The 56570-nt window shown below is 50.7% G+C and carries 59 protein-coding genes and 1 tRNA gene (2 of these 60 running past the window's edge); 32 read left to right on the top strand and 28 right to left on the bottom strand.

The window, feature by feature from the left end:
- Positions 1-30, bottom strand: partial view of a nicotinate phosphoribosyltransferase gene (gene pncB / locus LY264_RS16075; protein WP_020996513.1) — the start only. It extends 1173 nt beyond the left edge of the window; only the first 30 of its 1203 coding nucleotides appear in the window; it begins with the start codon at positions 28-30; the stop codon falls past the left edge of the window.
- A gap of 266 nt (positions 31-296) precedes the next feature.
- On the opposite strand from pncB, the gene pepN reads away from it, so the two are divergent.
- Positions 297-2909, top strand: a complete 2613-nt coding sequence (pepN, locus tag LY264_RS16070; protein WP_048214512.1) for an aminopeptidase N — start codon at positions 297-299, stop codon at positions 2907-2909.
- 96 nt (positions 2910-3005) lie between these two features.
- Here the strand turns inward: pepN and ssuB are convergent, their stop codons facing one another.
- The 5 genes from ssuB to ssuE are packed head-to-tail and all read right to left on the bottom strand — an operon-like array spanning position 3006 to position 7256.
- Complete coding sequence (gene ssuB / locus LY264_RS16065; RefSeq protein ID WP_032942896.1) at positions 3006-3773, bottom strand: aliphatic sulfonates ABC transporter ATP-binding protein; 768 nt, start codon at positions 3771-3773, stop codon at positions 3006-3008.
- A complete protein-coding gene (ssuC, locus tag LY264_RS16060; RefSeq protein ID WP_048227025.1) occupies positions 3770-4561 on the bottom strand; it encodes an aliphatic sulfonate ABC transporter permease SsuC in 792 nt (263 codons plus the stop codon). The genes ssuB and ssuC overlap by 4 nt, the downstream gene beginning before the upstream one ends.
- A gap of 10 nt (positions 4562-4571) precedes the next feature.
- Positions 4572-5717, bottom strand: coding sequence for an FMNH2-dependent alkanesulfonate monooxygenase (gene ssuD / locus LY264_RS16055; protein ID WP_048227024.1), 1146 nt, complete (start codon positions 5715-5717; stop codon positions 4572-4574).
- Positions 5714-6688, bottom strand: a complete 975-nt coding sequence (locus LY264_RS16050; RefSeq protein WP_048227023.1) for a sulfonate ABC transporter substrate-binding protein — start codon at positions 6686-6688, stop codon at positions 5714-5716. Before LY264_RS16050 ends, ssuD begins: the two co-directional genes overlap by 4 nt.
- A complete protein-coding gene (gene ssuE, locus LY264_RS16045) occupies positions 6681-7256 on the bottom strand; it encodes an NADPH-dependent FMN reductase (RefSeq protein ID WP_048227022.1) in 576 nt (191 codons plus the stop codon). The genes LY264_RS16050 and ssuE overlap by 8 nt, the downstream gene beginning before the upstream one ends.
- 242 nt (positions 7257-7498) lie before the next feature.
- Between ssuE and pyrD the strand changes: the two genes are divergently transcribed.
- Positions 7499-8509: a quinone-dependent dihydroorotate dehydrogenase gene (pyrD, locus tag LY264_RS16040; protein ID WP_003831973.1), complete on the top strand. Its 1011-nt coding sequence runs from the start codon at positions 7499-7501 to the stop codon at positions 8507-8509.
- Positions 8510-8674: 165 nt separating this feature from the next.
- On the top strand, positions 8675-9217 hold the full coding sequence (gene zapC / locus LY264_RS16035; protein WP_003035852.1) for a cell division protein ZapC: 543 nt from the start codon (positions 8675-8677) through the stop codon (positions 9215-9217).
- Here zapC and LY264_RS16030 read toward each other — a convergent pair.
- A complete protein-coding gene (locus LY264_RS16030; RefSeq protein WP_071692607.1) occupies positions 9214-10320 on the bottom strand; it encodes a YcbX family protein in 1107 nt (368 codons plus the stop codon). The two genes, zapC and LY264_RS16030, sit on opposite strands and share 4 nt — an antisense overlap.
- A gap of 98 nt (positions 10321-10418) precedes the next feature.
- Here LY264_RS16030 and rlmKL point away from each other — a divergent pair, with 98 nt between their 5' ends.
- The 6 genes from rlmKL to rmf all read left to right on the top strand — a co-directional run bounded on the left by rlmKL (position 10419) and on the right by rmf (position 18345).
- On the top strand, positions 10419-12527 hold the full coding sequence (gene rlmKL, locus LY264_RS16025) for a bifunctional 23S rRNA (guanine(2069)-N(7))-methyltransferase RlmK/23S rRNA (guanine(2445)-N(2))-methyltransferase RlmL (protein ID WP_003831977.1): 2109 nt from the start codon (positions 10419-10421) through the stop codon (positions 12525-12527).
- A gap of 12 nt (positions 12528-12539) precedes the next feature.
- Positions 12540-14447: an ABC transporter ATP-binding protein gene (locus LY264_RS16020; protein ID WP_048227020.1), complete on the top strand. Its 1908-nt coding sequence runs from the start codon at positions 12540-12542 to the stop codon at positions 14445-14447.
- A 15-nt stretch (positions 14448-14462) separates the two neighbouring features.
- Complete coding sequence (gene pqiA, locus LY264_RS16015) at positions 14463-15716, top strand: membrane integrity-associated transporter subunit PqiA (protein WP_048227019.1); 1254 nt, start codon at positions 14463-14465, stop codon at positions 15714-15716.
- A 4-nt stretch (positions 15717-15720) separates the two neighbouring features.
- Positions 15721-17361 carry an intermembrane transport protein PqiB gene (gene pqiB / locus LY264_RS16010; RefSeq protein ID WP_003831983.1) on the top strand — a complete coding sequence of 547 codons (1641 nt, stop codon included), beginning with the start codon at positions 15721-15723 and terminating at the stop codon, positions 17359-17361.
- The gene (pqiC, locus tag LY264_RS16005; RefSeq protein ID WP_003035868.1) at positions 17358-17921 is read left to right on the top strand and encodes a membrane integrity-associated transporter subunit PqiC; all 564 of its coding nucleotides are present in this window, start codon (positions 17358-17360) and stop codon (positions 17919-17921) included. The genes pqiB and pqiC overlap by 4 nt, the downstream gene beginning before the upstream one ends.
- Before the next feature lie 256 nt (positions 17922-18177).
- Positions 18178-18345 carry a ribosome modulation factor gene (rmf, locus tag LY264_RS16000; protein WP_003035871.1) on the top strand — a complete coding sequence of 56 codons (168 nt, stop codon included), beginning with the start codon at positions 18178-18180 and terminating at the stop codon, positions 18343-18345.
- Positions 18346-18452: 107 nt separating this feature from the next.
- Here rmf and fabA read toward each other — a convergent pair whose 3' ends face one another.
- Positions 18453-18971 carry a bifunctional 3-hydroxydecanoyl-ACP dehydratase/trans-2-decenoyl-ACP isomerase gene (fabA, locus tag LY264_RS15995; RefSeq protein WP_003035875.1) on the bottom strand — a complete coding sequence of 173 codons (519 nt, stop codon included), beginning with the start codon at positions 18969-18971 and terminating at the stop codon, positions 18453-18455.
- Between the two features lie 68 nt (positions 18972-19039).
- On the bottom strand, positions 19040-20800 hold the full coding sequence (locus LY264_RS15990; protein ID WP_048227018.1) for an AAA family ATPase: 1761 nt from the start codon (positions 20798-20800) through the stop codon (positions 19040-19042).
- Between the two features lie 185 nt (positions 20801-20985).
- Here LY264_RS15990 and matP point away from each other — a divergent pair, with 185 nt between their 5' ends.
- Entirely contained in the window at positions 20986-21438 is a 453-nt protein-coding gene (matP, locus tag LY264_RS15985; protein WP_032942905.1) for a macrodomain Ter protein MatP, read from the top strand.
- 88 nt (positions 21439-21526) lie between these two features.
- Here the strand turns inward: matP and ompA are convergent, their stop codons facing one another.
- Together ompA and sulA are read right to left on the bottom strand one after the other, a co-directional pair.
- Positions 21527-22585 (bottom strand): porin OmpA, encoded by a 1059-nt coding sequence (gene ompA, locus LY264_RS15980; protein WP_048227017.1) that lies wholly within the window; start codon positions 22583-22585, stop codon positions 21527-21529.
- A gap of 357 nt (positions 22586-22942) precedes the next feature.
- Complete coding sequence (gene sulA / locus LY264_RS15975) at positions 22943-23452, bottom strand: SOS-induced cell division inhibitor SulA (RefSeq protein WP_008784287.1); 510 nt, start codon at positions 23450-23452, stop codon at positions 22943-22945.
- Positions 23453-23669: 217 nt separating this feature from the next.
- On the opposite strand from sulA, the gene LY264_RS15970 reads away from it, so the two are divergent.
- Positions 23670-24284, top strand: coding sequence for a TfoX/Sxy family DNA transformation protein (locus LY264_RS15970; protein WP_003831996.1), 615 nt, complete (start codon positions 23670-23672; stop codon positions 24282-24284).
- On the opposite strand, the gene yccS is transcribed toward LY264_RS15970, so the two are convergent.
- Together yccS and LY264_RS15960 are read right to left on the bottom strand one after the other, a co-directional pair.
- A complete protein-coding gene (yccS, locus tag LY264_RS15965) occupies positions 24262-26415 on the bottom strand; it encodes a YccS family putative transporter (protein ID WP_003831997.1) in 2154 nt (717 codons plus the stop codon). The two genes, LY264_RS15970 and yccS, sit on opposite strands and share 23 nt — an antisense overlap.
- A gap of 18 nt (positions 26416-26433) precedes the next feature.
- Positions 26434-26880 carry a YccF domain-containing protein gene (locus tag LY264_RS15960; RefSeq protein WP_003831998.1) on the bottom strand — a complete coding sequence of 149 codons (447 nt, stop codon included), beginning with the start codon at positions 26878-26880 and terminating at the stop codon, positions 26434-26436.
- A gap of 125 nt (positions 26881-27005) precedes the next feature.
- Between LY264_RS15960 and helD the strand changes: the two genes are divergently transcribed.
- A complete protein-coding gene (gene helD, locus LY264_RS15955) occupies positions 27006-29060 on the top strand; it encodes a DNA helicase IV (RefSeq protein WP_048227016.1) in 2055 nt (684 codons plus the stop codon).
- A gap of 32 nt (positions 29061-29092) precedes the next feature.
- On the opposite strand, the gene mgsA is transcribed toward helD, so the two are convergent.
- The gene (gene mgsA / locus LY264_RS15950) at positions 29093-29551 is read right to left on the bottom strand and encodes a methylglyoxal synthase (protein WP_003035897.1); all 459 of its coding nucleotides are present in this window, start codon (positions 29549-29551) and stop codon (positions 29093-29095) included.
- Positions 29552-29644: 93 nt separating this feature from the next.
- Positions 29645-30307, bottom strand: a complete 663-nt coding sequence (gene csgI / locus LY264_RS15945) for a curli synthesis inhibitor (RefSeq protein WP_008784291.1) — start codon at positions 30305-30307, stop codon at positions 29645-29647.
- Positions 30308-30479: 172 nt separating this feature from the next.
- Here csgI and LY264_RS15940 point away from each other — a divergent pair, with 172 nt between their 5' ends.
- Positions 30480-30893 carry a CoA-binding protein gene (locus LY264_RS15940; protein WP_032942909.1) on the top strand — a complete coding sequence of 138 codons (414 nt, stop codon included), beginning with the start codon at positions 30480-30482 and terminating at the stop codon, positions 30891-30893.
- 67 nt (positions 30894-30960) lie between these two features.
- On the opposite strand, the gene hspQ is transcribed toward LY264_RS15940, so the two are convergent.
- Complete coding sequence (gene hspQ / locus LY264_RS15935) at positions 30961-31278, bottom strand: heat shock protein HspQ (RefSeq protein ID WP_003035905.1); 318 nt, start codon at positions 31276-31278, stop codon at positions 30961-30963.
- Between the two features lie 57 nt (positions 31279-31335).
- Positions 31336-32547, bottom strand: coding sequence for a 23S rRNA (cytosine(1962)-C(5))-methyltransferase RlmI (gene rlmI / locus LY264_RS15930; RefSeq protein WP_249457357.1), 1212 nt, complete (start codon positions 32545-32547; stop codon positions 31336-31338).
- A 214-nt stretch (positions 32548-32761) separates the two neighbouring features.
- Here rlmI and LY264_RS15925 point away from each other — a divergent pair, with 214 nt between their 5' ends.
- Genes LY264_RS15925 through yccX form a run of 3 tightly spaced genes read left to right on the top strand, consistent with a single transcriptional unit; the run spans position 32762 to position 34443 of the window.
- Positions 32762-33313 carry a YbhB/YbcL family Raf kinase inhibitor-like protein gene (locus tag LY264_RS15925; RefSeq protein ID WP_048227014.1) on the top strand — a complete coding sequence of 184 codons (552 nt, stop codon included), beginning with the start codon at positions 32762-32764 and terminating at the stop codon, positions 33311-33313.
- Positions 33314-33326: 13 nt separating this feature from the next.
- Positions 33327-34115 carry an AraC family transcriptional regulator gene (locus tag LY264_RS15920; RefSeq protein WP_048227013.1) on the top strand — a complete coding sequence of 263 codons (789 nt, stop codon included), beginning with the start codon at positions 33327-33329 and terminating at the stop codon, positions 34113-34115.
- Positions 34116-34161: 46 nt separating this feature from the next.
- A complete protein-coding gene (gene yccX, locus LY264_RS15915) occupies positions 34162-34443 on the top strand; it encodes an acylphosphatase (RefSeq protein WP_020996508.1) in 282 nt (93 codons plus the stop codon).
- On the opposite strand, the gene tusE is transcribed toward yccX, so the two are convergent.
- Together tusE and yccA are read right to left on the bottom strand one after the other, a co-directional pair.
- Positions 34440-34769 carry a sulfurtransferase TusE gene (tusE, locus tag LY264_RS15910; RefSeq protein WP_008784296.1) on the bottom strand — a complete coding sequence of 110 codons (330 nt, stop codon included), beginning with the start codon at positions 34767-34769 and terminating at the stop codon, positions 34440-34442. The two genes, yccX and tusE, sit on opposite strands and share 4 nt — an antisense overlap.
- A gap of 88 nt (positions 34770-34857) precedes the next feature.
- Positions 34858-35517 (bottom strand): FtsH protease modulator YccA, encoded by a 660-nt coding sequence (gene yccA / locus LY264_RS15905; RefSeq protein WP_008784297.1) that lies wholly within the window; start codon positions 35515-35517, stop codon positions 34858-34860.
- Positions 35518-35787: 270 nt separating this feature from the next.
- Here yccA and LY264_RS15900 point away from each other — a divergent pair, with 270 nt between their 5' ends.
- Positions 35788-37416 (top strand): ABC transporter substrate-binding protein, encoded by a 1629-nt coding sequence (locus tag LY264_RS15900; protein WP_048227012.1) that lies wholly within the window; start codon positions 35788-35790, stop codon positions 37414-37416.
- A gap of 142 nt (positions 37417-37558) precedes the next feature.
- Positions 37559-37646 (top strand) — tRNA-Ser (locus LY264_RS15895).
- A gap of 261 nt (positions 37647-37907) precedes the next feature.
- Here the strand turns inward: LY264_RS15895 and LY264_RS15890 are convergent.
- The 3 genes from LY264_RS15890 to LY264_RS15880 are packed head-to-tail and all read right to left on the bottom strand — an operon-like array spanning position 37908 to position 40634.
- Positions 37908-39350, bottom strand: a complete 1443-nt coding sequence (locus LY264_RS15890; RefSeq protein WP_071692608.1) for a glucosyltransferase domain-containing protein — start codon at positions 39348-39350, stop codon at positions 37908-37910.
- Position 39351: 1 nt separating this feature from the next.
- Entirely contained in the window at positions 39352-40275 is a 924-nt protein-coding gene (locus LY264_RS15885) for a glycosyltransferase family 2 protein (RefSeq protein ID WP_048214496.1), read from the bottom strand.
- The gene (locus LY264_RS15880) at positions 40272-40634 is read right to left on the bottom strand and encodes a GtrA family protein (protein ID WP_048214495.1); all 363 of its coding nucleotides are present in this window, start codon (positions 40632-40634) and stop codon (positions 40272-40274) included. The genes LY264_RS15885 and LY264_RS15880 overlap by 4 nt, the downstream gene beginning before the upstream one ends.
- A gap of 212 nt (positions 40635-40846) precedes the next feature.
- Between LY264_RS15880 and LY264_RS15875 the strand changes: the two genes are divergently transcribed.
- The 4 genes from LY264_RS15875 to LY264_RS15860 all read left to right on the top strand — a co-directional run bounded on the left by LY264_RS15875 (position 40847) and on the right by LY264_RS15860 (position 44202).
- Positions 40847-41206 (top strand): YcgJ family protein, encoded by a 360-nt coding sequence (locus LY264_RS15875; protein WP_122984036.1) that lies wholly within the window; start codon positions 40847-40849, stop codon positions 41204-41206.
- A gap of 162 nt (positions 41207-41368) precedes the next feature.
- Positions 41369-42076, top strand: a complete 708-nt coding sequence (gene deoD, locus LY264_RS15870) for a purine-nucleoside phosphorylase (protein WP_048214493.1) — start codon at positions 41369-41371, stop codon at positions 42074-42076.
- Positions 42077-42114: 38 nt separating this feature from the next.
- Positions 42115-43269 (top strand): MFS transporter TsgA, encoded by a 1155-nt coding sequence (tsgA, locus tag LY264_RS15865; protein WP_048227008.1) that lies wholly within the window; start codon positions 42115-42117, stop codon positions 43267-43269.
- A 96-nt stretch (positions 43270-43365) separates the two neighbouring features.
- Entirely contained in the window at positions 43366-44202 is an 837-nt protein-coding gene (locus tag LY264_RS15860; RefSeq protein ID WP_032942924.1) for a nucleoside-specific channel-forming Tsx family protein, read from the top strand.
- A gap of 47 nt (positions 44203-44249) precedes the next feature.
- Here the strand turns inward: LY264_RS15860 and LY264_RS15855 are convergent, their stop codons facing one another.
- The 4 genes from LY264_RS15855 to dsbA all read right to left on the bottom strand — a co-directional run bounded on the left by LY264_RS15855 (position 44250) and on the right by dsbA (position 47100).
- The gene (locus tag LY264_RS15855) at positions 44250-44936 is read right to left on the bottom strand and encodes a Crp/Fnr family transcriptional regulator (protein ID WP_048214491.1); all 687 of its coding nucleotides are present in this window, start codon (positions 44934-44936) and stop codon (positions 44250-44252) included.
- Positions 44937-45057: 121 nt separating this feature from the next.
- Entirely contained in the window at positions 45058-45351 is a 294-nt protein-coding gene (gene cbpM / locus LY264_RS15850; protein ID WP_249457355.1) for a chaperone modulator CbpM, read from the bottom strand.
- Positions 45351-46271: a curved DNA-binding protein gene (gene cbpA / locus LY264_RS15845; protein WP_008784311.1), complete on the bottom strand. Its 921-nt coding sequence runs from the start codon at positions 46269-46271 to the stop codon at positions 45351-45353. The genes cbpM and cbpA overlap by 1 nt, the downstream gene beginning before the upstream one ends.
- A gap of 205 nt (positions 46272-46476) precedes the next feature.
- Positions 46477-47100 (bottom strand): thiol:disulfide interchange protein DsbA, encoded by a 624-nt coding sequence (gene dsbA, locus LY264_RS15840; RefSeq protein ID WP_048227053.1) that lies wholly within the window; start codon positions 47098-47100, stop codon positions 46477-46479.
- A gap of 396 nt (positions 47101-47496) precedes the next feature.
- Between dsbA and LY264_RS15835 the strand changes: the two genes are divergently transcribed.
- The 8 genes from LY264_RS15835 to agp all read left to right on the top strand — a co-directional run bounded on the left by LY264_RS15835 (position 47497) and on the right by agp (position 54375).
- Positions 47497-47901: a VOC family protein gene (locus tag LY264_RS15835; RefSeq protein WP_079934909.1), complete on the top strand. Its 405-nt coding sequence runs from the start codon at positions 47497-47499 to the stop codon at positions 47899-47901.
- 70 nt (positions 47902-47971) lie between these two features.
- The gene (locus LY264_RS15830) at positions 47972-48334 is read left to right on the top strand and encodes a hypothetical protein (protein ID WP_008784315.1); all 363 of its coding nucleotides are present in this window, start codon (positions 47972-47974) and stop codon (positions 48332-48334) included.
- A gap of 48 nt (positions 48335-48382) precedes the next feature.
- The gene (locus LY264_RS15825) at positions 48383-50263 is read left to right on the top strand and encodes a cytochrome c biogenesis protein CcdA (RefSeq protein ID WP_048227007.1); all 1881 of its coding nucleotides are present in this window, start codon (positions 48383-48385) and stop codon (positions 50261-50263) included.
- The gene (locus LY264_RS15820) at positions 50260-50883 is read left to right on the top strand and encodes a DsbA family protein (protein ID WP_048227006.1); all 624 of its coding nucleotides are present in this window, start codon (positions 50260-50262) and stop codon (positions 50881-50883) included. The genes LY264_RS15825 and LY264_RS15820 overlap by 4 nt, the downstream gene beginning before the upstream one ends.
- Positions 50873-51379, top strand: coding sequence for a protein disulfide oxidoreductase (locus LY264_RS15815; RefSeq protein WP_048227005.1), 507 nt, complete (start codon positions 50873-50875; stop codon positions 51377-51379). The genes LY264_RS15820 and LY264_RS15815 overlap by 11 nt, the downstream gene beginning before the upstream one ends.
- Positions 51380-51513: 134 nt before the next feature.
- A complete protein-coding gene (locus LY264_RS15810; RefSeq protein WP_048227004.1) occupies positions 51514-52269 on the top strand; it encodes a sulfite exporter TauE/SafE family protein in 756 nt (251 codons plus the stop codon).
- A gap of 69 nt (positions 52270-52338) precedes the next feature.
- Entirely contained in the window at positions 52339-53046 is a 708-nt protein-coding gene (locus LY264_RS15805) for an ArsR/SmtB family transcription factor (RefSeq protein WP_048227003.1), read from the top strand.
- Between the two features lie 87 nt (positions 53047-53133).
- Positions 53134-54375 (top strand): bifunctional glucose-1-phosphatase/inositol phosphatase, encoded by a 1242-nt coding sequence (agp, locus tag LY264_RS15800; RefSeq protein ID WP_048227002.1) that lies wholly within the window; start codon positions 53134-53136, stop codon positions 54373-54375.
- A 37-nt stretch (positions 54376-54412) separates the two neighbouring features.
- Here agp and LY264_RS15795 read toward each other — a convergent pair whose 3' ends face one another.
- Entirely contained in the window at positions 54413-54640 is a 228-nt protein-coding gene (locus tag LY264_RS15795; RefSeq protein WP_003036015.1) for a YccJ family protein, read from the bottom strand.
- A gap of 20 nt (positions 54641-54660) precedes the next feature.
- Entirely contained in the window at positions 54661-55257 is a 597-nt protein-coding gene (wrbA, locus tag LY264_RS15790) for an NAD(P)H:quinone oxidoreductase (RefSeq protein WP_048227001.1), read from the bottom strand.
- A 385-nt stretch (positions 55258-55642) separates the two neighbouring features.
- On the opposite strand from wrbA, the gene LY264_RS15785 reads away from it, so the two are divergent.
- Both LY264_RS15785 and LY264_RS15780 read left to right on the top strand, forming a co-directional pair.
- Entirely contained in the window at positions 55643-55816 is a 174-nt protein-coding gene (locus LY264_RS15785; protein ID WP_003036022.1) for a con-10 family general stress protein, read from the top strand.
- 161 nt (positions 55817-55977) lie between these two features.
- Positions 55978-56570: the 5' portion of a DMT family transporter gene (locus LY264_RS15780; RefSeq protein WP_003832060.1), read on the top strand. The gene runs 322 nt beyond the window's last position; the window shows 593 of its 915 coding nt (coding positions 1-593); the start codon lies at positions 55978-55980; its stop codon lies beyond the right edge, outside the window.

Raw genomic sequence — 56570 nt, 5'->3', positions numbered from 1 at the left:
GTGCAGAACAGGAGAAGCGAATTGTGTCATAGGTGCGCAGTAGCATCCTCTCACGGGAGCGTTTAGTACAATAAACAACTAAGAAAACCGCTGGAGTATACCCTGTTTAGCGATTTATTGAACCCCGATCACACCATAAGCTCTCTTTCTGGTCGAGGGCAATTCGTGCCACGTGTTATGAAAATGTAGCAAAAAGGGTGTTTGTGCCTGAAAAGATGAACATTCTGCGTAGCGCGATTTACGCAACAGGAATAGACTGAAGCCGAGACTCTATTAAAGATGCTAAAGGTTTTTTTATGACACAACAGCCACAAGCCAAATACCGTCACGACTATCGTGCGCCGGATTACCAGATTACTGATATTGACTTGACCTTTGACCTGGATGCTGAAAAAACCGTGGTCACCGCAGTGAGCCAGGCTGTCCGTCATGGCGCGTCTGATGTGCCCCTGCGCCTGAATGGCGAAGATCTGACCCTGGTGTCGATCCACGTGAACGACGAGCCGTGGACAGAGTATAAAGAAGAAGAGGGCACTCTGGTCATTAGTCAGTTGCCGGAGCGTTTTACGCTGCGTATCGTGAATGAAATTAGCCCAGCGGCCAATACTGCGCTGGAAGGGCTGTACCAGTCTGGCGAAGCGCTGTGCACCCAGTGTGAAGCAGAAGGGTTCCGCCATATTACCTGGTATCTCGACAGACCCGATGTTCTGGCGCGTTTTACCACCAAAATTATCGCCGATAAAACCCAATATCCGTTCCTGCTCTCCAACGGTAACCGTGTGGCGCAGGGCGAACTGGAAAATGGTCGTCACTGGGTACAGTGGCAGGACCCGTTCCCGAAACCGTGCTATCTGTTTGCGTTGGTAGCCGGTGATTTCGACGTTCTGCGCGATACCTTTACCACCCGTTCCGGGCGTGAGGTGGCGCTGGAACTGTACGTCGATCGCGGCAACCTTGACCGCGCGCCGTGGGCGATGACCTCGCTGAAAAACTCCATGAAATGGGATGAAGAGCGCTTTGGCCTCGAGTATGACCTCGACATCTATATGATTGTCGCCGTGGATTTCTTCAACATGGGCGCGATGGAGAATAAAGGTCTGAACGTCTTTAACTCCAAATATGTGCTGGCACGTACCGATACCGCCACCGACAAAGACTACCTCGATATTGAGCGCGTTATCGGTCATGAGTATTTTCACAACTGGACCGGCAACCGTGTGACCTGCCGTGACTGGTTCCAGTTGAGCCTGAAAGAAGGCTTAACTGTGTTCCGCGATCAAGAGTTCAGTTCCGATCTCGGCTCACGCGCGGTAAACCGCATCAGCAATGTGCGCACCATGCGTGGTCTGCAGTTTGCTGAAGATGCCAGCCCGATGGCGCATCCTATCCGTCCGGATATGGTCATTGAAATGAACAACTTCTATACCCTGACCGTGTACGAAAAGGGCGCTGAAGTCATTCGTATGATCCACACCCTGCTCGGTGAGGCTAACTTCCAGAAAGGGATGCAACTGTACTTTGAGCGTCATGACGGAAGTGCTGCAACTTGTGATGATTTCGTGCAGGCGATGGAAGATGCTTCTAACGTTGATCTCTCCCATTTCCGCCGCTGGTACAGTCAGTCCGGTACGCCGATTCTGACCGTGCGTGATGACTACAATCCGTCAACTGAGCAGTACACGCTGACGATCAGCCAGCGCACGCCGGCCACGCCGGATCAGGCCGAAAAACAGCCGCTGCATATTCCTTTCGCCCTCGAGTTGTATGACAACGAAGGGAAAGTGATCCCGCTACAAAAAGGCGGGCACCCGGTGAATTCTGTACTCAACGTCACCCAGGCAGAGCAGACGTTTGTCTTTGATAACGTCTACTTCCAGCCGGTTCCGGCGCTGCTGTGCGAATTCTCCGCGCCGGTAAAACTGGAATACAAATGGAGCGATCAGCAGTTGACCTTCCTGATGCGTCATGCGCGTAACGATTTCTCTCGTTGGGACGCGGCGCAAAGCCTGCTGGCGACCTATATTAAGCTTAACGTTGCCCGTCATCAGCAGGGACAACCGCTGTCGCTGCCGGTACACGTGGCTGATGCATTCCGCGCAATTTTACTGGATGAGAAAATCGATCCGGCGCTGGCGGCAGAGATCCTGACGCTGCCTTCAGTAAATGAAATAGCCGAACTGTTCGATATCATCGATCCGGTGGCGATAACCGAAGTACGCGAAGCGTTAACCCGCACGCTGGCGGCCGAGCTGGCAGATGAATTCCTCGCCATCTATAACGCTAATCATCTTGATGAGTACCGCGTTGAGCATGCCGATATTGGCAAGCGTACGCTGCGTAACGCCTGCCTGCGTTTCCTGGCCTTTGGCGAAACTCATCTGGCTGACACACTGGTAAGCAAGCAGTATCGTGAAGCGAACAATATGACCGATGCGCTGGCGGCGCTATCCGCGGCAGTGGCGGCGCAGCTGCCTTGTCGCGACGCGCTAATGCAGGAGTATGACGATAAGTGGCACCATGACGGTCTGGTGATGGACAAATGGTTTATCCTGCAATCCACCAGCCCGGCGAAAAACGTGCTGGAAACGGTACGCGGCCTGCTGAAGCATCGCTCTTTCAGTATGAGTAACCCGAACCGAATTCGTTCGCTGATCGGTGCCTTTGCGGGTAGCAACCCGGCGGCATTCCATGCGGAAGATGGTAGTGGATATCAGTTCCTGGTCGACATGTTGACTGAGCTTAATAGTCGTAACCCGCAGGTGGCGTCACGTCTGATTGAGCCGCTGATTCGCTTAAAACGTTATGATGCAAAACGTCAGGCGAAAATGCGTGCGGCGCTGGAACAGCTGAAAGGTCTGGAGAATCTCTCCGGCGATCTGTTCGAGAAGATTGACAAAGCGTTAGCCTGAAACGTTGACCTGTAGTTTAGTAGGCCGGATAAGGCGGTAACGCCGCCATCCGGCAAAAGGCCCGGTAAGCGCTACCGGGCCTGGTTTTCTGAGCGGTTATCCATGTCGAAGGATCGGTTGTTCCGTCTCGCCGCGTTTCATAACCCGGTTCAACACTTCTGCTTCCAGATCGGCTAACCGTACCGATCCCAAACGGCGGGGGCGCTGAATATCCACCGTAAGATCCAGTCCGATTTTTCCGTCCTCAATCAGCAACACGCGATCGGCCATTGCCACCGCTTCACTGACGTCATGAGTGACCAGCAGTACGGTAAAGCCGTGCTCTTGCCATAAAGAGACGATCAGATCCTGCATTTCAAGGCGGGTTAGGGCATCCAGAGCGCCGAGGGGTTCATCCAGCAGCAGCAAACCGGGGCGATGAATTAATGCCCGTGCCAGGGCTACACGCTGTTTTTGTCCACCGGACAGCGCAGCCGGCCATTCGTGAGCACGACTCTCCAGCCCAACTGCGGCCAGCGCATCTCGGGCCGCATCGCGCCACTGACCTTTCAGACCCAGGCCCACATTATCGATAACCGTCTTCCATGGCAGCAGACGCGCATCCTGGAACATCATACGTGTATCATCCTGAATTTCCGCCAGTGGGGTGGTTCCGGCAAGTAATGCGCCTGAGGTGGGCGATTCCAGCCCTGCCAGCAGACGCAGCAATGTACTTTTACCACCGCCGCTGCGGCCAACCACGGCAACAAACTGTCCGGCCGGAATATGCAAATCTAATTGATTGAGCACTGTATTGGCGGCGTATTGTTTTGTCACGGCGCTCAGCAACAGCGGTGTACCCTGGTTCAGGCGAGCGGTATTCATACGGTAGCCTCCTTTACATGGTAAGCCGGATGCCAGCGTAGCCAGACTCGCTCCAGCAGTTGGGCGCTGACGTCGGCAAGTTTGCCGAGCAGGGCGTAGAGAATAATGGCCACCACGACCACATCGGTTTGCAGAAATTCGCGGGCGTTCATCGCCAGGTAACCAATACCGGCATTGGCAGAAATGGTTTCCGCCACAATCAGCGTCAGCCACATCAGCCCGAGAGCAAAACGCACGCCGACCATAATCGAGGGCAGGGCGCCGGGGAGGATCACATGAACAAACAGTGAAAAGCCGGATAATCCATAGCTGCGCGCCATTTCTACCAGCCCACGATCGATATTACGGATCCCATGCCAGGTGTTGATGTAAATTGGGAACAGTGTGCCCAACGCCACGAGAAAGATCTTGGCGGATTCATCAATGCCGAACCACAAAATCACCAGCGGGATCAGCGCCAGATGCGGTACGTTACGCAGCATCTGCACCGAGGTATCCAGCAGGCGTTCTCCCCAACGCGAAAGACCGCTGATAAGTCCCAGTGTCAGGCCAATCGATCCACCGATGGAGAATCCGATCAGCGCGCGCCAGGAACTGATGGCCAGATGCTGCCAAAGCTCGCCGCTGGCGGAAAGCGTCCAGAAAGCTTCGATAACACCTTCCGGAGAGGGCAGAATGCGAGTGGACAGCCAGCCCATTGAAGATGCGAGCTGCCAGAGCGCCACCAAACCTACCGGTAAAAACCAGGGCGCGAGGCGTAATAACCACCTGTTTTTCGGCGTTGCCATTAGCCGCTCCTTAGCTTTGCGCGATTTTGCGCGGGATAAATTCGTTTGCAACCGCTTCGCCTTGTTGGTGCAGACGCTGTGGCTGTGGAATTTCAGGTATCGAAACATCCAGATGCGGGAACAGTAGCTCGCCAACTTTGTACGCCTCTTCCAGATGTGGGTATCCGGACAACACAAAGCTGTCGATTCCCAGCGCGGCATACTCGTTGATACGCGCCGCGACAGTCGGACCATCTCCGACCAGCGCGGTACCCGCGCCACCGCGTACCAGTCCAACGCCTGCCCACAGGTTCGGACTAATTTCCAGTTTGTCGCGTTTACCATTGTGCAGTGCAGCCATTCGCTGCTGACCAACCGAATCCGTTCTTGAGAAGGCGGCCTGGGCTTTGGCAATGGTGTCGTCATCAAGGTGGGCTATCAGACGATCCGCTGCCTGCCACGCCTCGTGGGTTGTCTCCCGTACGATCACATGCAGACGAATACCAAAGCGGATCTTGCGCCCGAGCGCCGCTGCTTTGGCCCGCAGCTGTTCAATCTTAGCTTTCACCTGTTCCGGCGGCTCGCCCCAGGTCAGATAGAGATCAACCTGCTCGGCAGCAAGGTCTTGTGCGACATCAGACGAGCCGCCAAAATAAAGTGGTGGCCGGGGTTGTTGAACGGGAGGGAAAAGCAGCTTCGCGCCGCGGACATGAATATGTTTGCCGTTGAAATCCACCGTTTCACCTTGCAGCAAGCGCCGCCAGACCTGAGTAAATTCAGCAGAGGCTTCATATCGTTCTGTGTGATCGAGGAACACGCCGTCACCTGCCAGCTCCTGTGGATCGCTGCCGGTCACCAGGTTAAATAACGCCCGGCCATTTGAGAGTCTGTCGAGCGTCGCAGCCTGACGTGCGGCAACCGTTGGCGAGGTGACGCTTGGGCGCAGCGCGACCAGAAACTTTAATCTCTGGGTGACCGGGATCATCGAAGCGGCGACCAGCCAGGCATCTTCGCAAGAGCGACCGGTTGGGATCAGGACGCCGGTAAATCCAAGACGATCGGCCGTTTGCGCGATTTGTTGCAGATAACTGTGATCGACCGGGCGCGAACCTTCTTCCGTTCCAAGATAATGACCGTCACCGTGGGTGGGTAAAAACCAGAACATATTCAGACTCATAATTTTTCTCCTGCCTGCTGAGTGGGTTGCCAGATACGCTGGCGAATATCGATTTTTTTCGGCACCAAACGGTTGTCATAAAACAGATCGGCGGTTTGTTGTTGCAGAGCGGCAACAGAGGCGCTGACGGGCGAGATGGTCGTTGGCGGCCGGTGATCAAGATAAGACGCAATCACCGGCTCTGGCAGCCCCATGGTTTTGGCCAGCAGGGTAATGCTTTGCTGGCGCTGGTTGAGCGTTAGCGCATCGGCCTGGCTAAAGGTATCCAGTACGCCAAATACAAAAGCGCCATTTTTCTCGGCATAAGGACGGGCGGCGAGATAAAACGAACCGGTTTGCTTGAGGTCTGAGCCGTCCTTCAGTACGCGTACATCACCTTGCAGTAACGCGGCGGAATAATAGGGATCCCAGATAGCCCACGCATCCACGTTTCCTTGCTGAAAGGCCGCTCGCGCATCGGCGGGAGTCAGATACGTTGGTTGAATATCGGTAAATTTCAGTCCGGCCTGTTGCAGCGCCCGGAGCAGTAAATTGTGGGCGCTGGAGCCTTTCTGGAAGGCGACTTTATGTCCTTTAAGCTGCGCGACGCTCTTGATCGGGCTATTTTTTGGCACCAGAATCACTTCGGCTTTCGGTTTGGGCGGCTCGACGCCCACGTAAACCAGATCGGCCCCGGCTGCCTGGGCGAAAATCGGCGGAATGTCACCGGTACTGCCGAGATCGATACTGCCGATATTGAGTGCTTCCAGCATTTGCGGCCCTGCCGGGAACTCAATCCACGAGATTTTGGTCTGTGGGTAGCGTTTCTCCAGTAGCTGATGGCTTTTAGCCAGCACCATGCTGACGCTCCCTTTCTGGTAGCCTATGCGCAGCGCGTCTGGTGCAGACTCTGCGGCATGGGCGAGCGTTGAAAGTGACAGCAATCCGGTCAACGCCAGCCAAGGCGTGTGACGCCTGAGAAAATCAAGCATGAGCGGCACCTCGCAGAGCATTCAATTGAGGGAGTTGGATGTCGCGACGATGCAACGCCAGCCAGAAGGTGTCGAGTGCATTGTCCAGACGCAGTTGCAGGTTGGGCGTAAACTGCGGTTTATGTTGATAATCAATCACCTGTGAATCATCAGCAAAAACACCGTGCAGGATTTCCTGGGCTTTTAACGCGCTCAGCACCGGCTTAAGTGCGTAATCAACGGCCAGTAAATGCGCCACGGTACCGCCTGTTGCCAGTGGCAAAACCACTTTGCCTTCCAGTGCGCGTTCGGGAAGCAGGTCGAGCAACGTTTTCAACGCACCGGAGTAAGCTGCTTTGTAGACTGGTGTTGCCACAATCAATCCGTCGGCGTCGTGTAGTTGTTCGACAAAGGTTTTCAGCGACGGGCTGTCGAAGCGCGCATAAATCAGGTCTTCTGGGGCAAAGTTGTGCAGATTCCAGTGACAGACTTCGACATCCTGGCCGTTCAGTTTTTCTCGGGCGTATTCCAGTAACGCGCTGGAGCGAGAGGGGAAGCGTGGGCTTCCCGCCAGAGTAATGACGCGCATAATTTCAATCTCCCCTTATAACCAATTGTTCGCTTTTATTTAACATTGATAACAATTTGTGCAGTCTGGCAGAGAGATTTTGTTTATCGAAATGATTTATACGGGATAGAAAAGTTGAAAAATGAATAAAACGGCAGAAGGAGGAAAACGATTGCTATTTATTGCCGCAGGTCAATTCCCTTTTTGCTCGCGATCGCACATAATACGCCCCCGGTTTGCACACCGGGAATCCAGGAGAGTTCATGTACTACCCCTTCGTTCGTAAAGCCCTTTTTCAGCTCGATCCAGAGCGCGCTCATGAATTGACATTCCAGCAATTACGTCGCATTACCGGCACACCGCTTGAAGCGCTTGTGCGCCAGAAAGTACCGGCAAAACCGGTTACCTGTATGGGGTTGACGTTTAAAAATCCGCTCGGGCTTGCTGCCGGACTGGATAAAGACGGGGAGTGCATTGATGCGCTCGGCGCGATGGGATTTGGTTCCATTGAGATTGGTACCGTGACGCCACGCCCTCAGCCGGGTAACGATAAACCGCGTCTGTTCCGTCTGGTCGATGCAGAAGGTTTGATCAACCGCATGGGGTTTAATAACCACGGGGTTGATAACCTGGTTGAGAACGTTAAAAAATCGCATTTCGACGGTATTCTGGGTATTAATATTGGTAAGAACAAAGATACCCCAGTAGAGAACGGCAAAGATGACTATCTGATTTGTATGGAAAAAGTCTATGCCTATGCTGGTTATATCGCGATTAATATCTCTTCGCCGAATACGCCGGGATTACGTACGCTGCAATACGGCGAGGCGCTGGACGATCTCCTGACGGCAATTAAAAATAAGCAAAACGATCTGCAAGCGATCCACCATAAATATGTTCCGGTGGCGGTAAAGATCGCGCCGGATCTTTCTGTGGAAGAACTGATCCAGGTCGCCGATAGTTTAGTTCGCCATAATATTGATGGCGTAATTGCGACTAACACCACCCTCGATCGTTCTCTTGTTCAGGGAATGAAAAATTGCGATCAAATGGGTGGTCTGAGCGGTCGACCGTTGCAATTAAAAAGTACAGAAATTATTCGCCAGTTGTCTCAGGAATTAAAAGGTCAGCTGCCGATTATTGGCGTTGGTGGTATCGACTCGGTGATTGCTGCACGTGAGAAAATAGCTGCTGGTGCAACCCTCGTACAGATTTATTCGGGCTTTATTTTTAAAGGTCCGCCGTTGATAAAAGAAATCGTCAGCAATATCTGAATGCTACCTTAATCACAATCCAGGGCTTTATTTCTAGCCCTGGTTGTTTTATATTCCTTTACTGTTGCTTATTTAAACATTCTGAGCTTTTATTATTAGGGCAATAAACGAAGCGGCAAAAGGATACTGTCGTAACGGTGATGATTAAGGAAAGGAGAGAAACTGATGCGAATTAAACCCGACGATAACTGGCGCTGGTATTATGATGAAGAGCACGATCGTATGATGCTCGATTTAGCCAATGGCATGTTATTCCGTTCGCGTTTTGCTCGTAAAATGCTCACTCCTGATGCATTTTCTCCGTCTGGTTTTTGTGTTGATGACGCCGCGCTTTATTTTTCCTTTGAAGAAAAATGTCGCTACCTGGATTTAGCCAAAGAACAAAAAGCGGAACTGGTGCTTAATGCGCTGGTGGCGATTCGTTATCTCAAACCGCAAATGCCAAAAAGCTGGCACTTTGTCGCACACGGTATTAACTGGTCGCCGGTCGTGGGTGACGCAGCCTGTGTTGATTTAAGCGATACCGATGAACAGGTAAACCTGTTAGTGGTTGAGCCGGGTGAAAACGCCGCGCTTTGCCTGCTTGCGCAACCTGGCGTGGTTATCGCCGGGCGTACGATGCAGCTTGGCGATGCGATTAAAATCATGAATGACAGACTGAAACCGCAGGCCGTTGTTGACAGTTTCAGCCTTGAGCAGGCGGTTTAGCTCTCCAGCCTGATTGCCGTTTTGGGAACACAGCTACAGCACAGAATCGTTCCGTCGTCCTCCATCGCTGATTTCTTCAACGGGCTAACTTCGCCTTCTACCAGTCGAATTCGACAGCATCCGCAAATGCCTGCCCGGCATGAATAGGGAACCCGGATACCCTGGTTTTCCAACTGCTCAAGCAATACCTGCTGATTATTTCCGCGAAAGGTCTGTCCCTGCCAGTCAATAAGCACCGTGGCATCAGGTTGTTGTTCGGGTGTAGTTTCGTCTGATTCAGCCGCGCCGTACGCTCTGGCGGGGCCGGTTGCCAAAATTTCTACCTCATCGCCGACGCGAATAACGCCACTGTTACGCGCGATAAGATTCTGACCGAAATCGACATCGCCGTTATCTACCGCAGTACGGAAGGTTTGCAATGTGACAAGCGGTTCACCGGATGGATGTTTCTGGCCTTTTTCCGGGCTAACTGTCGTGAAAATACAGCGGCTACAGGGTTTTGCTACATCAAAAATAACCTCGCCAATGCGAATCACTTTCCAGGTATCTTCTTCCCAGGCACCAGCTCCCGAAACCACTATATTGGGGCGAAACTGTTCCATTTTGACGCTTGCCGGACAGCGCTGTTGCACATCGCGCAGGGATGCTTCGTTGGCCAGCAGATAAGGATAACCATCAGCGAAGGATAAAGGAACATCAACATGGCGTTTTACACGGCGCGTCAGCTGCGGGCCGACCCAGCGTAACTGCACGTCACGGGAGAAAAAGCCGCTAAGCCACTGGTTGATAGCCGCTGGCGCAATACGCGCGGTAAAATGGTTTCCCCATACTTCTGTTGGCGCATCCTGGAGAGCGAAGTCGGCAAATCGCACGAGCGCGCTGCTGCCATCTGGAGCTGTAAGATGCAGTCCATCGTGGAATGGGGAAGGCGTAAAACGGACCATTTGTGGGAACTGGCGGGCGGTTATGAACGTTCCGTCAGGTTCAGTGATCATAAATATGCGATCAAAGGCGAGACCGCTAATATCTGCCAGGGCATGCGTAAGCCCAATGCCGCGCATTGATTTAACCGGATGAATAAAAAGTCGGGTTAACGTGACCACTGTACAGCCCCTCGAATGAAAATAAGCCTTCAACTTTATGACATACAGCCCATATTAGCTATAATGCGCAGCAATTTTCTTGGAGTAAAAGTGACATTATGAATTCTCTGTTTGCCAGTACGGCCCGCGGGCTGGAAGAGCTGTTAAAAACTGAACTGGAAAACCTCGGCGCGCTGGAGTGTCAGGTCGTTCAGGGTGGGGTCCATTTTAAGGGCGACACGCGGCTTGTTTACCAGAGCCTGATGTGGAGCCGCCTGGCCTCGCGCATTATCCTGCCGATGGGAGAGTGCAAGGTCTACAGCGATCTTGATCTGTACCTCGGCGTTCAGGCAATCGACTGGACAGAGATATTTAACCCTGGTGCTACGTTTGCCGTCCATTTTAGCGGACTGAACGAGACCATTCGTAACAGCCAGTACGGCGCGCTGAAGGTCAAGGATGCGATTGTCGATGCCTTTACCCGCAAAAATATGCCGCGTCCGAATGTGGATCGTGAATCCCCGGATCTGCGCATCAACGTCTGGTTGAACAAAGATACTGCCAGCATTGCGCTCGATCTGAGCGGTGACGGTTTGCATCAGCGTGGTTATCGCGATCGTGCGGGTCAGGCACCGATTAAAGAGACGCTGGCCGCCGCTATTGTTATGCGTTCTGGCTGGCAGCCGGGAACCCCGTTACTCGATCCGATGTGTGGTTCCGGAACGCTGCTGATTGAAGCGGCAATGTGGGCGACCGATCGCGCGCCGGGTCTGCACCGTGGATACTGGGGCTTCAGCGGTTGGGCGCAACACGACGAAGCCGTCTGGCAAGAAGTTAAAGCCGAAGCGCAGGTGCGTGCGCGTAAGGGACTGGCTGACTATACCTCGCATTTTTATGGATCCGATAGCGATGCGCGCGTGATTGAAAAAGCACGTAGTAATGCTCGCCGCGCCGGTATCGCCGATCTGATGACGTTTGACGTGAAAGATGTCGCCAAACTGAGCAATCCGCTGCCGAAAGGACCGTATGGGACAGTTATCAGTAACCCGCCTTACGGCGAACGTCTGGATAGCGAACCGGCGCTGATTGCCCTGCACAGCCTGCTGGGCCGTACGATGAAAAACCAGTTTGGCGGCTGGAATTTGTCGCTGTTCAGCGCCTCGCCGGATCTGCTCAGCAGCCTGCAATTACGTGCCGACAAGCAGTTCAAAGCGAAAAACGGCCCGCTGGATTGTGTGCAGAAGAATTATCACGTTGCAGAGACCACTGCGGACAGTAAGCCTGCCACGGTAGCGGAAGATTATGCCAACCGCCTGCGCAAGAATATTAAGAAGCTGGAAAAATGGGCGCGTCAGGAAGGCATTGAATGCTATCGCCTGTATGACGCTGACCTGCCGGAATACAACGTTGCAGTAGATCGTTACGGTGATTGGGTCGTGGTTCAGGAATACGCACCGCCGAAGACGGTCGATGCGCAAAAAGCACGTCAACGCTTGTTCGACATCATTGCCGCCACGCTGTCAGTATTGGAAATCGCGCCAAACAAACTGGTGCTGAAAACCCGTGAGCGTCAGAAAGGCAAGAATCAGTATCAGAAGATGAATGAGAAGGGGGAATTCATTGAGGTAAGCGAGTACAACGCGCGCCTGTGGGTTAACCTGACTGACTACCTTGATACGGGTTTATTCCTCGATCACCGTATTGCGCGCCGCATGTTGGGGCAGATGAGTAAAGGTAAGGACTTCCTCAACCTGTTTTCCTACACCGGTAGCGCCAGCGTACATGCAGGATTGGGCGGTGCGCGTAGCACCACGACGGTCGATATGTCGCGTACCTATCTGGAATGGGCGGAACGTAACCTGCGTCTGAACGGCCTGAGCGGTCGCGCTCACCGTTTAATTCAGGCCGATTGCCTGGGCTGGCTGCGTGATGCGAATGAACAGTTTGATCTGATTTTCATCGATCCGCCGACGTTCTCTAACTCAAAACGTATGGAAGATTCGTTTGATGTGCAGCGCGATCATCTGGCGCTGATGAAAGATCTGAAACGTCTGCTGCGTAAAGACGGCACGATCATGTTCTCCAACAACAAACGTGGGTTCCGTATGGATCTCGACGGTTTGGCTGAACTGGGATTGAAAGCACAAGAAATTACCCAAAAAACGCTTTCCCAGGATTTTGCCCGTAACCGTCAGATCCACAATTGCTGGCTGATTACCGCAGCCTGAAAGGATAAATAAATGTCATTGATCAGTATGCATGGTGCATGGCTGTCGTTCAGCGATGCGCCACTTCTTGATAATGCAGAACTGCATATCGAAGATAACGAACGCGTCTGTTTGGTTGGCCGTAACGGCGCAGGTAAATCGACGCTGATGAAGATCCTGAACCGTGAGCAGGGGCTTGACGACGGGCGTATCATTTATGAGCAGGATCTGGTTGTGGCGCGTCTGCAACAGGATCCGCCGCGTAATGTTGAGGGCAGCGTGTATGATTTCGTTGCCGAGGGTATCGAAGAGCAGGCCGAATATCTCAAGCGTTATCACGATATTTCGCGTCTGGTGATGACTGATCCGAGCGACAGGAATCTGAATGAGATGGCGCGGGTTCAGGAAATGCTCGATCATCACAATCTGTGGCAGCTCGAAAGCCGTATTAATGAAGTACTGGAGCAGTTGGGGCTGGATCCAAACGCCGCACTTTCTTCGCTTTCAGGCGGTTGGCTGCGTAAAGCGGCGCTGGGCCGCGCGTTAGTGAGTAATCCGCGTGTACTGCTGCTGGATGAACCAACGAACCACCTGGATATTGAAACTATCGACTGGCTGGAAGGGTTCCTGAAATCCTTCAATGGGACAATCATCTTCATTTCCCACGACCGTTCATTTATACGCAATATGGCGACGCGTATCGTCGACCTCGATCGTGGCAAGCTGGTGACTTATCCGGGGAATTACGATCAGTATCTGCTGGAAAAAGAAGAAGCGCTGCGCGTAGAAGAGTTACAAAATGCAGAGTTTGACCGCAAGCTGGCGCAGGAAGAGGTCTGGATCCGTCAGGGGATCAAAGCGCGTCGTACCCGTAATGAAGGCCGCGTGCGCGCACTGAAAGCCATGCGTCGCGAGCGTGGCGAACGCCGCGAAGTGATGGGCACGGCGAAGATGCAGGTCGAAGAGGCGAGCCGTTCAGGCAAGATTGTTTTCGAAATGGAGAACGTGGATTACCAGGTTGATGGAAAGCAGCTGGTAAAAGATTTCTCCGCACAGGTACAACGTAGCGACAAAATTGCGCTAATCGGACCGAACGGCTGCGGCAAAACAACGCTGCTGAAGCTGATGTTAGGCCAGCTTCAGGCTGACAGTGGACGCATTCACGTCGGCACTAAGCTGGAAGTGGCCTATTTCGATCAGCACCGCGCCGAACTGGATCCAGATAAAACCGTGATGGACAACCTGGCTGAAGGTAAGCAAGAGGTGATGGTTAACGGTAAACCTCGCCATGTGCTGGGTTATCTGCAGGACTTCCTGTTCCATCCGAAACGCGCGATGACGCCAGTGCGAGCGCTCTCTGGTGGGGAACGAAATCGCCTGCTGTTGGCGCGTCTTTTTCTGAAACCCAGCAATCTTTTGATTCTCGATGAACCAACGAACGATCTTGACGTCGAAACGCTGGAACTGCTTGAAGAACTAATTGATAGCTATCAGGGGACTGTACTGCTGGTAAGCCACGACCGTCAGTTTGTGGATAATACTGTAACTGAATGCTGGATCTTCGAAGGCGGCGGTAAAATTGGTCGTTATGTCGGTGGTTATCATGACGCGCGCAGCCAGCAATCTCAGTATATGGCGTTTAAACAACCGGTCGCGAAAAAAACAGAGGAAGCTGTTGCTCCTAAAGCAGAAATTGTCAAACGTGGCACGAGCAAACTAAGCTATAAACTGCAACGCGAACTGGAGCTGCTCCCCGCTCAGCTTGAAGAACTGGAAGCTAAACTGGAAAGGCTACAAGCGCAGGTTGCTGACGCCGCTTTTTTCAGTCAGCCACATGAGCAAACGCAGCAGGTATTAGCTAATCTGAACGAAGCGGAACAAGAACTTGAGCAAGCCTTTGAGCGCTGGGAGTATCTTGAGTCTTTGAAGAACGGCGCATAATTTAAAGGAGCACATATGTGCGAACATCACCATGCCGCGAAGCATATTTTGTGCTCGCAGTGTGACATGCTGGTGGCGTTACCTCGCCTTGAGCATGGTCAGAAAGCGGCATGTCCACGATGTGGCACTACGTTAACGGTTGAATGGGACGCGCCGCGGCAGCGTCCTACAGCCTATGTGTTAGCAGCATTGTTCATGCTGCTTTTATCAAACCTCTTTCCCTTTGTGAATATGAACGTCGCAGGGGTAAGCAGTGAAGTCACGTTGCTGGAGATCCCTAGCGTTCTCTTTTCTGAAGACTACGCCAGTCTCGGTACCTTCTTTTTATTATTCGTGCAGTTGGTTCCTGCGTTTTGCCTGCTGACTATTCTGCTGCTGGTGAATCGGGTGCAGATGCCCACCAGACTTAAGGCGGGCCTTGCACGCGTCCTGTTCCAGTTAAAAAGCTGGGGGATGGCGGAAATCTTCCTCGCCGGCGTGCTGGTCAGCTTCGTTAAGCTGATGGCTTACGGTGATATCGGCGTGGGCAGCAGCTTTATTCCGTGGTGCTTCTTTTGTGTTTTGCAACTGCGTGCATTCCAGTGCGTTGACCGTCGCTGGCTGTGGGATGATATTGCGCCAATGCCTGTCATAAAGCAGGCCTTAAAGCCTGGCGTGCCAGGTATTCGACAGGGACTGCGTTCCTGCTCTTGCTGCACTGCGATACTTCCCGCTAATGAGCGGGTGTGCCCACGCTGTCAGACGAAAGGCTATGTGCGGCGTAAGAACAGTCTGCAATGGACGTTGGCATTACTGTTTACGTCAATCATGCTTTATCTCCCAGCCAATATTTTGCCGATTATGATTACCGATTTGCTCGGGTCAAAGCTGCCATCAACGATACTAGAGGGGGTGGTTTTAATCTGGAGCGAAGGCTCTTATCCGGTGGCTGCGGTTATCTTTATCGCCAGTATTATGGTGCCGACGTTGAAAATGATCGCCATTGCCTGGCTATGCTGGGACGCCAAAGGGCACGGCAAACGCGACAGTGAACGTATGCACCTGATTTATGAAGTTGTGGAATTTGTCGGTCGCTGGTCAATGATCGACGTCTTTGTGATTGCGGTACTCTCTGCGCTGGTGCGTATGGGAGGGTTAATGAACATTTATCCTGCAATGGGTGCTTTGATGTTTGCTTTAGTCGTCATTATGACAATGTTTTCTGCGATGACATTTGATCCGCGTCTGTCGTGGGACCGTGAACCAGAACCAGGCCATGAGGAGTCCTGACAGCATGGAATCTAAAAGTGGGGAAGCCAAAGTGCAAAAGGTAAAAAACTGGTCGCCCGTGTGGATATTCCCTATCGTCACTGCACTCATTGGCGCGTGGGTTCTGTTTTATCACTACAGTCATCAGGGGCCACAGGTCACGCTTATTACCACCAATGCCGAAGGTATTGAAGGAGGCAAAACGACGATTAAGAGCCGCAGCGTGGATGTTGGTATCGTCGAGAGCGCAACCCTGACTGATGACTTGACCCATGTGGAGATTAAAGCGCGTCTTAACTCCGGAATGGAAAAGCTGCTGCATAAAGATTCTGTCTTTTGGGTGGTGAAGCCCCAGGTAGGACGTGAAGGTATCAGTGGGCTCGGTACGCTATTGTCCGGGGCTTATATTGAACTTCAGCCTGGCAATAAAGGCAGTAAGCTGGAAAATTACCAACTGCTGGATTCACCGCCGCTGGCCCCGCCAGATGCAAAAGGGATCCGTGTGATTCTGGACAGCAAAAAAGCCGGTCAGTTGAGCCCAGGCGATCCGGTCCTTTTCCGCGGTTATCGTGTGGGCTCGGTTGAAACCAGCACATTTGATGCGCAAAAGCGTACGATCAGCTATCAGCTTTTCATCAATGCGCCTAACGATCGTCTGGTGACCAGTAATGTGCGTTTCTGGAAAGACAGCGGGATCGCCGTAGATCTTACCTCAGCAGGTATGCGCGTAGAAATGGGATCGCTCTCCACGCTATTTGGCGGTGGTGTAAGTTTTGATGTGCCAGAAGGTTTAGAGCAGGGCGAGCCGGTCGCACAACAGTCAGCGTTTAATCTTTATGACGATCAAAAAAGTATTCAAGATTCACTGTATACCGATCATATTGATTACCTGATGTTCTTTAAAGACTCGATTCGTGGCCTACAGCCTGGTGCACCGCTGGAATTCCGTGGCATCCGCTTGGGTACGGTGAGTAAAGTACCTTTCTTCTCACCGAATATGCGTCAGGTATTTAACAATGATTACCGCATTCCGGTGCTGGTGCGTATTGAACCTGAACGTCTGAAGGCGCAACTGGGAGAAGATACCGATGTTGGCGCTCATCTGGAGCAACTGCTTAAACGTGGATTACGGGGATCGCTGAAAACCGGGAACCTGGTGACCGGCGCGCTGTATGTCGATCTCGACTTCTACCCGAAAGAACCGCCAATTACCGGGGTGCGTGAATTTAACGGTTATCAGATAATCCCGACCGTGAGCGGTGGTCTGGCGCAGATTCAACAGCGTCTGATGGAAGCGTTAGATAAGATTAATAATCTGCCGTTGAACCCGATGATCGAGCAGGCAACCAATACGCTGTCGGAAAGCCAACGCACGATGAAACATCTGCAAACCACGCTGGATAACATGAACAAGATCACGTCCAGCCAGTCGATGCAGGATCTGCCAGCGGATATGCAGAACACGCTGCGTGAACTGAATCGTAGTATGCAGGGCTTCCAGCCTGGTTCCGCGGCCTACAACAAGATGGTGGCGGATATGCAGCGTCTTGATCAGGTGCTGCGTGAACTGCAACCGGTACTGAAAACGCTGAACGATAAGAGTAATGCGCTGGTATTTGAAGCGAAGGACAAAAAAGATCCAGAGCCGAAGAGGGCGAAACAATGAAAAAGTGGCTAGTGGTGATGATGGCGGTCTGGCTGACGTCATGCAGCTCCAGCGGAGAAAATAAAAGCTATTACCAGCTCCCTATCGCACAAGGCGGTGTGCAGAGCTCTGCCAATCAGGGAAACCGTCTGCTTTGGGTTGAACAGATTGCGGTACCTGATTATCTGGCCGGTAATGGGGTGGTTTACCAGACCAGCGATGTGCAATATGTGATAGCCAATAATAATCTCTGGGCCAGCCCATTAGATCAGCAATTACGCAATACACTGGTTGCGAACCTCAGTATGCAGTTGCCTGGCTGGGTTGTCGCTTCACAGCCGCTGGGAAGCACTCAGGACACGCTGAACGTTACCGTGACCGGCTTCCACGGCCGGTACGATGGTAAGGTTATCGTTAGCGGTGAATGGTTGCTGAATCATCAGGGACAACTGATCAAACGTCCATTCCACATCGAAGCTGTACAGACTAAAGATGGCTACGATGAGATGGTGAAGGTTCTTGCCAACGCCTGGAGTCAGGAGGCGACGGCCATTGCTCAAGAGCTGAAACGCATCCCATAAGCTTAAATAATTGTAAATTATGCCGCCCCTGGTTCATTGCCCGTGGCGGTTTTTTTTATTTTTTTAGCCGTGGAGATAGCTGTTCTGACTGACTATTTTTGTACAAATGATTTAGAGGCTAGCTCACAAATATGACACTGGCGTGAATTTTGCGCATTGACGAGCCTGGTGTTTAGGGGTATTCGTTTAGTGTGATTGCACACTTAGTAATCACTGTTTTCTTTTCCACCAGACCCAAAAATGAGGGAAACGAGGCATGAAGAGACAAAAACGAGATCGCCTGGAACGGGCACATCAACGTGGATATCAGGCCGGCATTGCCGGACGCTCAAAAGAAATGTGTCCCTATCAGACGCTGAATCAGAGGTCATACTGGCTGGGAGGCTGGCGAGAAGCCATGGGGGATAGGGTTTTAATGGCCTGATTCTGTCTCTTTAGATAAAAGAAACCTCCGCAGAGCGGAGGTTTCGCCTTTTTGCATGCCAGATAAGTCGTAGAAACGTTAATGTCTGGCTGCTACGCAGTCCTGGATTAGAATGCGGAAGTGTCCTGGAAAAGACCCACTTTCAGATCGTTTGCAGTGTAGATCAGACGACCATCAACCAGCACTTCACCATCTGCCAGGCCCATGATCAGGCGACGGTTAACGATACGTTTGAAGTGAATGCGGTAAGTGACTTTCTTCGCAGTCGGCAGAACCTGGCCGGTGAATTTGACTTCGCCTACGCCCAGTGCACGGCCTTTACCTTCGCCGCCCAGCCAGCCGAGATAGAATCCAACCAGTTGCCACATGGCGTCGAGACCCAGGCAGCCCGGCATCACCGGATCGCCGATAAAGTGACAACCGAAGAACCACAGGTCCGGGTTGATATCCAGTTCAGCTTCAACATAACCTTTGTCAAAGTTGCCACCGGTTTCGGTCATCTTGATGACACGGTCCATCATCAGCATGCTTGGTGCTGGCAGTTGTGGCCCTTTAGCGCCAAACAGCTCACCGCGACCAGAGGCAAGAAGGTCTTCTTTCGTATAGGATTCGCGTTTATCTACCATGTTCTCTGTAAGCCTTATTTTATTGAAGCACGCAGGATAGCTAACACGTGTACGCTGAACAAGTCCGATCAGTTCGGAATAATCCAGTTCAGCCAACGTAGCGGCCATGGGAAACGGTGACGACCTTCCTGTTGCGTTGCCGTGGCAATACGCTCCTGAATGGTTTGCATCAGCGTTGTCTGGCCTTCGCCATCCCACACCAGATTTAACAACAGTGGCAGCGCATCGGTCACGTCGTCCACCGCCCAGATAGTGAATTTTTCTTCTTCTATGGCCTGTAGCAGCGCAGGCTGCAGGCTGAGGTGTCTGACGTTAGCCGAAGGAATGATGACGCCCTGTGTGCCTGTCAGCTCGCGCTGCTGGCAGATGGCGAAGAAACCTTCAATTTTCTCATTCAGACCACCGACAGGTTGTGCCCGACCAAACTGATCGACAGAACCTGTAATGGCGATACTTTGATTAACAGGAACGTCGGCGAGGGCGCTAATCAATGCGCACAGTTCTGCCATAGACGCGCTGTCACCGTCCACTTCACTGTAAGATTGCTCAAAGGTCAGCGAGGCAGAGAAGGGGATTTGTTGCTCCAACTGGAGTTCCGACATCAGGAACGCCTGCATAATCATCATACCCTTGGCATGAATATTTCCGCCAAGCTCGGCTTTGCGCTCAATATCCGTAAACTCGCCGTCGCCAATATGCACGACGCAACTGATACGAGAAGGCTCGCCAAATGCGCGTGGGTGGCCTGGAAACTCAATCACCGACAAGGCGTTGATCTGGCCAATACGCTCGCCTTCTGTCTCGATAAGGATCTGCTCTTGCAGAATTTCATCCTGCATGCGTTCAGCCAGGAATCCCTCACGCCATTCGCGCTGAGCCAGCATCAGGCTGAACTGTTCAGCGTTACAGGTTTCGTCCTCGCATAACGGAGCCACCTCTTTGAACTGTCGGGTGATCCACAGCGGGTTAAGCGGCAATGTATCCTGTTCACCGGTATAGCGAACGGCTTCACGGATCAGAACCTGCCAGGCATCGGGAGCGGGGTAAGGCAAATTATTGCGCATGGCAGTATGCGTGACCCATTGACACCACTGTGTCATGGTTTCGGCATCGACTATCTGCAGGTTGTCTTCAAATTCGCTGTAAATGGCCTGCTCAGCCAGTTCTGGCTCCATGTCCTGAAAATCCGCCAGTGATTCGCGTTCACCGACTAAAATCACTTTCAGTTTAAGCGGCATAGGCGGAACGGAGACAGGCAGCGGGCGAGACTCATCAAAAGCCACCCAATCAAAACGCTCGTGGCTGACAATGGCTTTCAGGCGCATCCACAACAGGGGTTGGGCCAACAGCGTGCGCAATGAGATAACCAGCACACCCCCATTGGCCAGATGTACCAGACCTGGCTGTAGCGTAATTTCGCCATTGAACTGACGCAGACAGCCAAACAGTTGTTCGGCTTCGGCCCAGTCAGCGCTGACCACCTGCGTCAACGTCGCAAAATTATCTTCCGCTTTCTCAGCTGTACGATAACGAATAGTGTGACCGGAGATGTCGTAATGACCGCCAGTCAGGCTTCCTGCATCCGTGTGCAAGGGACGTGCAGCCTTTGCAATAAGGTTGAGATACTCAAGCTCTTCCGGTGCTTTTACCAACATGAACGAGGATGTTGTCCAGTGCTGAAGAAGCTGCTCTAGCGCGAATTGTAAACGTGGCTGAGTATCACTAAGTAAGGTGTCGGTGTCGTCAGTGACGTGCGGCTGTGCAAATACTTCCTGATAACTGTCGGTATCAGGAACCAGATCACGCCATGCAAGTTTCGTAATGGTCAAAGTTGATGTTTTTTAGTCTGTTGTAAAAAACGAGATTATACCGTAACCCTCACCACTAAACACCTGGAAAGCGCCGCGAAACGCTTGTGATGACGCGCGGCAGTTCACAGGCTGGATATTCTTTTCTTCAGATGCCGAAAAAGCTGATATTCTGATAAGAGTTACACGGTAACATTGAGATCGCAATGAAATATCAACAACTTGAAAACCTTGAAAGCGGCTGGAAATGGAAGTATCTGGTGAAGAAGCATCGTGAGGGGGAATTAATCACCCGTTACGTCGAGGCCAGCGCTGCCAAAGAAGCCGTTGATTTATTGCTAACCCTCGAAAATGAACCGGTTCGGGTCAATAGCTGGATTGAAGAACACATGAATCCTGCGCTGCTTAATCGTATGAAACAAACCATACGTGCCAGGCGCAAGCGGCACTTTAATGCTGAGCATCAGCATACCCGGAAGAAATCCATCGATCTGGAATTTATGGTCTGGCAGCGTCTGGCAGGTCTTGCGCAGCGGCGCGGAAAAACGCTTTCTGAAACTATTGTGCAGCTGATTGAAGACGCAGAGCATAAAGAGAAGTACGCGAACAAAATGTCGACATTGAAACAGGATTTACAGGCGTTGCTGGGGAAAGAGTAGCGGTCGGCTGGTTTAATGCGTGGCTTACTTTGGATGAAAACAGATGAAAAAAAACCCCGCATAGCGGGGTTTTTTATAAGACGATAACTTAAGCCTGAGGCTGAGTTACAACGTCTTTGATGCCTTTAACTTCGATCTCAACACGACGATCCGGAGCCAGGCAGTCGATCAGTGCAGCGCGAGCTTTCACGTTGTCACAGGTGTTGCCAGTAACTGGGTTGGATTCACCCATGCCACGTGCAGAGATTTTGTCAGAAGGAATACCTTTAGAGATCAGGTAATCAACAACGGACTGAGCACGTTTCTCGGACAGACCCTGGTTGTAAGCGTCAGAACCGATGCGGTCAGTGAAGCCCAGAACCACTACGGAGCCGTCTTTCGGATCCAGGTTGCTCAGCTGGCTGTACATCTGGTCCAGAGCCTGCTGGCCTTCTGGTTTCAGAGTTGCTTTGTTGAAGTTGAACAGAACGTCAGACTTCAGAGTGAAGTGCTTGGTCTGTACTTCTGGAGCCGGTGCCGGAGCAACAACTACTGGAGCTGCTTCTTCCTGCTGACCGAAACGGTAAGAAACACCAACGCTCAACAGGCCGTTATCCGGACGACCACCAACGGTGTTCGCGTCACCGATGTTGTTGGTCCACTGGTATTCCAGACGGGTAGCGATTTCAGGAGTAATTGCGTACTCTACGCCACCAGCGAATACTGGGGATACACCAGTGTCGTGGTCTTTGAAGCCGTTGCTGCTTTTAGCGTCTGCACGCCAAACCATACCACCCAGACGGGTATAAACGTCCAGATCGTCAGTGATTGGGTAACCCAGTTTAGCGGTCAACTGAACGCCCTGAGCTTTGAAAGCGCCATTTTGATTGGTAGTGTCGGCAGTGCCTTTGTACGGCATACGACCTAACCAGTCATAACCCATTTCGAAACCAACGTACGGGTTAACCTGATAACCACCGAACGCACCGGCACCCAGTTGGCTTTCGTGGGTAGGCCCGGTGTTATTGATCTGGTTGTTGCCAATATCATGGTACTGAGACCAGCCCATTTTAGCACCAGCGTACCAGGTGTTATCTTTCGGAGCGGCCTGCGCCACGGTAGCGAAACCAGCCAGTGCCACTGCAATTGCGATAGCTGTCTTTTTCATTTTTTGCGCCTCGTTATCATCCAAAATTCGCCATGAATATCTCCGAAGAGAGATAACACGGTTAAATCCTTCACCCGGGGACCAGTTCAATAGTTACTCTACCGATATCTGCGGCTTACACCGAGCACCCCTGGCGATGTAAAGTCTACAACGTAGTTGAAAACTTACAAGTGTGAAGTCCGTCAGGCATATGAAAAAAAAAGGCTTGTATACACAATATTTAACATTTATAGCTGAATAAATGTACTGAGGATATCCTGAAAACCGCTTCTGACAGGCGTTCAGACGAAAAACACATTACAGCTCAAAGGCAAATTGAGAGATGAAAAAAAATTCCAGGATAAATCCTAATTTTACTCAATGATACAAATTCGAGTGAATTTTTAGCCCAGAATGCTGTCTCCCCGCAAGTGTCTGAGCGCGAACTGGACGCATGATAAATCCCATCGCATTACCTTCATCAGCCGCTTTGACAAGTTCGGCATGTTCATCTTCCGTTAATTCTTCCGCCAGCCAGCCAATAACGACGCTGTAATTACCCGTGCGCAGCGCACGAATCATCGATTCCAGCGTATTGCAGGGGGAGAGCTGACTAATTTGCATGACTTTCGTCAATGGAAGTCCAGCTGACTGCACCCACTCCCGGCTTAATTTTTGCTGAGGCGTCAGCCACAGCTGCCAGCGTGATTGTTGCCCTAACTGTTGCAGCAGGGGAAGCAGCAGCAGTTGTGTCATCATGGGCTGGTCCTCGCGATAGACCACTTCACTGATAAGCCCAGCGGTTGCGTTCTCTGATGAAACGCGCGCAATGTTGCTTGATGTGGAAGAGAACGACGAAGAACGATTTGCATAGCCTGAAGTGTACATAATCAATCCAGCCCTGTGAGTTACTGTATGAATATACAGTAACTCTGCCTTCAACAAAGATCAACCTTATTTTCGGAAACAGGTTCGCAATTTTTAGTCGTCGTCATGGGAAAAATAAAATTCATCTTGCCCCATACGCATAAGTTGCCTATTTTCGTCATTAACGGATCCGCTACTGAAAATCATTTGCTTACGTTATGATTTAAAAAGGATTTTTATGAAAGAGCTTTCTTATGCAAGGATCTATAAATCGCAGGAATATCTGGCTTCTCTGGGGACAATTCACTATCGCTCACTGTTTGGTGGCTACAGTCTGACGGTTGGCGATACGGTCTTTGCCATGGTCGCTAATGGTGAGCTGTATCTTCGCGCCTGTGAGCAGAGCGCCCAGTATTGTGTACAAAATTCTCCTGTCTGGCTGACATTTATTAAGCGCGGACGTCCTCTTGTACTTAATTATTACCAGGTGAACGATGCCCTGTGGCAAAACCAGCAGCAGTTGGTGTCGTTATCGCGATATTCGTTGGATGCAGCGGTTAAGGAGAAACAAAGTCGCTTTGCCCAGCATCGTCTGCGGGAATTGCCGAATATGACGTTTCATCTGGAGACTCTGTTGAATGAAGCTGGAATTAAAGATGAGGGGACCATGCGATCGTTGGGAGCACAAATGTGCTGGCTGAAACTTAGGCAAAATAATCCGGCTCTGACGGTAAAAGTACTCTATGCCCTTGAAGGCGCGGTAGGGGGGATACATGAAGCCGCGCTCCCGGCGACGCGTCGCCAGGAGCTGGTTGAGTGGGTAAGTTCTCTTACGCCGGAACCGGGGTATTAGACGGCAGCACGTCAATTTGCTGCTGTAATCGCCGGATTTCCGGGAGCAGAGCAATCAATAACCCAACTTGCTGAACGACCAGAGGCTCTTTACTGTCCGGGCGTGGTTCCAGGTGCTGAATTCGCTGCTTCAGCCCTTCTAACGCCTGGTATACGCGTTGCTCGTCAGCGGGTTGATGGTGAAGGGCATCATCAACATAGCAAACAGCGTCATCCAGCAATGCCAAAACGTCTGGATTGGTCAGCTGTTCGCGATGTGCGCCCAGCGCAGAAATATAGCTGGTAAACGTATGGTTGAGACACAGTAAACGGAACGCCGTTTCGCGCGTTTGGGCCGTGACATCAGGCTCGCTCGACATGTTTGACACCACGGAGGCGAGTTCAGCATCACGGTTATGCGCGTCACGGCGAGCGATACGGTAGGCCAGACGATTATCACGACCCTGATGATATTGTTCGAGAATTGCATCAAGGTAGCGGCAGTTAGCGTCAGTCGCCCGTTCAATTACCCGTGGTAGGTTACGAAAACGCCAGTCTGGCCAGATGAAACTGACAGCAGCCCAGGCGATAGCACAGCCAATTAGCGTATCGATGACACGCGGCAGCGCAACCTCAAAACCTTCGCCGAGCAGGTTAAAGCACAGTAACACCAGCAGCGTGATAAACATGGTGGCGTGTGCATACTGGACGTTGCGAAAGGCAAAAAACAGTACACCAGTGATCACCAGGAGTATCAGCTGCCCTTCGAGAGAGGGCACAAACCACAGGATCGGTAAACCAATGGCAATCCCAACCAACGTGCCGATAATCCTGAGCGCCAGGCGATGTCGGGTGGCGTTGTAGTTTGGCTGACAGACAAACAGGCTGGTCAGCAAGATCCAGTATCCGTGATTCATGCCGGTTATCTGGATAATGGCATAACCAACACAGAGCACTAACGACATGCGAACGGCATGGCGAAACAGAGCAGACTCAGGGGTGAAATTACGGCTCAGGCGTAACCAGATATCACTGAATCCATGGGGACTGTCATCGGCAAGCTGATTTTCAGACTCATTGCGCGAGAGTACCTGAGCCTGTTCAGACTCTATGGTAGCAAGCTGCGCGTCGATTGCCCGTAGGTTTGACAGTAAAAAACCCAGCGTATTGAGCAGGTCGGCAGGTTCACCACTGGCACGCATGCGCTCAAGTGCGGCATCTATATGGGTGAAGGCGCGCTCAAAGTGCGGATCGTGCTGGTAAGGTGTGCGCAATAAAATACAGCGAGATAATTGTGAACAGGCTTGCCCTTGCATCGACATCAACCGCTGGAAACGGAACATCACATCGCTGTGACGGAAATGATCGCGTAGCGTTTGATACTGAATATGTGAGGAGCTTGCGCGTTCATGAATATCCTGCGCCACAAAATAGTAATGTAGCGTGCGACGTGTTCCTCGTTGTCCACGGTCACCGCGCAGGCGCGTCAACAGCGACACTTTAGTCTGATTCAGCGTTGCCATCAGTTGGCCATTCGCGAGAGCTAAATCATACAACGGTGCCTGGCTTTCATCTTCTATGTCGGGGTCAAAAAGACGCGATTTCAGTTCCAGGTAGTGCGCTAACTGTTCGTAGCTGCGTGCAAGATTGTCCTGTAAGGGGCGGATGGGGAACAGAAGATGACCGGTGAGCGTCAGCAGGTTATACCAGATAGCGCCAGCGAGCAGCAGGATGGGTTGTTGATACCACTGATCGTAAAGCGAGGTACCCAGCATCGTGTAAATGGCGATCAGCAATGCACCAAAAGCAATAGTTGCATAGCGCTGGCCTAATCCCCCCAGCAGAATAAAGCCGCTGGTGGAAAGCGTTAACCCAATAGCAAACAGCCATGGCCATGGGAAGAGCAGCTCAACGGAGGCCGAGGCAATAAAAAAGCACACCAGTGTGATGATTAAATTGCGCAGTCGGCCTGCGAGACGATCGTCCAGATCGGTAAGTGCGGCAGCGACCATACCCAGCGTGAGTGGGATAGTCAGCTTGACGTCACCCAGCCACCAGGGTAGCGCCGTTGTGCCGCATAGCGCGATAAAAATCCGCACGTAGTACAGCCAGGTGCTGTTCCAGGTATAGCGTTTGAGCAGAGGACTTAACATAAAGGCCATCGGTCCTGATTATTCAAAACGACGACGTGCATTGGCTTCACGCGCTGCACGGGCAACTTCTACTGAAACCACCCGGCGACCCACCGGCCAGAGCGCAATGGCAGCGATTTTAAAGTTTGCAATGCCAACCGGAATACCAATAATCGTAATGCACTGAGCAATACCAGAGATAATGTGCATCAGGCACAACCACCAGCCGAAGAAAATCAGCCAGAAAATATTGAGCACGGTGCCGCCGGTATTTAACAGGACGCTTTTACCGGCCGGATTCAGTTCATCGACATGAATCGCTTCGTTACCATAGGGAAACAGCGAAAGTCGGGTTATCTCCCAGCATGAACGGGTCAAGGGTAAAGTAAAAATAAGCACGACACTGACCAGCGTTGCCAGTAACCAGGCCAGGGTGGTGGCGAACCCCCCAAGCACAAAATTTAAAATATTCAGAACAGTACGCATAAACCCTCGGTTAACTCTGGTTTTCTGTGAATTCGGCAATTGTAACGTTTTTTTGGGCTGGAGCACGTTTTCTCTGGCGGTTACACTGATAAGCAAACCTCTTCGTGTGGATCCGCTTGAGTCTTATGGAACTGAAAGCAACTTCTCTTGGAAAACGTCTGGCACAACACCCTTACGATCGGGCCGTTATTCTCAATGCCGGGATTAAAGTTTCCGGCGATCGTCACGAGTATCTTATTCCCTTCAATCAGTTACTGGCTATTCATTGCAAACGCGGCCTGGTATGGGGCGAGCTGGAGTTTGTACTCCCGGATGAGAAGGTGGTTCGTCTTCACGGTACAGAGTGGGCGGAAACCCAGCGCTTCCATCATCATTTGAATGCGCTCTGGCAACAGTGGAGCCAGGAAATGAGTGACGTTGCTGCGGGGGTTTTACAGCAGCAGTTGGATGCGATAGCGGCGCGTACTAGTGAAAGTAAATGGCTGACGCGCGAACAAACGTCAGGGCTGCAGCAGCAGATTCGCCGTGCCTTTGCCGCGTTACCGCTCCCGGTTAATCGGCTGGAGGAATTTGAAAATTGCCGGGAGGCGTTACGTCAATGCCAGGCATGGTTGAAAGACATTGAAGCCTGCCGCTTACAGCACAATCAGGCGTACACCGATGCAATGCTGGAAGAGTATGCCGAGTTTTTCCAGCATATTGAATCTTCGCCGTTGAACCCTGCTCAGGCGCGCGCGGTGGTGAATGGTGAGCAATCATTGTTGGTACTTGCAGGTGCTGGAAGCGGTAAAACATCTGTGTTGGTTGCCCGGGCTGGTTGGTTGCTTGCGCGAGGAGAAGCTGCACCAGAACAAATCCTGTTGCTGGCGTTTGGACGCAAAGCCGCCCAGGAGATGGATGACCGCATCCGTGAGCGTCTGCATACGGATGCGGTCACCGCACGGACGTTCCATTCACTCGCGTTGCACATTATTTCGCAAGGCAGCAAAAAAGTTCCAACGGTGAGCAAGCTTGAAAATGATGCTATCGCGCGCAACAAACTCTTTATAACAACCTGGCGTCAGCAGTGCAGTGAGAAAAAGGCTCAGGCTAAAGGTTGGCGACAATGGTTAGAAGAAGAAATGCAGTGGTCTGTACCCGAAGGTAACTTCTGGGATGACGAAAAATTACAGCGCCGTCTGGCTTCCCGGTTGGATCGCTGGGTTAGTTTGATGCGTATGCATGGCGGAGCACAGGCGGAGATGATTGCTAATGCTCCGGAGGAGATCCGTGATCTGTTCAGTAAACGCATAAAGCTAATGGCGCCGCTGCTCAAGGCCTGGAAGAGTGCCCTGAAGGATGAGAATGCCGTCGATTTCTCCGGGTTGATCCATCAGGCTATTGTCATTCTGGAGAAGGGGCGGTTTATCAGTCCGTGGAAACATATTCTGGTCGATGAATTTCAGGATATTTCCCCTCAGCGCGCCGCCCTGTTAGCCGCCTTGCGTAAGCAAAACTCGCAGACCACGCTGTTTGCCGTGGGAGATGACTGGCAGGCCATTTACCGGTTCAGCGGAGCACAGCTTTCTCTGACAACCGCATTCCAGCAAAATTTTGGTGAGGGCGATAGCTGTAATCTGGATACGACTTACCGTTTTAATAGCCGTATTGGTGAAGTCGCAAACCAGTTTATCCAACAAAACCCACACCAGCTCCCAAAACCGCTGAACAGTCTGGCGACCGGTGATAAAAAAGCCGTCACGTTGCTCGACGAAAGCCAGTTAGATCTGTTGCTGGATAAGCTGTCGGGTTTTGTAAAAGCCGAAGAGAGAATTCTGGTGCTGGCGCGATACCATCATCTCAAACCTGCCAGCCTGGACAAAGCGGCCACCCGCTGGCCCAAGCTGCAGTTGGATTTTATGACTATTCATGCCAGCAAAGGGCAGCAGGCGGATTACGTCATTGTTATGGGGCTTCATGAAGGGAATGACGGTTTCCCGGCTCCGGCCCGTGAGTCGATTATGGAGGAGGCGTTACTCCCGGCTGTTGAAGATTTTCCTGATGCAGAAGAGAGACGGTTGCTGTATGTGGCGCTAACGCGTGCGCGGCATCGGGTATGGCTATTGTTTAGCAAAGACGCGCCATCATGCTTTGTTGATGAGCTTAAGCAATTAGACGTTCCGGTGACCCGGAAACCCTGAAAAGCAGGCGGCAGTTGCCGCCTGCTTAGCGTTTATTTGAGGCGTTCTGCAAGATAACGGGCGTAATCCGGGATCAAGATATCTGTTGCGTCGTTGAAGTTTGGCGACTGGATAATAAAATCAGCCGTTGACACGTTGGTGGCGACTGGAATGTTCCAGACCGTGGCCAGGCGTAGCAGGGCTTTGACATCAGGATCGTGGGGAACGGCGTTGAGCGGATCCCAGAAGAAAATCAGCACATCAATTTTCCCTTCTGAAATCAGCGCACCCACCTGCTGGTCACCCCCCATTGGGCCGCTCAGCATGGCGTTGACGTCCATTCCTGTCGCGCGTTGAATTAAGTTTCCTGTTGTTCCTGTTGCATACAGAACGTGTTTTTCCAGTAATGGCTGGTGGCGTTCAACCCAGCTCATCAACATCTTTTTGCAGTGATCGTGTGCGACCAACGCAATATGTTTCTGCGCTGGCAATGTGCGAGTCGTTAATTCCATAGTACAGCTCCCAAGTTAACCTTGTTACAGAGTACTGGAAGCACTTGACGCTGCAAGAGAAAGACAAAAAAAATGCGTATACGAACATAAATGTCACGATGGGGGTTGTTTCTCCGCCCATTGTAAGAAGTTACTTCGCGTTTGTGCGTCAGCCTGTTGAAACCAATATTTTAAGCGCTGCTCGGTCAGTGTTTGCGACTGAGGCGGCACGCGATCCAGTTCAGACACCCCGGAAAGCAGCGAACTGTCATCGGCCATCATCGTGGCAAATTGTGGTAAAGAAGCATGCTTAGCCGCTTTGTTATAGCGCTCTGTTTCCATTTCATAATCTACGATTTTTGCGGTGGACGTGATTGACAGAATATCCAGCTTAACCGGTATAGGCATGGAGTCCCCATCCAGCAGTTCTACGCGCGGGGCATCATCAAAATGCGTTGCATCCCGCTCGTTGCTCAGGCGTGGGAGGTGGAAATTAACCTGACTGACGAGCTGGGTATCAAAGCTGATGACCAACGGAGGCGAAATATACAGACGTTCTTCGTGGCTGGACAGGCGAATGGTTTTTTCTACGCGAAACACGAGCTGGTGCCGACCATTTTCCAGCTCAATACTGTCGGCACCACGCAGTAATGAGCTGGAGACTTTTTTTCCGTCCAGTACCAGAAGGTCAATATCATTGGACAGACGTAAAGAGGTAGCAAAAACGGTTGCCGGCAAACATAGGGCAATCAAGGCTGTCACAATGCCGGCTTTCATAGGTTTCTCCTGTCCAGAAAATATCTCTATAAGATGTATCTAAATTTTTCGATAATCATGTTTACTAACATATAGACATATTTTTGAGTTTAGCTCTCATGCGCCAGTATGGGATGAATGGTTGCAAAGTCAGGTTTGTCGTACACTTTGCTAAACAGCCTGGAGGAAAACGATGAAAGAGACCGATATTGCTGGCATTTTGACAACGACCCGTACGATTGCGCTGGTGGGGGCAAGCGATAAACCCGATCGTCCAAGCTATCGGGTGATGAAATATTTACTCGATCAGGGCTATCACGTTATTCCTGTTTCACCGAAGGTTGCCGGAAAAACGCTGCTGGGGCAGCAGGGTTATGCGACGCTGGCAGATGTACCAGAGAAAGTGGATATGGTAGATGTCTTCCGTAATTCTGAAGCGGCGTGGGGTGTTGCTCAGGAGGCAATTGCCATCGGAGCGAAGACGCTATGGATGCAGCTCGGCGTGATTAACGAGCAGGCAGCCGTGCTGGCTCGCGATGCAGGGATGACGGTGGTGATGGATCGCTGCCCGGCGATTGAGATCCCGCGGTTGGGACTAGCGAAGTAAGGCTGATCTGTAGCCGAACAAAACGCACAGGCCCGATTAGCGAATCGCCATCGGGCCTGTGTTAGCATCAATTGCGCAGGCGCGGGGCCTGAAGCTGTTTTCGAATTGTTCGCGCCAGTTCATCCATCGACGGTTGTTCCGGATGTTCTTCCTGTAGCTCACTACTCAGCTGTGCTTCGGCCAGATACGTATGCACTGGCAGACCATTATCGTCTTCCATCACCACGTGATACCAGGGAGCGGCGCGAAGTTCGTCGTTAACCGCCAACTCATCGGCTGACGGTTGATCAAGCGAATATTCCGGGTCGATATCCACGACCACTCCGAGGTAACCTAACAGGGAATGGCGGACCTGCTGGCCGATACCGAATTTGCTGGCAATCATAGTCACCTCCCGGGAAATAGATACCCTTTATGTAAGGGTAATATTCCACTTTTCAAGTTACATGATGCGACAGGCAAACCCTTTCAGATACAGCCCTTCCGGGTAGGTAGCGATCACCGGGTGATCGGCGGCCTGACGGAACTGCTCTATAAATTGTACATCACGACCAGCATCTATTGCGGCATCAGCGATGATTTTCTGAAATAAATCGGTGGTCATTAGCCCAGAGCAGGAGAAAGTCAGCAGCACACCGCCCGGATTGAGCAACTGAATAGCCAGCATATTGATGTCCTTATAGCCGCGGCAGGCACCCATCAACTGGCTTTTGTTTTCGACAAATTTCGGCGGATCCATCACGATGACGTCGAATTTCTCACCACGATCGCGATAAGCACGCAGAAGTTTGAACACATCATCACGCACGAACTCAGCTTTGCTCAGATCCAGCTTGTTCAGTTCCACGTTCTGGCGGGCAATATCGAGCGCTTCCTGAGAGGTGTCAACGCTGACGACCTGACGGCATCCGCCCATTAATGCTGAGACCGCAAAGCCGCCGGTATAAGAGAAACAGTTCAGTACACGCTGATTTTCCACATAACGACGCGTGGCCAGGCGGCTGTCGCGTTGATCGAGGTAATAGCCGGTTTTGTGACCATGCTGAATATCAACCAGCAGCTTCATTCCGTGCTCTTCAATTGGCAGCAGGGCTGGCGGAAGCTCACCCGTTACTGGCCCTTGAGTCAGCTCCATACCTTCTTTTTTACGTACGGCCACATCGCTACGGTCATAAATGGCGCAGTCCGGGAAAACAATTTGCAGAGCGCTAATCAGCGCGGCGCGTTGGTATTCAGCCCCCGCACTGAGCAACTGCAACACCAGGAAGTTGCCGAAGCGGTCAATGGTGATGCCCGGCAGGCCATCGGATTCTCCGGCGATCAGACGGTAACTGTCCAGACCGTCTTTTTTCGCCAGCCAGTCACGCCATGTTTGCGCTTGTTGTAGACGACGGGTGAAAAAATCAATATCGATGGACTCAGACTTGTCGAAAGTCCAGACGCGTGCACGGAGCTGCGACGCGGGTGAGTACGCGCCGCGTGCTAACCATTTACCCTGATGGTCAACAATATCGATGGTTTCACCGAGGTTGGCTTTACCTTCCATACGTGCGACAGCACCGGAAAATACCCACGGATGGCGGCGCAGTAATGATTTTTCGCGCCCTTTGGCTAACACTAAACGAGGATAATGTGGAATTGTAGATTCAGTCATGCGGAGCAACCTCTCACAAACAGTGACGCGGGCTGGAGTAAAGTACCAACCTGAAACCATTAAAATAAAATGGCGCGTAGAGTAGCACAGATGGTGAGGTCAATCATCAGGGTATGGCGTTGAGCGTTTCGGCACAAAACTCAATCACAGAGGCACAGTTTCTTTTATGCCCACCGTTTACATTGCTATTTCTTAATCAGAAAAAGGAAATGCAATGAAAGCTGTCTACTTTCTGGCTACCGCTGCCATTGTTGCGTTGAGTTTTAATACCTCTGCCGCCTCGACGTTTCGCCTCAACAGCACCGACATACCCGCTAACCTGAAGTTAACGCAAAAACAGGTGTTTAAGGGATTTGGCTGCAGTGGCGACAATATCTCCCCGCAACTGAGCTGGCAAAATCCGCCAGTTGATGCCAAAAGTTTTGCCATTACGCTGTTTGATCCTGATGCGCCAACGGGAAGCGGCTGGTGGCACTGGACCGTCGTAAATATTCCTGCTCAGATCCACACTCTTCCTGGCGGGGCCAGCATGGATAAGTTACCCGCTGGAGCAGTTCAGGGACGCAATGATTTCGGTTATGCTGGATTCGGTGGCGCCTGTCCACCGCCGGGCGATAAACCTCATCGCTATCAGTTTACCGTGTGGGCGTTAAATACAGACGAGTTGCCAATTGACAGTAACGCCAGCGGTGCCCTAGTCGGTTTTATGCTGAACAGCCACGTGATTGCTAAAGCTGAATTAACCGCCACTTACGCAAGAAAATAAAGAGGATACTCTGGTGCAGGATGTACATTTTCGCCATAACAACCTTACCACCGCTGAGGTGCGTTCCGGCCATCTGCACCACTTGCATCGGGTTAAACTGTTTTCTGCTGCTATTTGCCATATTACGCAGGGAAGTAAGGTCATTATTCAGGATGAAAATCGTCTGGTTGCAGGACCGGGTGAGCTGATTATCATCCCGGCGAATACGCCTCTGGAGATTATTAATCAGCCGGAACAGGGAGCATTTCGCTCGGATTTGTTGTTGCTATCGACGAGCATCATTACCGCGTTTAAAAATAACTGGGTCGAGGATTTCCCTCCGGCAAAATTGACGTCGCTATGTACGCCAATGAGCAACGGACTGGTTTTTATGTGGGAAAGCCTGCTGGATGCAGTACGCCAGGACTTACCTGCAAAATTGCAGGAGCATCAGGCGATGGGATTATTGCTGGCGCTACTGCATGATGGTATGGCAGGGCCTCTGCTTATCGAGCGACGGTTTAATCTTACTGAACAGGTGCGGCAACTAATTATGTTATCCCCTGCTAAGCTATGGACAGCTCAGGAGATTGCTGGTCGCCTGTCTATCGGTACCTCGACGTTACGCAGACGATTACAGATGGAATCGCAGAGTTACCGGCAGATAGTCGAGGAGGTGCGAATGTCCTGTGCGCTCTCTCAACTACAGTCGACCACGCTGCCGATTGGCGAAATTGCGTTACGCTGTGGCTATCTGTCAGGTTCACGATTTACTGCAAGATTTCGCCAGCATTACGGATGTCTGCCGAAACAGGTGCGATGAGGCCTCGGTACCTGTTCCTTCATTTACGTTAATAAGGAGAACCGCAATGTCGAAAGTCTGCATAATCGCCTGGGTCTATGGCCGGGTTCAGGGGGTAGGATTTCGCTACACCACCCAGCATGAAGCACAACGGCTGGGGTTGACCGGCTACGCGAAGAATATGGATGACGGCAGCGTAGAGGTTGTCGCCTGCGGTGAAAGCGACCGGGTTGAACAACTGATGAAGTGGTTGAAAGCCGGGGGGCCGAGCAGCGCCAGGGTTGACCGGGTTCTTAGTGAACCACATCGTCCTGGCGACGAGCTAAAGGGATTTAGTATCCGCTATTAAATACATTTCACCGGTTTCGGCAGGCCGGCAATTTTAGTTGCCTGCTTGGCCGGACCTTTCGGGAACAGGCGGTAGAGATAACGGCTGTTGCCTTTCTCTTCGCCAAACTTGTTGGCCATCGCTTTTACCAGCATGCGGATAGCGGGGGAGGTATTAAACTCCAGATAAAACTCGCGGACAAAACGCACCACTTCCCAGTGTTCCGCGGAGAGCGTAATGCCTTCGTTTTCGGCGATTCTCTCCGCCAGCGCCTCGCTCCACAGCGTGGTATCTTTCAGATAGCCTTCGCTATCGGTACTGATTTCTTTACCTTCAAAGATCAACATAATTCGTCACTGCGTTAGTCAAACTGGCGGCAGTTTACCAAAAAAGAAAGCCCCGCATAAGCGGGGCTGGATAATGCGTGTGGACATCTTAATCGCGGCTGGCGAAGCCCAGAATACTCAGCAGGCTGACGAAGATGTTGTACAGCGAAACATACAGGCTAACGGTGGCACGAATATAGTTGGTTTCACCGCCGCGGATGATATTGCTGGTTTCAAACAGGATTGCGCCTGAAGAAATCAGAATGAACACCGCGCTGATTGCCAGATGTAATGCTGGCAGTTGCAGGAAGATATTGGCAACCATACCAATCAACACCACTACAACACCCGCCATCAGCATACCGCCGAGGAAGGACATATCTTTACGCGTGGTCAGCACATAGGCCGAGCAGCTGAAGAAGACCAGCGCCGTACCGCCCAGCGCCATGGCGATAACATCACCCATGCCTGCGGACAGGTATGTATTCAGCATCGGTCCCAAGATGTAGCCCAGGAAGCCAGTGAAAGCGAACGCTGACAAAATACCAACCGGTTTATCTGCCGTTTTGTAAGTCAGGAACATCAGGCCATACATACCCACCAGCGTCAGGATAAGTCCCGGAGAAGGTAACATCAGTACGGTACTGGCGGTCGCAGTGATCGCTGAAAACGCCAGCGTCAGGCTGAGCAGGAAATAGGTATTGCGCAGCACCTTATGCGTGCTGAGTAGCGATGTACGCTCGCGCGAAGAACTAATAATACGATCCATGAGTCACTCTCTTATGACAGATGTAATTAATGATGGAGGATAATGAAATCAAGGGGAATGACACAGCGGTTTTACCCATCTTTACGCATTTTAGCCCGCCAGACTTAAGCATATTATTTCAACAAAAGTTCCCGTATTAGATGTTAGCACTGTATGTGCAAAAATGTCAGATCGCTATCTACCAGGTAACTGAAAAATATTGCGTTATTCCTGAATCTCTTTGACAGTGACAGCGGTGTCTACATAAAACAGAGCAATAAGGTAAAGGGAATGATTCAACATAAATCGAAGATATTGACGTTTACGCTGTTGGCTGTCTGTTTGATGTCTATAAACGGCGCGGCGAGAGCGGCAAATGTTCCCGCAGGAACACTACTGGCAGAAAAACAGGAACTGGTCAGAAACAACGGCAGTGAGCCGGCATCGCTGGATCCGCATAAAGTTGAAAGCAACGTTGAGTTTAATTTAATCAGCGATATGTTCGACGGTCTGGTGGCTGTCAAGCAGGATGGGTCTATCGAACCCCGTCTAGCCGCGTCCTGGGAGAATAAAGGCAACGCTGTCTGGACCTTCCATTTACGCCCGGGCATAACCTGGTCAGATGGATCTGCTATTACCGCACAGGATGTCGTCTGGAGCTGGCAGCGTCTGGTTTCGCCGCAAACGGCTTCACCTTATGCTTCGTATCTGGGCAACATGCACGTTGCGAACGCGGTTGATATTGCCCAGGGGAAAAAAGATCCCGCTACGCTGGGAGTCAAAGCCCTGGATGATACCACGCTGGAAATTACCCTGACGCAACCGACGGCGGCGTTTCTGGCGATGCTGGCGCATCCATCTCTGGTCCCGCTGGATAAAGTGTTGATAGGTCGTTTTGGCGATAAGTGGACCCGGCCAGAGCATTTTGTCAGCAGCGGGCCGTACAAATTATCGCAGTGGGTGGTTAATGAGCGCATCGTTGCCGAGCGTAACCCACATTACTGGGACGATCGGCATACGGTTATTAATAAAGTTACTTATTTGCCTATTAGCTCAGAGTCGGCTGACGTAAATCGCTATAAGGCCGGTGAAATCGACATTGTGTATAGCGTACCGGTTAACCAGTTCGCGCAACTGAAAGAAACAATGGGGGATGAACTGCATGTCTCGCCTCAGCTTTCAACGTATTACTATCAGTTCAATACAACCCGCGCGCCGTTTAATGATCCGCGCGTGCGCCGGGCGCTGAATATGGCGTTGGATAAAGACATCATTGCGCAAAAGGTGATGGGGCAGGGGCAGCGAGCAGCGTGGGTTATCAGCCAGCCGGAAATAGGTGGGGTGAAACTGCATGCGCCGGAGTATGCGTCATGGCCGCTCGAAAAACGTATTGCTGAAGCCAAAAAACTGCTGGCTGAAGCCGGTTTTGGTCCTGAGCATCCGCTTAGCTTAAATCTGCTCTACAACACTTTCGAAACGCACCAGCGTATTGCGATTGCCGCATCGTCGATGTGGAAGAAAAACCTTGGCGTCGAGGCGAAGCTGCAAAACCAAGAATGGAAAACCATGCTGGACACTATGCACACCGGTAATTTTGACGTCGTGCGCTATGCGTGGATAGCCGACTATGATGATGCCTCAAGTTTCCTCAATATCTTCCGGACCGGTGATAGCGAGAACACCACCAAGTACAGTAACCCCGCCTTTGATGAAGCGATGCGTAATGCGGCGAAAGCAAGTTCACTGGAAGAACGCGGCAAATACTATCAGCAGGCTGAAGACCTTTTAGGTGAGGATGTGCCCGCGATTCCGGTTTACCACTATGTCCGCACGCATCTGGTGAAGCCGTGGGTGGGGGGATTTGCGCCGGATAACCGGGGAAATTACTACACCAAAGATATGTACATCAAAAAACATTAAGTGCTATAGCTGGTATTCGTGCTGAATAAATGGTCAATCTGTTGTTATTTCAGTCGATTAACAACATTTTGGCTATTTTTCAGGCAAACGAACACATTGGTGCTTTACAGGTCCGTTCGGGATGTTTATAGTGCGCCTCATTGGAAGCGTGGCCGAGCGGTTGAAGGCACCGGTCTTGAAAACCGGCGACCCGAAAGGGTTCTAGAGTTCGAATCTCTACGCTTCCGCCAAACATGAAAAGGGGTTACCGAAAGGTAACCCCTTTTTGCTTTTGAGAAAGATTTAAAACAGGGTGTCGTGAATGTCGGTGGTGCCGAAGCGCATTACATGCTCTATATTTGGCAAGTAAACTGAATAACGTAAGCAGCCATCATATTCTCCAGCCCAGTCTGAGTGAGCTATGGTAATCCCTGATATCACTTGAAATGACTGGTGTAGAAACTTCTTCAAAAATAAAGCCCTCCACATTTAGGTGTGAGGGCTTGTAATCGTTAATTGTTAAATTTACCTAAGTAGACGATAGCGGTGTTATCTGAGATGAATAATGAATAATATTCATTAGATGATACAGGTTTAATTCCTTTGTTAATCATATCTGCAAATTGATTTTTGCTTTCATTCACATCAGTATAACCATGTCGTGTTTGTGTTAATCCTTTATTTATCAATTGAAAGGACGCTAAGAATTCAGTGGCTGGGAAAACGAAGTAACCTATGAGCGGTTTGCTCTCTACTATTAGCTTTGCTCTTTCATTTATATTTAATTGACCTACAGTACCAATAGATACGATGTTTTTATGATTGGCAATATCTTGCGCAATCATGTTAAAAACAAAATCTTCGTATTCTTGTTGTGATTTCATTGTGTTGCTTAGTTGAGCACTAAAAGCAAGTGAAGCAATAACCGGTATCAATGCTGCATATTTAAAGCGTGCAGCAAAATGCATAATGGGTATAGCAATTATAACCAATATGACTGAAAATGATACTAAGGTACGGGGGAGTACCGGTGCATCCTGAAGTAATATAGTTGGCCCCATAAGAGATATAATGAATATTAAAAAAGACAATCCACTATACAAAATAAAGGATACTATACTCCCTATGTTTGTGCGATAAGAAATGAGCATAAACACCAGGCTAATTAGTATCGGAATAGCAAAGTAAATGTAAACGGGGTGGTAAAAATATGAAAGGGTTATTGCTTTTAAAGAGGTTAATGTTCCGATTAGGTGCTCAAATCCTCCCTTATCCAAAGATATTAACGCTGAGCGCGAGTTGTGTTTTGGAGAGAAGAAAATCATGTAGATAAGATAAAATGAGATAAATAAAATTGTTTTTTTAAATAAAAATATTACCGATTCTTTGATATGTGTCTGTTTTTTTATTGCGATAATTATTACGTCAACAGCCAGCAAACCGATGAAAATATTTGCACACGGTTGATACAATGTTAAGGATAATACACCCGCTATCAACTTTATTGCTATCTCTAGCGTCAAGTTTTTATTTTGGTATGTATATGCCACTACAGCCACGAAAAAGGAAATAGACATTCCCAGGCTATCGTATCTATAAGCGATATTTTGCAGGATAAATGGATTGAATATTAAAAGTGCGGCAACTATTTTAGCGTTAGGTACATCTGATTTAATCAAATGTTTACTAAGTGCAAGTGAAGATGCTCCTAAGAGAATGCAGGACGCGATCATGGTATAAGGAAATAAATCTAGATTGTAGTGGCCACTTGCAGAAAAAATTCTTGCTATAACATCCGCAAAAGGTCGACCTAAACCTCGCCAGCCGTAGTTTCCAGTGATCGATCTGTCTAAATCATCTCTATAATATATTCCAGCTTGAATTAGAGGGTAAATAAATAGGAGAGCCAGTCCTGAATAAATAAAAAATAATTTTTTATCGAATTTAGAAAACATGTTAAATCCCATCTTGTTTTTTAACTATGTAGCGCGGTCTTTGTTTGGTTTCAATATATATTCTACCTATGTACTCCCCGAGTACACCGATTCCAATTAACTGAATACCGCCCAGGAAAAGAATTGAAACAATAATAGATGGATATCCCGCTACCGGATTGCCCCAAAATATTTTGTCTATAATCATCCATGCGCCGAATAAGAAGGATAAAGTGGCGACAAAAAAACCAATGTAAGTCCAAATTCGGAGTGGGAACGTTGAAAAACTGGTAATACCTTCGAGTGCGAGATTCCACAATTTCCAGCCATTAAACTTTGATTTACCGGCTATGCGGCCTGCTCGAGTGTACTCCACTACGTCAGTACGACCTCCCACCCAGCTAAGAACACCTTTCATAAAGAGATTACGTTCCGGCATGAGTTTGATATTTTCTACGACATCGCGGGACATGAGTCTGAAGTCACCAACGTTCTCTTCGATCTTCGGGTCGCTTATTTTATTGTGCAATTTATAGAACCATTCAGCGGTTTTTCGCTTAAGTTTGCCATCTGTAGAACGGTCCGCACGCTTTGCCAGTACAATATCTGCACCCGATAACCATTTATTTATCATCAATGGAATTGTTTCAATTGGATCCTGTAGGTCGACATCGATTGGGATAACGGCTTCGCCAGTGGAACATTCCAGGCCTGCAAATATGGCGGCTTCTTTTCCAAAATTACGTGTGAATGAAACGGGAACAACGAGCGAATCAGATAAGGCAAGGGCATTAATAATTGATTCTGTAGCATCTTTGCTACCGTCGTTGATAAACACAATTTCAACATCGTACTTTTTTAGTTCTTCGTATCCTCGCACCGTCTTGTAGAAAATAGGTATTGTATCTTCTTCATTGAAGACTGGCACTATCAGAGAAATTTTCATTTCGGATCCCTAAAAACAACAAATTTAGAGTATACAAACCCACATACTAAGCTGATTGAGGAGAACTCAATCAGCGTTATGAGTGGGGAAATGTTAAAGCGATCGGAAATCTGACCGGAGATGAAACTCAACAACCCCATAAAACCAACAAACAGTATGTATCCTCTGCTGGTGGCTTTTGCATTGAAGGTGAATTTTGCATTAGCAAAAAATGAAAATGTTACTGCGCATAAGAATGCCACTACATTGCTCACAGCTTGGTCATTTTTCATGATGTACACCATGATGCCGAACACGGCCCAATGCAATGCCGTGTTTACGATTCCGACGGAAATGTAGCGAGAAAGTAGTTTTATCATGATTAAAAACGCTTAACAGGAAGAAAGGGAGTTTAACATTGATGTAAAACCAGATCGACATGTTGACGCCAGTCAGCGCAGTAAGCAGAGTCATTTGGGGATGATTAAGGGGCTGTAAATGCCACAGCCACGTCATCTGTAAGAATAGGTTGCCGAAAGCCCCCGCTTTTTGCTTTATACTTTTGGCGCAAGTCAGCTGATATAAGGAGATTATGATGATAAAAGTTGGCACCTTGCTGGCGCTAAGCATTCTGTCATTGTCGGCGTACGCAGCAACGACTGGGCTAAACAGTCCAGCGCCGGGCGTATTGTGCGATAAAACCATCTGTGCCGATGAACACGGTTTGTCGGTGGCGTTGACCACGAAATATCTTGGCAAGCAGCAGGCCGAAAAACTGGCAACTGCCGGACAGTTCGATACCTCGGCTTTTACATTCCGCGGTGGCCTGTTTTGTGACACCAACGAACGTTTGTGTCGGGATGACCGCTATTTCGGCACCGACGGTAAGCGCAGCGGTAAAATAAACACCCATTACACCATGTTACTGTTCGGAAGGGTCGACAAGCCCTGACAATCTCTGACGTGTCCCCAGCCTGTATTGCGGGGGCACTACAACACTAACTCTCAAAAATGAGAGGCCGATCCTCTGAGCAGGACTTTTGTCCTCAATCACCTCACAAACGTCTGGTTACAATCCCTGCATATCTTCAATACCCATAATTCAGGAATTGTTATGACTGCACATATTAATGCCAGGCCAGGTGATTTCGCGCCAACCGTTATTATGCCGGGCGATCCGCTCCGCGCTAAATTTATTGCCGAAAATTATCTAATGGATTACCGCGAAGTCACCAATGTACGTAATATGCTGGGTTATACCGGTTTATATTTTGGGCAACCTGTTTCGGTGATGGGACATGGAATGGGCATTCCTTCAATGACGCTTTATGCCCATGAACTGGTACATGATTTTGGTGTGCAAAGAATTATTCGCGTCGGCAGTTTAGGGGCAACACAACATCATGTCAAAATGCGCGATATTATCCTGGCCGTCGCCGCCGGTACGGATTCAGTCACAAATTTAAAACGTAGCGCAGGCTATGCGATGGCAACATCCGCCTATTTCCCATTATTGCAGCAGGCGTGGACGTTGGCACAGAAGGCCGGTATCGATATTAAAGTCGGCAATGTTTTCAGCGGCGATCTTTATTACGATCCTGACGAAAATTTAATACCGGCATTGGAAAAATTCGGTGTGCTGGGTGTAGATATGGAAGTAGCAGGCTTATACGCTTTAGCGCATCAGTTTAATATTGAAGCGCTGGCTATTTTAACTGTCTCCGATCATTGTCTGACCGGTGAAGAAACAACCGCAGAAGAACGACAATTGACCTTTAACAACATGATTGAGCTGGCGCTAAATACGGCTGTTACCGCTTAGTTCCGGCTTTTAATTGAACCAATCAGAGATGGCATTATATGAAGAATAAAATAGCACTTACGCTGATTAGTTTTCTGGCAAATTTTATTATGGCAGGGTTTGCCAGTCAGTTTGGCATGCTGATTGAACCGATTGCACTACGCTACGGTGCCGATGTGAATACCGTTGCTTCGATATTTTCGTTGCTCAATGGTGGAGCATTAGCCGGCACCATCGCCGCCTTTTTCCTGATTGAGAAAATCGGTGTGAAGCGTATGACGCTCATTATCTATTCGATAGTGTTCCTTTGCGCTCTGGCAATGCATTTAAGCCCAGGCTTATGGCCGGTGATGGTCGCCATGACCCTGGTGGGTTTTTGCGGCGGGATCGGTTTGTGCGTGGCGGGAACGATCGTGGTTTCGGTTTGGCAGGATCGCATTCAAAGTACAATGCTGGTGGTGCAGGACGCCACCTTTAACGTCGCGGGCGTGGTTTTTCCGCTGATCACAACCTTCGCCCTGACGCACAATATGTCGTGGAGTTACAGCTATCTGAGCGTAGGTATGGTGGCCTTACTTACGCTGGGTGTTGTAGCGCTCACCCGCTTTACTGCCTGCGAGGCGGCTCCCACGGCAGATCGGACAGACAAGGTAAAATCGGAGTGGAATCCAGGGATCATCAGCGGAGGCATTGGCCTGTTCTTAGGTATGCTGGCGCTGTACACCTTCCTGACCTGGGCACCATTATTTGTGAAGAACAAATTTGGCATTCCCTTTGAAGAAGCAGGAAATATTATTACGCAATACTGGGGCGCTGCACTGGTCGGGGCATTAGTATCAACCGTCATTGTTTCTCGGGTGAAGATACATTATTTTCTGCTAAGTATTATTTTGCTGGCTAGCATTATTACCACAATTATCGTAACGAAGGATAATATCTCCGGGCTTGATTATCTGGCCTACAGTTACGGGTTTGTCTGTGCTGCACTGTATAACTCATTTATTGCCTACGGTGTTTCTTTCGTGAAGCGCGCGAGCAGTCAGAACGTTTCTTATATTTTAATTAGCGGCAGTGCCGGGGCCATGTTTAGTCCGGCGATCAGCGCGCTCATGGAAAAAACAATGGGATTGCAGAAAATTATGTACGCAATACCGGTGTTGTATTTAATTATCTTTGTCATGTTGATGGTGACATTAAAACTCAAGCGTAATTAAAAGCACTAATAACACTTACCTCTTTAATTAAATAGCCAGTCGCCACACTATTTATATGGTGGGGCGATACTCAACCTTACTCAAAGGAATTGAAAAATGCTGAAGAACAATAAGTTAATGATTAAAAAAACAATCCTGGGTGCAGTAGTGACAATGAGCTGTATGCAAGCATTCGCAGCTGACTATACTGATGGCAACATCCGTAAAAATGATTTTAACTGGATGCAGATGAACTTAATGCAAAGTGTGGACGCGAAAGTGCCATATGGTATTCGCAATGACACCTATCTGGAACTGGAGTTTGGTGCACGCTCTGGCATTATCGATCTGTACGGTTATGTGGATTTCTTTGATATTTTGGATCGCGAACAGGACGATCGTCATGGGGGGGATAACTTCTTTGCCAAGATATCTCCGCGTTTTTCCCTGGACGCCATTTTTAATAAAGATTTATCCGTTGGGCCGTTTAACGAATTCTATATTGCAACGGTAAATAACATTGGCGACCGGGAATTATTTGAACATTACGTTGGCCTGGGTACAGATGTGAAGGTCCCGTGGTTTGGTCTGGTGGGAATGAACATCTATGCGCACTATGTTCGTGAAAACTACGGCGCGGATAACGAAGGAAAGTGGGATGGCTATATGTTCTCGACTAACTGGTCGACGCCATTCTATACCTTTGCCAACGGCAGTTATCTGAACTATCAGGGGTACTTTGACTACCAGTTCGCCGCGAATAAGATTGCTAATCAACCGTTATACAGCAATAACGCAATTGAATGGTATAACGGTATCTACTGGCATTCAGAGCATTATGCAGTCGGTTATGGCCTGAAGTATTTCCGTAACATGGCATTGATGGAAAACCACGGCGGAGCAGGGCGTACCACCGGTCTCGGTCACTATTTCAGCCTCACCTATAAGTTTTGATTGCGCCGAAATGACACACCAATGTTCTGTTAACGAGAGTTGGTGTGTCAGTCAATGATGTCATTGCCGAGAAATTTACGCAGCCCATCCAGATCCTTAATTTCCAGTCCTTGCTTCGTTCGCGTTACCAGCCCGGCATCCGTCAGCGCTTTAACCGCCCGCCGATAGACCCGGTCGGTAGTACCGAATCGCTCAGCTTCCTGGTATTTTTTATGGAAACCATCCATCGGCTGCTTGTTCTGATGCTGGCGATACAGGTCATACGCCACGTTATGTACGATAGGGTAGAGCATCCGGTGCAGGAAGATTTCCAGCATATCCTGATAATCAATCGCCATTGCACTGGCAAAAAATATCGCCAGTCTGGGGTGCTGATTCAGCGCTTCTTCCAGACGGTCACAGCTGCACACCGCTACGGTCAATGGTTCTTCCGCGACGATATCAAGCTGGCAGTGATACCCGGTAAAAAACTCCATTTCACCAAACAGCTGCTCGTCGCATTCCATGGCGCCCAACTGGAATCGGCGGCCATTCTCCGCGCTATAACGCAGCGAAATTCTTCCGGATTGCACCATGATCAGTCGATCGACAACCTGTCCCTGGCGGTATAGATACTCATCTTCCTGGATAATCTGCGTTTCAGAGAGCAGTTCCTGAAATATCTTCTCAATCAAGGCATCATCCTGCTGCCAGATGTTGTGAAAACGACCTTTCGTGAGGGGTTTAAGCTGCATGACTCAACGTCTTATTGTTTGAGATAATTCTTATCTCAGAATGTATGCCATCTGCTGGGCAATGTCATTAAGAGCGCGGGGCGGATAATAAAAGGACCAGCACCATGCTGGTCCTGACATACTAAGGATGGCTGATAAAGCGAGACAGGCGCTGGCGCAGCAGGCGGTTTTCCTGGCGTAACTGAGCGTTCTCCTCCAGCAACGTCAGCGCAACGGCAATCCCTGGCCAGTCAAGTTCCAGCTCCTGACGCAGGCGCACAGCGCGACGCATGACTGTCAACGCATGATCGTCAAACGTCTCGTCTTCATGGGGTTCTATCACCCCTAAGCCGACAATCTCATGCAGTTCTTCTTTTGACACACCGGTGTACAGACAAAATTCGGTAATGGTAAAAGTGACGGTAACGTTAGCCATTATGCTTTCCCCCACTCTTTGCGCGGATCAAAGGTCTTTTGTGCATCCGCCAGCTGTTGCCACAGGGTGGCACTGGCGTCGTCAGGTTTCGGTGGCATGACTATTTTGATCACCGCATACAAATCGCCGGTATGTTTTTTACTTACCAGACCCTTGCCCTTAATGCGTAGCCGCTGACCGGCCTGACTGCCTGCAGGAATGGTCAGCAGGATGCTCTCTTTCAGCGTCGGAACGGTTACTTTCGCACCCAGCGCAGCTTCCCACGGCGCGAGGGGAACGACAACTTCCAGATCCTGATTAACGATATCGAACAGCGGATGCGGTGCAATATGAATCACCAGCCACAAATCACCGTTCGGTCCACCGTTTTCACCGGGGGTGCCCTGGCCTTTCAGACGGATACGCTGACCGTTACCGACGCCAGCCGGAATTTTCACATTCAGCGTTTTAGGAATTTCTCGTTCTACCATGCCAAACGCATTATAGACTGGCAGGTTGTAACTGATAGTGCGGCTATGTTCAGTAAGCGTTTCTTCGAGGAATACGGCAACTTCAATTTCGATATCGTGCCCGCGGCTGGCAGGACGCTGGCGCGACTGGTGCGCACGCTGGCCAAAAATGGAGGAGAAGATATCGTCGAAATCTTCGGCGCTGTAGCTTTGATTCTCTCCTTGCTGGAATTGACGGCTGAACTGTGGGTCGTTGCGGTGCTGCCACAGCTGGTCGTACTCGGCGCGTCGCTGCTCATCACTCAATACTTCCCAGGCTTCTGCAACCTCTTTAAACCGGGCCTCCGCGTCAGTCTCTTTGCTGACATCTGGATGATATTTACGGGCGAGTCGACGATAGGCGGTCTTGATTGTCTTGAGATCGTCTGTCGGTTTCACGCCCATAATGGCGTAATAATCCTTTAATTCCATAGCGTTCTCTCGTGTAAATCAACACTTGCAGAAGGTGAACCCTGACAACAGGTATCACCGCTACATTTAGGGTAATCCTGATAACGGCGTATGCCAACCGGGAAGGGAGGATATTGCGATAAACGATGCAGGCATTGCACCACCAACAGCGCAGTTGAGGTTACGTCATCTGTTGTGTGGTGCGAAAAATGAGATTAGCTAAACATCAGGATTTGCTTATCAGGAAGCGGACCGTATCAGCATAGTTTTGCACGAATGCATTAAGGTCATCTGACTTCAGTCCTTTTGGATTGATCATATATTTTCCGTTGATAAAAATGGCGGGCACACCGGTTAAATCAACTGCCTTCGCCATTTCTTGCTGCTTAGCGGTCAGTGATTTCACGGCAAAGCTATTCCATGCCGCATCATAATCACTGGCGCTGACGCCCGCGCTGATAAATACGTTACGAATATCCTCCGCTGTTTTAACGGTTTGTTTTTTCTGAACGGCATCAAAAAGCAACGGCTTAACTTTATCTTGTACGTTCAACAGCATGGCGACGGACCAGGCGTGGGTCATGTCTTGCCCCAGCGGACCTAAAAAGTCGACGTGGTATTCGGTGAGTTTGACATCTGCAGGCAATACTTTTTTCACGTTATCAGTGATTTCAAAAACTTCATCGTACTGATAACAGGAAGGGCAATAGAATGAGAAAAACTTCAGTGCGGCTGGAGCGGAAGCGACAGGTTTTTCCAGTGAGATATACTCTTTGCCGTCGGTAAATGATGCTGCCTGAGCGCTAACTGTAAAAAGTAACCCAATCAGGGGTAATAAATATCTTTTCATTTCCATATACTCTAAATAACATTTAATAAACAAATTATCTGCTAATGAATACGTTATTCATTGCGTCTGAATATAATAAGGTAATTCTCAGGAAATGCGCTGACCCTTACTTTCATTTACGCATCAGTACGTGGTGGGCATTATTTGTTTACTGTCATGGAAATATCTACATGCACTCTTCGTAAATAGTGAATGATAACTTGCGTGATATTTTCAGGCGTACTTTTAGCAATGTTATAGTGTAATAAAAAAAGACGAAAATATGATTAATTATCATTTCGTTTTTAAAGCGTGAATTGCAGGTTGTTGCGTTAAGTTCTGCAAATAACTCCGTAGATTTTCTTTTTCTTGTCGCGCGTGAATGTATAGGGTAAGTGTCAGAGATGAGCAACCCAAATGGATATCGCTATGATCGACCACCTGGATCACCTGGTACTAACCACCAATCATGAAGAGGCTTGCGTTCGTTTCTATGTCGAGCTTTTAGGCATGAGGCTGGAAACCTTCGCGCAAGGTCGGAAAGCCTTTGTCTTTGGCAATCAGAAAATCAATCTCCACATTCGGGGAAAAGAGTTTGAACCCAAAGCCTACGCGCCAACGCCGGGGGCGCTGGATTTATGTTTTATCACCACGCGTACGCTGGAAGAGGTGATGGAGACGTTTCAAACCCACGGGGTCGAGATTATTGAAGGGCCCGTTGCACGTACCGGTGCGACAGGACCTATTCGCTCGGTGTATGTCAGGGATCCCGATCTCAATCTGATTGAAATCGCGGTATATCCAGCAGATGGCAGGACATAACTTTACAGCGTAAAGGTTGCCAAAAACCGGCGAGTGGTTAAGATAACTCGCATCAATGAGTGAGGGTATAATGGCGAAACGTCAACGGATGGGATGGTGGTTCCTCTGTCTGGCATGTGTTGTGGTGATGGTTTGCACCGCACAACGCATGGCGGGCCTGCACGCGTTGCAGATGGACACCGCCGTTACAAGCGTTGTCGCCAGCGCACAAGTGCAGACCGATGAGGCCTCACCCGTTACCCCTTGTGAACTGAGTGCGAAATCATTACTGGCTGCGCCACCAGTACTGTTTGAAGGTGCTATTCTGGTGCTGTGCCTGCTGCTGTCGTTGCTGGCGCCAGTGCGGGCGTTTCGTCTACCTTTTTTCCCACCGCGAGCCATCTCGCCGCCCACTCTCCGGGTGCATCTCCGATTTTGCGTCTTCCGTGAATGACAGAACAGCCGTTGCTGACTGTTAGATAATTATTCACGGAGAAAAACTATGATGACTGTTTTCAGGCAGGCACTGCTCTGTCTGTTATTGCTATGGCTGCCCGTATCCTGGGCGGCTGAACCCGGCTGGCTGCGTTCACCCGATAACGATCACGCCAGCGTGCGGTTACGCGCTGATACGTCCGCTGGCGGTGAAACCCGTCTGCTGCTGGATGTCAAACTGGAGGACGGCTGGAAAACCTACTGGCGTTCTCCGGGCGAGGGGGGCGTTGCGCCTGCTATTGCCTGGAAAGGGGAAATGCCCGCGGTCGACTGGTTCTGGCCAACCCCTGCTCGTTTTGAGGTCGCCAATATCACTACCCAAGGGTATCACGATAAGGTGACGTTCCCGATGGTGGTGCGCGGCAGATCGCCCGCCACGCTTAGCGGCGTTTTGACGCTATCCACCTGTAGCAACGTTTGCCTGTTGACGGATTTTCCTTTTTCCGTGACGCCCACAGCCCAGGACCCGACTTTTGCACATGACTATGCTCAGGCGATGGGACAGATCCCACTTGCCAGCGGCCTGACCGATGCTCTGAGCGCTGGCGCACGGGCGGGAGAGTTAGTCGTCGAGGCTCGCCGTGCGGGAGGCTGGACTGAACCAGGGCTGTATCTGGATGCTGTTGATGATGCGGATTTTGGCATGCCACAAATTCATGTTGCGGGGGAGACGTTACGCGCTACGATACCTGTACATGACGGTTGGGGAGAAGGCGCGCCGGATCTGCGTGGTAAGTCAGTCACGCTGGTGCTGGCCGATAACGGTGTTGCCCAGGAGAGTCGTCTTGCGATTGGCGAAGCCCCGGTTGTTGAGAACGCCTCACTCCCACTGTGGCAAGTGGTGCTCATGGCACTGCTGGGTGGTTTGATCCTCAATCTGATGCCTTGTGTGTTACCGGTTCTGGGCATGAAGCTGGGCTCTATTTTGCTGGTCGAGGAAAAAAGTCGTCGCCAGATCCGTCGTCAGTTCCTCGCATCGGTAGCCGGAATACTGGTCTCGTTTATGGCTCTGGCGCTATTGATGACGGTGCTGCGTTTAACCAATCAGGCCCTTGGCTGGGGGATCCAGTTTCAGAATCCGTGGTTCATTGGTGTCATGGTGCTAGTGATGCTGACGTTCAGCGCCAGCCTGTTCGGGTGGTTTGAATTCCGACTCCCTTCTGCGATGACCACCACGCTGGCGACTCACGGCGGCAACGGACTGTCGGGACATTTCTGGCAAGGTGCATTTGCGACACTGCTTGCCACGCCGTGCAGTGCCCCGTTTCTGGGAACGGCGGTGGCGGTAGCATTGACCGCTTCGCTGCCGACGTTGTGGGGATTGTTTATCGCACTTGGGCTGGGGATGAGCTTACCGTGGCTGCTGGTGGCCCTGCGTCCCGGTCTGGCGCTGCGTTTGCCGCGGCCAGGGCGGTGGATGAATATTTTGCGACGTCTGCTTGGCGTGATGATGCTGGGTTCGGCTATCTGGCTTGCGACGTTGCTGCTCCCACACTTAGGGTTTAGCGGACAAAGTAGCGCTAAAGAAAGCGTGAACTGGCAACCGCTAAGCGAGCAGGCGATTGAGGATGCGCTGGCGCAACATAAGCGCGTGTTCATTGACGTCACAGCCGACTGGTGCATCACCTGTAAGGTAAACAAATACAACGTGTTGCATAAAGAAGACGTACAGGCCGCATTGCAACAGCCGGATGTGGTGGCGCTGCGCGGCGACTGGACACTCCCTTCTGAAGCTATTACCGAATTTCTAAAAAAACGCGGCCAGGTTGCTGTGCCGTATAACCAAATTTATGGCCCCGGTCTGCCGGATGGCCAGGCGTTACCCACGTTGTTAACCCGCGATGCGGTACTGCAAACGTTGAATGATGCCAAAGGAGTAACCCCATGAAAATGATGATTGTTCTGCTGTTAACCCTGTTTTCTGCCGTCAGTATCGCGAAAGAGCCTGCGCCGTTTACCCCGGAACAGGAAAAGCAAATTGAAGCATTAATTCAGGAAGCCTTGTTTAACGATCCCAACAGCCCGCGGCTTGGCGCGAAGCAGGCGAAACTGACCCTGATAAATTTCACCGATTACAACTGTCCATACTGCAAGCAGTTGGATCCAATGCTGGAAAAAATTGTGCAGAAATATCCTGACGTGGCGGTGGTGATTAAACCGCTGCCGTTTAAAGGTGAAAGTTCGGAACTGGCGGCGCGGACCGTGCTGACGACATGGCATGAGCATCCGCAACAGTCCCTGGCATTACATGAAAAATTGATGCAGAAGAAGGGCTATCATACCGACGTCAGTATCAAACAGGCGCAGGAAAAAGCGGGGGCCAGTCCGGTGACGCTGGACGCCCAAAGTGCTGAAACGCTGAGCACTAACCTGCAACTGGCGCGACTGGTGGGGGTGCAGGGAACCCCCGCAACGATTATTGGTGATGAACTTATTCCCGGCGCGGTACCGTGGGAAACCCTTGAGGAAGTGGTAAAAGAAAAACTGGCGGCGGCCAATGCTCAGTAAACTGCGCCGCTGGTTGCGCGAAGGGCTGATCTTACTGGCGCTGTTGGCGGGGGCAATGCTGCTGATGGATGCCTGGCGCGCGCCGCAGCTCCCTGCCTCCTTTGACAGCACGCCTTTACAAACACTGGATGGTGAAACCGTCACGCTGGCGGCGCTCAGCAAAGACGAGCCGGTGTTGCTTTATTTCTGGGCGAGCTGGTGCGGCGTATGCCGCTTCACGACGCCGGAAGTCGCCAGGCTGCGTTCGGAAGGGGAAAATGTGGTGACCATTGCGTTACGTTCCGGAAATGAAGCTGAGGTATCTCGCTGGCTGTCGCGTAAAGGCGTGGACTTTCCGGTCATCAATGATGCGAACGGGGCCATTTCCCGCAGTTGGGCAATCAGCGTCACGCCCACGCTGGTGGTGATGTCACAAGGTCGGGTAGTATCAACCACCAGCGGCTGGACCAGCTACTGGGGCATGAAACTTCGGTTGTGGTGGGCGAAAACGTTCTGATAAATGTGCCGGGGAAACCCGGCATTTTTTATGGCGTCGCCCTCCCCAGGAAGGCATATTTCGTTGCCTGACGAAGCAAACACAGTGATTAACGTCCAGAATCAGTCATCTTCTCTTTTCCAGGAAAGTGCAACATGACGAGTTCTTTAGCGTTTGGACCCGCCCTGGTGGTGATGATTGCCGCCACATTTGTCCTCGCCGGGATGGTGAAAGGCGTTACGGGTATGGGGTTACCTACCGTGGCTATGGGGATCCTCGGATCGCTTATTTCGCCAGTTGCCGCGGCGGCCATGCTGTTATTGCCTTCGCTGATAAGCAATTTGTTCCAGTTTGGCGGTGGTGGAAATATACGCCAATTACTCAAACGACTGTGGCCAATGCTGCTGACAGTAGTGGTGGCGACACTGCTTGCCAGCGCCTGGATTACCGGTGGTGACACCACCCGAACTCAGTTTGCACTCGGCGTAGCGCTGGTGGCCTACGCTATCTGGACGCTGGCGGGAAAGAAAATCGCGGTGGCCCCGCAGCGTGAAAAACCGTACTCCCTCGTTATTGGATTTGTGACCGGCTTATTGACCGGCGGAACCGGGGTGTTTGTGATGCCCGCCGTGCCCTGGATCCAGTCCCTCGGCTTTGAGAAAGATGAACTGGTGCAGGCGCTCGGGATCTCTTTTACCTTTTCGACCCTGGCATTGGCGCTGGGTCTGTGGTGGCACAACGCGCTGCCCATACAATCGCTAAGTTTGTCGGCTTTGGCCATTGTTCCTGCGCTGATTGGCCAATGGATAGGTACCCGTGTGCGAAGGGTTATTTCTCCGCTCGTGTTTAAACGCTGTTTTCTGTTTTGTCTGGTCGGGTTGGGTACAGAGATGATGCTGCGTGCTGTGTGACCGGTGCGGTGACTTTGCGCGACTTTCATGGCATCGTTAATTCAGAGATTCAGGGCCAATGAGGTCGGTATGGCATCCGTGATGTTACATGAAGAAGAGGGCGATCTGGAGTCGAAAATGGCACTCACTGCGGCAGTGATGGCCGATAAATCGCGCTCACGTATGTTGTGCGCCCTAATGGATGGCTGCGCCTGGACTGCAACTGAGCTCAGCGCGGTGGCGGATATATCCGCGTCGACCGCCAGCGCGCATCTGGCGCGTCTGTGCGAACAACGTTTTGTTGTCGCGTTGGCGCAGGGCAGACATCGTTATTTTCGCCTTGCAGGTTCCGATATCGCTGAACTGCTGGAACGCCTGATGGGCGTTGCGTGGGCGACATCAACGCCCCGCAGAATCACTACACCGCCAGGTTTGCGGCATGCCCGCACCTGCTACGACCATCTCGCCGGAGAGGTCGCGGTGAGGTTGTTCGATACGCTAGTTTCCCGTCAGTGGTTAACGCCGGATGGTGAAACGCTGACTCCTCTTGGCCAGGAAAAGCTGGTACAGATGGGGATTGTCCTGGCGGCTGGCTCATCCCGGCGGAAGTTAACCTGTGGTTGTCTGGACTGGAGCGAACGACGTTATCATCCTGGTGGTGTGCTTGGCGCAACGCTGCTGCGCTGGTTCAGTGAACAGCGATGGATAAAAACCGAACAGGGCAGCCGCCATGTCATCTTCACACCTCTTGGCATTCGTAAACTCGAAACCGAGTTTGGTGTTAAAACGACACGCTAGATGGTCTGTTTTGCGAAAGCGTTCCCGGAAATATGTCATATTTCTGTCACACTCTGTTGTGATTGATAACAACAAGAGGTCGTAGGGATGAATAAATCGTTAATCGCCACAGTCGTGGCAGGGGCTGTCTTATTGTCAACCGCCGCGCAGGCGCAGACCGCGCCGGAAGGCTATCAGCTTCAGCAAGTATTGATGATGAGTCGGCATAACTTACGCGCACCTTTAGCCAATAATGGCAGCGTTCTTGAGCAGTCCACCCCCAAACAATGGCCAGGATGGGATGTCCCCGGCGGACAACTCACTACCAAGGGCGGTGTGCTGGAAATCTATATGGGCCACTACATGCGAGAGTGGCTGGCAGAGCAGGGGATGGTGAAATCGGGCGAATGCCCGGCACCGAACACGGTCTATACCTATGCTAACAGCCTGCAGCGTACGGTCGCCACGGCGCAGTTCTTTGTTACCGGTGCTTTCCCTGGTTGCGATGTTCCGGTCCATCATCAGGAAAAAATGGGCACCATGGATCCCACCTTTAACCCGGTGATCACCGATGATTCCGCCGCCTTCAGCCAGCAGGCCGTTCAGGCCATGGAGAAAGAGCGCAGCAAAATGCAGCTCAACGATAGCTATCAGTTGCTTGAGCAAATGACCGACTACAAAGACTCTCCGTCCTGCAAAGAAAAACAGCAGTGTTCCCTGACCGATGCCAAAGATACGTTTAGCGCGAAGTACCAGCAGGAGCCAGGCGTTTCGGGGCCGCTGAAGGTGGGAAATTCGCTGGTTGATGCCTTCACGCTGCAATTTTACGAAGGCTTCCCGATGGACAAGGTTGCCTGGGGCGAGATTAAATCGGATCAGCAGTGGAAGGTTCTGTCGAAGCTGAAAAACGGCTATCAGGATAGCCTGTTCACCTCCCCGGAAGTGGCGCAGAACGTCGCCAAACCACTGGTGAAATATATTGATAATGCGCTGGTTACTGAACGCGCGAAAGCACCGAAAATAACCGTGCTGGTGGGGCATGATTCAAATATCGCTTCGTTGCTCACCGCGCTGGATTTTAAACCGTACCAGCTTCACGATCAGAACGAGCGTACGCCGATTGGCGGGAAGATTGTCTTCCAGCGCTGGCATGACAGCAATGCAAATCGTGATCTGATGAAAATCGAGTATGTGTATCAGAGCTCGCAGCAGTTGCGTAATGCAGACGTTCTGACGCTGAAATCTCCGGCGCAGCGCGTAACGCTGGAGCTGAAAGGATGTCCGATAGATGCGGATGGTTTTTGCCCGATAGATAAGTTCGATAGCGTGCTGAATGAGGCGGCTAAGTAAATGAAAACTCCCCCGTGTTCGCGGGGGAGTCAGCGCGCTAGACGTTTTTGCGTTCGATAGTCTGTTCACCCCAAAAGAGCGAGTCTTTGTCTGTTTTTTCAAAGGCTTTGATGAGTACCTCATCGCTACCTTCTTCCCAAATTTTTTCCGCCAGTTTCTCGTCATAATGTGCGACTTCAAAAATGGCTTCGGCTATTTCCGGCGATGTATTGCGCAGACTTGCCCATTCGCCGACGCGATGGGCTTTCGCTTCTTGAGTTGGCATTCGAATCCTCCTGTTGAAGATTAGCCGTTGAGTTTTACTGCCAGACCTGCGACATATTCACCCTGATAGCGGGCGATAGATAATTCTTCCTGAGTTGGCTGGCGGGAGCCGTCGCCTCCGGCAATGGTGGTTGCACCGTAAGGGGTACCGCCGCGAACTTGAGAGACATCAAACAGCTCTTGCGCCGCGTAACCGATAGGTACAATCACCATCCCATGGTGGGCAAGCGTAGTCCAGGTGGATGTAATGGTTTGTTCCTGACCGCCGCCGGTTCCCGTTGAGCTGAATACGCTGGCGAGTTTGCCGTACAGGCCGCCAGAGGCCCACAGCCCGCCAGTCTGGTCGAGGAAGGTACGCATCTGACCGGACATATTACCAAAGCGCGTGGGGGTACCAAAAATGATGGCGTCGTAATCAGCCAGTTCTTGCGGGGTTGCGACTGGTGCGTTTTGTGTTTTGCCGCCAGCCTTAAGGAAAATCTCGGGCTGCATGGTCTCTGGTACACGCTTAATAATCACTTCCGCGCCATCTACCTTATTTGCGCCTTCTGCGACTGCGTGGGCCATAGTTTCAATGTGTCCGTACATGGAATAATAAAGCACCAGAACTTTTGCCATTTTACACTACTCCTCGAGTTAACCGTGTCCGTAGCGATTCGCTACCTATCTTTAAAGATATGACGTACTGTCAGGAGTGCAAATTTCACAATCACTTCTTTGATTTATAACAATTTTTATAACAATCTGCTTTGTAGCAAAATGATACATATTTAACCGGGTAGAATTCGGTAGTCATAAGAAAGACTTATTGATTTCTTATGGTGATTATTTCTTTGTCACTCCTGATCCTGTTGCAGGATATTACAGTAAGCGTCTGCCGAGGCCACACTTCACTATGCTTATTCCCACGCAGTTATTTCAGGGCCTCGCCCGTAACGCTGCGTGAGGTATCACTCCTCAGTACCTATGCAATATGATGTCTAATCAATGACGGAGGTCAGTAATGGCAAACCATCGGGGCGGTTCCGGCAACTTTGCGGAAGACCGCGAAAGAGCATCAGAAGCAGGTCGAAAAGGTGGCCAGCACAGCGGGGGCAACTTCAAGAATGACCCGCAACGCGCTTCAGAGGCAGGTAAAAAAGGGGGCAAAAATAGTCACGGCAACAACAAATCGTAATTGTCGGGCTATCTGTCAGATATGTCGTGACGGCTGAGAGTCAGAGACAGACGTTACGTAGCCACCGCCGCCGGGTCTTTCCGGCGGTTTTTTTTGTCTGCAAGGTTGAACTGTAACAAAACGCAACGCAGACTAATGACATTCAGTTAATCGGGTGTCTCATGTCATTACTTTCTCGTTATTCCTTCTCTGTTAAACCTCAGGAAGCGATCCTCATTGTGATCACCATGTTCTGGGGTGGCACGTTTTTGGCGGTGCAATATGCCGTTACCCTGAGCGGCCCTTTTTTCTTTGTCGGTGTGCGTTTTGCCACTGCCGCGCTGGCGGTCGCGCTTTTGTCATTACACACACTGCATAAGCTGACGTGGCTGGAAGTTAAAGCAGGGGTTGCAATCGGTATCGCAATTGCACTGGGCTATAGTCTGCAAACCTGGGGGTTACAGTTTATTCCCAGCAGTAAATCGGCGTTTATTACCGCGATGTACGTACCGTTGGTGCCGCTTTTACAATGGTTGTGTCTGGGACGCATGCCAGGTCTGATGCCGTGCGTCGGCATTGTGCTGGCCTTTATCGGATTGATTTTTCTTGCCGGACCGGGAGGCAATTTACTGGCTTTAGGCGAAGGCGAGTGGATCACGCTCGCCGGTGCGGTGGCGATTGCGGCAGAAATTATCCTGATTAGCGCGTGGGCGGGAAAAGTGGATGTACGTCGGGTAACGGTAGTGCAACTGGCAACCGCTTCGATAGTGGCGTT

It is taken from the genome of Citrobacter portucalensis (assembly GCF_023374935.1).
Taxonomy (GTDB): Bacteria; Pseudomonadota; Gammaproteobacteria; order Enterobacterales; family Enterobacteriaceae; genus Citrobacter; species Citrobacter portucalensis.
This window is presented reverse-complemented; position numbering and strand designations above follow the sequence as displayed.

Bases quoted from the DNA above. Each gene is read 5' to 3' on its own strand.
- LY264_RS15825 (WP_048227007.1), top strand. From the start codon at position 48,383: ATGATGACTGTTTTCAGGCAGGCACTGCTCTGTCTGTTATTGCTATGG.
- ssuD (WP_048227024.1), bottom strand. From the start codon at position 5,717: ATGAGTCTGAATATGTTCTGGTTTTTACCCACCCACGGTGACGGTCAT.
- pyrD (WP_003831973.1), top strand. From the start codon at position 7,499: ATGTACTACCCCTTCGTTCGTAAAGCCCTTTTTCAGCTCGATCCAGAG.
- tusE (WP_008784296.1), bottom strand. From the start codon at position 34,769: ATGTTGATCTTTGAAGGTAAAGAAATCAGTACCGATAGCGAAGGCTAT.
- LY264_RS15875 (WP_122984036.1), top strand. From the start codon at position 40,847: ATGATGATAAAAGTTGGCACCTTGCTGGCGCTAAGCATTCTGTCATTG.
- LY264_RS15820 (WP_048227006.1), top strand. From the start codon at position 50,260: ATGAAAATGATGATTGTTCTGCTGTTAACCCTGTTTTCTGCCGTCAGT.
- mgsA (WP_003035897.1), bottom strand. From the start codon at position 29,551: ATGGAATTAACGACTCGCACATTGCCAGCGCAGAAACATATTGCGTTG.
- sulA (WP_008784287.1), bottom strand. From the start codon at position 23,452: ATGTACACTTCAGGCTATGCAAATCGTTCTTCGTCGTTCTCTTCCACA.
- dsbA (WP_048227053.1), bottom strand. From the start codon at position 47,100: ATGAAAAGATATTTATTACCCCTGATTGGGTTACTTTTTACAGTTAGC.
- LY264_RS15860 (WP_032942924.1), top strand. From the start codon at position 43,366: ATGCTGAAGAACAATAAGTTAATGATTAAAAAAACAATCCTGGGTGCA.
- pepN (WP_048214512.1), top strand. From the start codon at position 297: ATGACACAACAGCCACAAGCCAAATACCGTCACGACTATCGTGCGCCG.
- pqiB (WP_003831983.1), top strand. From the start codon at position 15,721: ATGGAATCTAAAAGTGGGGAAGCCAAAGTGCAAAAGGTAAAAAACTGG.
- zapC (WP_003035852.1), top strand. From the start codon at position 8,675: ATGCGAATTAAACCCGACGATAACTGGCGCTGGTATTATGATGAAGAG.
- fabA (WP_003035875.1), bottom strand. From the start codon at position 18,971: ATGGTAGATAAACGCGAATCCTATACGAAAGAAGACCTTCTTGCCTCT.
- LY264_RS15830 (WP_008784315.1), top strand. From the start codon at position 47,972: ATGGCGAAACGTCAACGGATGGGATGGTGGTTCCTCTGTCTGGCATGT.
- LY264_RS15855 (WP_048214491.1), bottom strand. From the start codon at position 44,936: ATGCAGCTTAAACCCCTCACGAAAGGTCGTTTTCACAACATCTGGCAG.
- LY264_RS16020 (WP_048227020.1), top strand. From the start codon at position 12,540: ATGTCATTGATCAGTATGCATGGTGCATGGCTGTCGTTCAGCGATGCG.
- yccX (WP_020996508.1), top strand. From the start codon at position 34,162: ATGTCGAAAGTCTGCATAATCGCCTGGGTCTATGGCCGGGTTCAGGGG.
- LY264_RS15810 (WP_048227004.1), top strand. From the start codon at position 51,514: ATGACGAGTTCTTTAGCGTTTGGACCCGCCCTGGTGGTGATGATTGCC.
- LY264_RS15835 (WP_079934909.1), top strand. From the start codon at position 47,497: ATGGATATCGCTATGATCGACCACCTGGATCACCTGGTACTAACCACC.
- ssuC (WP_048227025.1), bottom strand. From the start codon at position 4,561: ATGGCAACGCCGAAAAACAGGTGGTTATTACGCCTCGCGCCCTGGTTT.
- LY264_RS15885 (WP_048214496.1), bottom strand. From the start codon at position 40,275: ATGAAAATTTCTCTGATAGTGCCAGTCTTCAATGAAGAAGATACAATA.
- LY264_RS15795 (WP_003036015.1), bottom strand. From the start codon at position 54,640: ATGCCAACTCAAGAAGCGAAAGCCCATCGCGTCGGCGAATGGGCAAGT.
- rlmI (WP_249457357.1), bottom strand. From the start codon at position 32,547: ATGACTGAATCTACAATTCCACATTATCCTCGTTTAGTGTTAGCCAAA.
- LY264_RS15970 (WP_003831996.1), top strand. From the start codon at position 23,670: ATGAAAGAGCTTTCTTATGCAAGGATCTATAAATCGCAGGAATATCTG.
- LY264_RS15925 (WP_048227014.1), top strand. From the start codon at position 32,762: ATGAAAGCTGTCTACTTTCTGGCTACCGCTGCCATTGTTGCGTTGAGT.
- agp (WP_048227002.1), top strand. From the start codon at position 53,134: ATGAATAAATCGTTAATCGCCACAGTCGTGGCAGGGGCTGTCTTATTG.
- tsgA (WP_048227008.1), top strand. From the start codon at position 42,115: ATGAAGAATAAAATAGCACTTACGCTGATTAGTTTTCTGGCAAATTTT.
- LY264_RS16050 (WP_048227023.1), bottom strand. From the start codon at position 6,688: ATGCTTGATTTTCTCAGGCGTCACACGCCTTGGCTGGCGTTGACCGGA.
- LY264_RS15890 (WP_071692608.1), bottom strand. From the start codon at position 39,350: ATGTTTTCTAAATTCGATAAAAAATTATTTTTTATTTATTCAGGACTG.
- matP (WP_032942905.1), top strand. From the start codon at position 20,986: ATGAAATATCAACAACTTGAAAACCTTGAAAGCGGCTGGAAATGGAAG.
- cbpA (WP_008784311.1), bottom strand. From the start codon at position 46,271: ATGGAATTAAAGGATTATTACGCCATTATGGGCGTGAAACCGACAGAC.
- pqiC (WP_003035868.1), top strand. From the start codon at position 17,358: ATGAAAAAGTGGCTAGTGGTGATGATGGCGGTCTGGCTGACGTCATGC.
- pqiA (WP_048227019.1), top strand. From the start codon at position 14,463: ATGTGCGAACATCACCATGCCGCGAAGCATATTTTGTGCTCGCAGTGT.
- yccA (WP_008784297.1), bottom strand. From the start codon at position 35,517: ATGGATCGTATTATTAGTTCTTCGCGCGAGCGTACATCGCTACTCAGC.
- LY264_RS15880 (WP_048214495.1), bottom strand. From the start codon at position 40,634: ATGATAAAACTACTTTCTCGCTACATTTCCGTCGGAATCGTAAACACG.
- ssuE (WP_048227022.1), bottom strand. From the start codon at position 7,256: ATGCGCGTCATTACTCTGGCGGGAAGCCCACGCTTCCCCTCTCGCTCC.
- ompA (WP_048227017.1), bottom strand. From the start codon at position 22,585: ATGAAAAAGACAGCTATCGCAATTGCAGTGGCACTGGCTGGTTTCGCT.
- helD (WP_048227016.1), top strand. From the start codon at position 27,006: ATGGAACTGAAAGCAACTTCTCTTGGAAAACGTCTGGCACAACACCCT.
- LY264_RS15900 (WP_048227012.1), top strand. From the start codon at position 35,788: ATGATTCAACATAAATCGAAGATATTGACGTTTACGCTGTTGGCTGTC.
- LY264_RS15940 (WP_032942909.1), top strand. From the start codon at position 30,480: ATGAAAGAGACCGATATTGCTGGCATTTTGACAACGACCCGTACGATT.
- rmf (WP_003035871.1), top strand. From the start codon at position 18,178: ATGAAGAGACAAAAACGAGATCGCCTGGAACGGGCACATCAACGTGGA.
- rlmKL (WP_003831977.1), top strand. From the start codon at position 10,419: ATGAATTCTCTGTTTGCCAGTACGGCCCGCGGGCTGGAAGAGCTGTTA.
- ssuB (WP_032942896.1), bottom strand. From the start codon at position 3,773: ATGAATACCGCTCGCCTGAACCAGGGTACACCGCTGTTGCTGAGCGCC.
- LY264_RS15960 (WP_003831998.1), bottom strand. From the start codon at position 26,880: ATGCGTACTGTTCTGAATATTTTAAATTTTGTGCTTGGGGGGTTCGCC.
- csgI (WP_008784291.1), bottom strand. From the start codon at position 30,307: ATGAAAGCCGGCATTGTGACAGCCTTGATTGCCCTATGTTTGCCGGCA.
- deoD (WP_048214493.1), top strand. From the start codon at position 41,369: ATGACTGCACATATTAATGCCAGGCCAGGTGATTTCGCGCCAACCGTT.
- LY264_RS15785 (WP_003036022.1), top strand. From the start codon at position 55,643: ATGGCAAACCATCGGGGCGGTTCCGGCAACTTTGCGGAAGACCGCGAA.
- cbpM (WP_249457355.1), bottom strand. From the start codon at position 45,351: ATGGCTAACGTTACCGTCACTTTTACCATTACCGAATTTTGTCTGTAC.
- LY264_RS15805 (WP_048227003.1), top strand. From the start codon at position 52,339: ATGGCATCCGTGATGTTACATGAAGAAGAGGGCGATCTGGAGTCGAAA.
- wrbA (WP_048227001.1), bottom strand. From the start codon at position 55,257: ATGGCAAAAGTTCTGGTGCTTTATTATTCCATGTACGGACACATTGAA.
- hspQ (WP_003035905.1), bottom strand. From the start codon at position 31,278: ATGATTGCCAGCAAATTCGGTATCGGCCAGCAGGTCCGCCATTCCCTG.
- yccS (WP_003831997.1), bottom strand. From the start codon at position 26,415: ATGTTAAGTCCTCTGCTCAAACGCTATACCTGGAACAGCACCTGGCTG.
- LY264_RS15815 (WP_048227005.1), top strand. From the start codon at position 50,873: ATGCTCAGTAAACTGCGCCGCTGGTTGCGCGAAGGGCTGATCTTACTG.